Origin of the sequence: Guptibacillus algicola (genome assembly GCF_020171805.1) — a bacterium.
Taxonomy (GTDB): Bacteria; Bacillota; Bacilli; order Bacillales; family Guptibacillaceae; genus Guptibacillus; species Guptibacillus algicola.
In genome coordinates, this window is record NZ_JAIVAF010000003.1 from 115,344 (window position 1) to 173,014 (window position 57,671).

Here is a 57,671-nt window from a genome sequence, read left to right on the forward strand (position 1 = left end):
ATTCCACAACATGCTTACAAGCCGTTCGGAAATGGACAGCGTGCATGTATCGGACAGCAGTTCTCAATTCACGAAGCAACGCTCGTACTCGGCATGGTAGTACAGCACTTTGACCTGATCGATCATGAAGATTATGACCTTGAGGTGAAAGAAACGTTAACCTTAAAACCTGATGGATTCAAGATGAAAGTGAAGCAGCGAAAAGAGTCCATTTCATTTGCCGTTCAGTCTGAGCCTGTTGAAAAAGAAAAGAAAGCAGCCCATGTAGCTGTAGAACATGCACACGGAACGCCTCTTCTCGTACTCTACGGTTCAAACCTTGGAACAGCAGAAGGCATCGCGCGAGATCTAGCTGAAACAGGAAGCCAGCAAGGCTTCAGCACGGACGTTGCTCCACTGAACGAGTATGTAAATGAGCTTCCTCAAGACGGAGCTGTTTTGATCGTATCTGCTTCTTACAATGGCAATCCTCCTGACAATGCGGATAAGTTCGTACAATGGCTTGAAGAAATGGAAGAAGGAGAAGTCAGCGGTGTTCAGTACGCAGTCTTTGGCTGTGGTGATCGCAACTGGGCGAATACGTATCAGCGCATTCCGTCTCTCATTGATGAGAAGTTGAAGCAAAAAGGTGCAACGCGAATAGCAGAAACAGGCTATGGTGATGCAAGTGACGATTTTGAAGGTGACTTTGAGAAGTGGGAAGCGACGTTATGGGAGCCTTTGGCAGAAGCCATGAATATCGAGTTGAGTGAAACGAACTCAGAGAACAGCGCAATTTCCATGAGCTTCGTCAGCGGTGTGAGTGATACGCCTCTTGCGAGAACACATCATGCTTTTACTGCCATCATCAATCGAAACCATGAGCTGCAGCATACAGAAAGCGGAAGAAGCACGCGTCACATTGAACTGATGCTTCCTGACGGCGTTTCCTATAAGGAAGGCGATCACGTTGGAATCCTACCGCAAAATAGCGATGAGATGGTGAACAGGGTACTCGAACGTTTTTCTCTCAAAGGAGAAGACCACGTGTTGTTGAGTGGCGATTCCGGGAAAGCAGCGCATCTTCCAACAGAAAAACCAGTAAAGCTACAAGAGTTGCTTTCTTCTTACGTTGAACTTCAAGATCCTGCAATGCGATCTCAAATTCGTACGCTAGCGGCACACACTGTTTGCCCACCGCACGTGACAGAGCTTGAACAGTTGCTTGAAGACAGCACGTATAAGAGCGAGGTTCTTGAGAAGCGTGTTACAATGCTTGATCTTGTTGAACATTACATGGCATGTGAGATTCCGTTCGAGAGATTCATCGCGCTGCTTCCACCGTTGAAAGCTCGTTACTACTCGATTTCAAGTTCGCCACTCTATATGGAACGTGAAGCGAGCTTGACCGTTAGCGTTGTGCGCGACGCAGCATGGAATGGGAATGGCGAGTATAAAGGCGTCGCATCGAATTATCTTGCAACACGTGAGTTTGGTGACAAAGTGGCGTGCTTCATCAATACGCCTCAGTCAAATTTCCAGGTACCTGAAGACATGGAAACACCAATGGTATTGATCGGTCCAGGTACAGGAGTCGCACCATTCAGAGGGTTCATTCAGCATCGTCGTGAAATGAAAAAGCGAGGAGCAACGCTTGGAGAAGCCCATCTCTACTTCGGCTGTCGTAACCCAGAACACGACTTCTTGTATCAAGAGGAGCTCGAACAAGCAGAGAAAGAAGGACTTGTGACGCTTCACACTGCATTCTCTCGTTGCCCTGGGGAGCCGAAAACGTATGTCCAACATCGTCTAACTGAAAATGCTGTAGATATTCTACCGCTACTAAGAGACGGTGGACGGTTATACATTTGTGGTGACGGAAGTAAAATGGCACCAGAAGTCGAGCAAACGCTCATCGAAAGCTATAGTTCGTTTTATAATAAGACAGAGCAAGAAGCGACCCAGTGGTTAGAAACACTTGAGAAAGATGGTCGGTATGCGAAAGACGTATGGGCTGGCGCATGATACAACGAACGTAAAAGAAGGATGAGGTCCATAGGGGCTTCATCCTTTTTGTGTGTAGGGGTCAGGCACGTGCCTGACCCCTTTTGTAAAAAAATATAAAAAACAATTGACCATTTCAGAGTACCGGTGTACTATGTAACTAATACACCAATACAATAAGGGGAGTTGGAAAATGATGAATTGGAGTGGGCTGCTACGAAAGGAATTTCGAGTGACAAGAACTCTTTTGCTAGGCGTTATGGCGTTTGATCTACTGGTTATGGTGGGTTTCTTTCTAGCATCAGCAAGATGGGAATTTCCTTATTTGACCACAATTATTGGAGGCGTACTTGCAGTTATGCATGTGTTCTTTCTACCTCTCTACCTTCTAATCAGTTTGAACAGTGAAGGAAGGAAACTACATCTCTGGCTTCATAATCCACAATCTGGCGCGCGTCTTCTTGGGGCAAAACTACTGAACGGGTTACTAGCATTATTGCTTTCACTTGGTCTTATCGGTGTATTGGCACTTCTAGCGTATAGTCTGGAGACAAGTGAAATTGTGTTTCCGTTCGATAATTTAGGGCTCCTTGTACTTTATATTTTTTCCATCATTTTGGCAGGTGCCATCTCGATGGGAGTTTGGCTCACATTTTATTGGACGTTTTATCAAGTACTGAAAACCTATTTCAGAAGATGGGCGTTGCTTCTTGTTCTTATGCTCATCGGATTAGTGAGCTGGTTTGGTGGATGGTTTAGTGGAACCCGTCTTGGAGAGTTCGTAATGGACTGGGGATATGTCCAATTTCCTTCTCCGTTAAGTATGGAAGTAAATCAGGAAGTGTTTGAAGTATCCACTTCTACAGTTCCTTTTCCGATTGGGAGCGTGATTATTGATGCCATCATCCTAGTCGTAATTTTCTTCATAACATGTTGGTTACTCGACCGAAAAGTGGAGGTGTAAGGGATGGGAGAAGAATTCAATCCCTCAAAGCCAATATACTTGCAGCTAGTGGATCGCATTAGCTGGGAGATTATTAAAGGCGAAAGGAAAACGGGTGAAAAGCTTCCTTCTGTAAGGGAAATGGCGATTCAATCGGGTGTGAATCCCAATACGGTGTCTCGCACTTACAATGAACTGGAGAGGATGGAGATCGTGGAGACGAAACGAGGGCAAGGGACGTTTGTAACGGAGGAAAAGGAACGACTGACTCAACTTCGAGAAGAGCTGAAGCTCAACCACATCCAGAATTTCATTGAAGAAATGAAGCAAATGGGATTTTCATCAGAAGATATGATCGACGGGATCCGAACGTATGTCACGAATGAAAAGGAGAATAACGCATGATTACATTTGAGAACGTGTCCAAAAAGTATTTAACAAAACATGCCCTTTCAGATGTCAACGTGAAGATACCAGAGGGGAAAATCATCGGTCTCGTTGGATCGAATGGCAGCGGGAAATCGACGTTAATGAAGATGATCGCGGGACTTGTTGCCCCTTCTGAAGGAAGCGTAACGATAGATGAGGAGGCGGTCACAAGGCGAACGGCAAGCAAAGTGGCTTACCTTTCAGAGCTCGATACGTATTATTCCTTCTATTCTGTGAAGGAAACGGTCACTTTTTTTGCAAGTCAGTTCCCGGATTTTGATACGGAGAAGGCGTACGAGATCCTTGAATTTATGGATGTCGACAAAGAACAGAAGGTGAAGCATCTATCAAAAGGGAACCGCGGAAGGGTGAAGATTGCCCTCACTCTAGCAAGAGATGTTCCGATTATCCTAATGGATGAGCCGCTGTCAGGACTTGATCCGATGGTTAGAGATTCGATCGTGAAAGGGTTACTTTCTTTTATCGACCTTGAAAAGCAAACCGTCATCATCACAACGCATGAGGTGACGGAGATCGAGCCGTTACTCGAGATGGTCATCGCCATTCGAAATGGAAAGGTTTTGGCGCTTGAAGATGTTGAAACGATTCGTGAGCGAGATGGGATGAGGATCGTTGAGTGGTTGAAGAAGAAGTATCAGGAGGAGGCGTGACGATGGCGGGTGAACCAATCGTTCAAATACGTGACTTAACAAAAGTGATCGGAAAGAAAACGATCATTGATCAGCTATCGTTTGACGTTTATCCAGGAGAAGTGTTTGGGTTTCTCGGACCGAACGGCGCAGGCAAAACAACGACAATCCGTATGATGGTCGGGCTGATGAATATGACAGAAGGTGAAATTCTCATCGATGGGAGCAGCATCAAAACGGACTATGAGGATGCCATCATCAAAGTGGGCGCAATCGTTGAAAACCCCGAGATGTACAAATTTCTGACTGGGTATCAAAACCTCGTGCACTATGCTCGGATGATGAAAGGCATCTCGAAGGAACGGATCAATGAAGTCGTCAAGCTTGTTGGACTTGAAGGACGCATTAACGAGAAGGTAAAAGGGTATTCGCTCGGAATGAGGCAGCGCCTTGGTCTTGCGCAGGCGCTTCTTCATCGGCCGAAGCTCCTCATTCTTGATGAGCCAACGAATGGGCTTGATCCAGCTGGCATTCGTGAGATCAGACAATATCTCAGAACACTTGCTAGAGAGGAAAACGTAGCTGTCGTTGTTTCGAGTCATTTGTTATCCGAGATCGAGCTCATGTGTGATCGAATCGGCATTATTCAGGCTGGGAAAATGGTCGATGTGCAGCGGGTGAACGATTTTATTCAAAAAGATCAAACGGTGATGGTGTCATTTGAAGTGGATCCTGTGAGCCACGCCGTTCATGCGATCAATGCAACGTTTCCTGATATCGAGCTTGAACAGAGTGACCGCATCGTGATGGTGAAAACGGAACACGAGCGAATTCCAGACGTCACAGCTGCTTTAGTGGAAAAGGGAATTCGAATCTACGGGATTCAATCGTCTGTGAAGACATTAGAGGATGTGTTCCTTGAAGTGACTGGGGGTGAGCAAGTTGTCTAGTATGATCAGATTGATTCAAAACGAAAACATGAAGATTTATCGAAGAGTCGGAACATGGGTGATGCTTGGGCTTATTGTCATTGGCCTTCTGCTCGCAACCATTTTTACGAATCTTGCGGGAGATGAAGGAACGACTGATTGGCGATCGAACACGGAAACCGCTATTCAGCAATCGGAAGAAAGCCTACAAAACTCAGAAGGTATGCCAACCGCCTTTAAATCCGAGCTGGAGCGAAGTATTGCCATTAATGAATACCGTCTCGCAAATGATATTCCACCTTTAGAAAGTGACTCGATATGGAGTCTGATGGATAATTCCATCAGCTTGGTTAGTTTGATCTCGATCTTTACGATCATTATCGGTGCAGGAATCATCGCTAGCGAATATTCATGGGGGACGATAAAGCTCCTCTTGATCAGACCAGCTACGCGTACGAAGATACTAGCTTCGAAGTTTATCGCAACGCTGTTGTTTGCAGTACTGTCTCTCGTAATCTTATACATTTCCTCATTTATCATAGGAGGGATTGGCCTTGGCTTTGGTGCGGTGGATCAACCGTACTTAACGTATAAGGGTGGAGAAGTGTCCGAAATGAGCATGGCGGTTCATTTTATCATCGAGTATGCTCTTGCTAGTGTGAACTTACTGATGATGGTGACGTTCGCCTTCATGCTATCGAGCATCTTCCGGAGTGCATCGCTTGCGATCGGGTTAGCGATATTCTTAATGTTTACAGGCAGTCAGCTCACATTCTTTCTTAGTCAGTATGACTGGGCGAAGTACCTACTGTTCGCGAACACAGATTTAAGTGTCTATTTCGATGGTGCTCCCATTATCGAAAGCATGACATTAGGATTCTCTGTCGTGACACTGCTTATCTATTTCATCGTATTTTTACTATTATCGTGGTTGCTGTTTACGAAGCGGGATGTAGCAGCTTAGGGGTCAGGTACGTGCCTGACCCCTTAGAGTCTGATTTAACCATAAATCAGGCTCTTTATTTTTCTTACGATAAGTGAACTTTTGCATATTACACTCCCTTCAGAAAGGTATTGATAAACATGGGTCTCCGTTTACATGTATCCTACGCTGTTAAGAATCTTGTTATTTCGTTAAATGGAGCTTTAATTGAACAATATAAGTAAAAGAGCTTGGAACGGCGATGCGCCTCCAAGCTCTTTTTTGTGTGATTTGTCATGTGATTTACTCTGTGAATTCTATTGTGAATTACTATGTGATTTCAAGTTTTGCACCTCTGAAGTTAACCCGTTATCAATGTGAGAAGGGGTTTTCTAGTTGCTCTTGCGTTTTGTTGTTGAGTAAGCTCTCAACAATAGAACTAATCACCTGCGGCCGCCACAGCTTCGGTGGGATACTGTTACCGTATTAGATATAGATTATTCTAAAAATGGATAAAAAGCAAGAAAGATAACCTTCTTATTCTTCAACAGACATGACGTTAACACATTTTCTCTATTTTAAATGCGCCATGTTAACCCTATTCATATCATATATTAATAACTATATTTTGGAAGAAGGGGTTTTTGAGAAAAAGAGAATGCGTGTGTCATAAATGTAATTCGCTATTTTGTCTCGGGGATTACGAAGAGAAGAAGTGTGAGTGTAAGTGTTGTATATGTCCTCCTGGCCCGCCAGGACCGCAGGGACCACAAGGAGAGCAGGGTCCACAGGGACCGCAAGGAGAGCAAGGTCCACAGGGGCCACAAGGAGAGCAAGGCCCAGGGGTAATTCCTACCTTTGGTTCCCTGTATGGGGTTGATGGTGCTAGATCTGTTGTTCAAAATGTTCCTGTTGAATTTGATTTTAACGGACCAGTAACAAATACAAATCCGAATGCAGCAACAAATTCAATCACTATCCTGGACAGTGGAGTATACGAAGTTTCAACTAGTATAGTTGAGAGTCATTCCGGTATTACTGCTGCAGTAAATTACGATATCAGAAATAATAATGTGTTAATACCTGGTTCAAGATTTTCATTATCAAATTCACAGGGGGTATCCGTTACAATTGGTAAGACAATTCAAGTTAGGTTGCAAGCAGGAGATTCTTTAACCGTTGTACCATCTTTTGTCTCTGGGGGTACCCCACAATATTCTTCCGCAGCATTAACTGCTAACTTTATAGGTCCTTAATGTGAGCAAACAGGCTCACATTTTCTTTTGTTAAAAAAGGATACAAAATGGAGAGAGTGTAGTGTTTATTCCTGGCACTAACTTTTTTTGGGACATAACACATTTTCTGGTTTGTAGAACGCAATCTAGTATTCTCATTCATATCATACAAAAGACAACTATCAATGGAAGAAGGGGTTTTGTGAGAAAAAGAGAATGCGTGTGTCATAAATGTAATTCGCTATTTTGTCTCGGGGATTACGAAGAGAAGAAGTGTGAGTGTAAGTGTTGTATATGTCCTCCTGGTCCACCGGGACCACTCGGACCGCAGGGGCCCGAGGGAGAAACAGGTCCGCAGGGACCACAAGGAGAACAAGGTCCGCAGGGACCACAAGGAGAGCAAGGCCCTCAGGGTCCACAAGGAGAGCAAGGGCCAGGTGTAGTTCCTACGTTTGGTTCCTTGTATGGAAGTGATTCTTTTAGACCTGCTGTTGCGAATGTTCCTGTGCAATTTGATTTTTCAGGGCCCATTATAAATACTAATCCAAATCCCGGCACAGACTCACTCAACATACTAGTCGCTGGAACCTATGAAATTTCGGCAGGTCTAAATGCAGCTCATTTTAGTGGTGGTGCAGTAAATTACGATATTAGGGTAAATAATGTGATAATACCTGGTTCAAGATTTGGTTTGTCAGCTAATGCAAGTGTTGCTATAGGTAAGACAATTCAATTTAGTTTTTTACCAGGAAATGCTATAACTGTGGTCCCATCTTCTGTTTCTGGAACCAATACCGGATATTTTGGTCCGGCATTAACTGCTAACAGAATAGGACCATAATGTGAGCTAACAGGCTCACATTTTCTTTTGTTAAAAAAGGATACAAAATGGAGAAAATGTAACCAGGAAAAAAGGGTTTCGACAGGTTTTAAGAAATGATATAGAGAGTATTACAAAAAGGTAAACTCTAGGATACAAAATGAGAGGTCTTTTTACTTGAATGATATGAAAAGGCGACTCATTTAATTATATTTATACTATTATTGCACCTGTTCTCGCACCAAACTTCTCCCCAGCTTTGTCCTGTATCCATTACACAGTTTTCATCTTCCTTCAAGTTTACCCATTCACCTAATAAGTTAGCGTACTCTTATTGACCCATTTTTTCACCTCATAATTCTTATTTCTTTATAAGGGACTACCTTCGTAGATGATCTTATATGCAGAAAATAAGTAAAAAAATAAGCTAACCCTATTTTCTATAGGACTAGCTCTTAAATATCAAAATTAATAAAAGAAGGTAACCGTAAGTTATTCGCTCTAGTACGATTGCGATACTTCACAATGCATTTAATTTCAGGTCTAAAATAAATCATATCCTTCGTTTCTTCCTGCTTTAGCTCAGCAGTCATTGAATAGATTGCTTTCCTAGCTGCAGGTAGGACAAACTCAATCACGCCTACGCTTTTCATACCTTTATCTGTTTTCTCACCAAGAAGTAAACCATATTCTTTCTTACGCTGCTCCAAGATGTAGAAAGATTCTTTCGGATAGTTAACTGCTTTCTTCCAATCATAAGATCGTTTGTTAACATATTTTGAGTTTCCGCGCTTCATCACAACGCCTTCCAATCCTAGTTCCTTACATAGATTGAATAACTCTAACGTTTTACCTGCATGATGACGTACTTTAACAATTCTAGGTGAGTCTTGTGGTAGCACTTCATCTAACAATCTCTTTCTTTCCGATAGCGGTAAATGCATGACGGAATCACCTTTATGGTATAGAATATCGAAAGCGCAGAATTATGGAAATTGTAAGACTTCACGTTTTTGGACATAACAAGGCAGCACGAGGATTATATGAGAAAATAGGTTACATAGAAACGGACCTTGTAATGGAGAAAAAGATATAACACATATGGTTAATGATCAGGGAGCTTATCTGTAATAAGATAGGCTCCCATTTATTTGTAGAAAAGATTGAACCAGATTAATGAATTTGAAATAATTTGTATTAAGATATACTGCATTTGGAATTGTATTGAGTAAAAGTTTCATACAAGAGATTCAAAAACCATACATCATTTTCAGTTCAAAATCAGGGATGTTGATCTGTTAAATAGGAGCATTCTACAATGTCGCTGTAAAAAACGCCTCATTTTCAAGCTGTTACTATTTTAATAGAGTGGGGGCAGGCAAAGATTCGTGAGCGTAGAGGAAAGATATAATCAATGAGGTCAAATTTGAAAAGGAAAGATAGCGTGACAGAAACTGAATGGAATATAGAAGAAGTGAAACGTCTGAAAAAGATACAATTAATTCAAAACAATCTCGTGATGCTGTTGTTCTTCATTCTTTTTGGAGTTTATGGTATGAACGGAGGTACTCCTAGCGGGGTGATTGGGTTTGGGTGTGTTTTATTATGGATTTTCACGGCGCATGCGATCTACACCCTCCTTACAAGAAAAATGATTGGAACGAAGGCCATGAAATGTTCGCTGGCTTTTGACATCGATCAATTAGGAAAAAAGCGTTGGAAAGGACGAAAATTAGGTGAAGTTCTTTTCTTTATAATAGTATGCCTTGGTGGTACAGTGATTTGGTTTACTGTTGATATTAACTCTACAAGATTGGACTTTCCTCTAGATGCTATTCCCATTATGGGCGGTTGGCTAGGGACGAATATTGGACAAATCATTAGAATTAAGAAATTATCTTAAAAAATGTTTATGTCTTCATCATGTCCTGTTTTACATAACAGCGTGCAGTTTAAAGTTTATAAGTGTTATGAATAGGGGGGCAGGTACGTTCCTGACCCCACACGTCTACCTCTTACCAACAACATCCACTCCAATTAAATATGAAAAAATACCAACTAACAAAAATTGAAACAAGAAAACAAGTCTAATCGTATCATCACCTATGTATTCGAGAATGACTCCATTTAATAGAAATACGCCGACCCCTATGGTTAAAAAGTAGTTCGTGAATTTGTTTATCCTAGCATCTATCCGTTCATCTCGCTGTGGTAGGTTGGGGTGCTCAGGCTTTTTAGATAGTAATTTTGCAATTCCTAGACCAATAAATGCACCGATGACACCGCCCAAAAGGCTAGAAAGAACTCCAGAACCTTCGTTAAACAATGCATGGAGACCAGCAAGGACAATGACGGTTATTCTTTTTGTTCTCCTTATGCTGCTTTATTTCCTCTAGCCTAAATAACTCCTCAACAGAGGTATCAAAATATGTACTTATTCGTAACGCGAGTTCTAAACTAGGATGATACTTGTTTTCCTCGAGCGCAATCGTCGTTTCGCGAGTAATTTGTAACGCTTCAGCCAACTGTAGCTGTGAAACGTTGTGATTTCTTCTCACTTCTCGTATTCGGTTATTGACCGGCAATGGGTAGAGCACCTCCTGAAAGTTAGCTTTATAGTTTAATCATAATGTTACCAGTAAAAAATTGTAAGGGTGTATTTGGATAATTTGCTTTTGGACGATTGCTCTTGTCCAATAAAAATGAACAACATTCAATCGGTTCTGCAAATCACCTGACTACTACGCATACATTTAACTGAGTTCATTCGAAATGGGGAGGAATGGTCAGTTGAAAAAACTGTTGTTGGCGATGGTTATTTTGTTTTTCTTGGCAATCCTCGGATTCTTCGCGATAAGTCAAATGACGGTTAATGTGAATGAATCAGAAAGCTCGGAATCTATGGGGAATCATAAGGGCGAGATTAACGGGGTCAGGCACGTGCCTGACCCCCTGTAAACGTGAAAGGAGTGTTAACTATGAATGACTCTAAGCAAGACGTCATCCTAACTCCGTATCATCCTAAGTACGGAGAACAAACCGTTTCGATGTGGAGGCAAAGTAAGGAACGAGCTCTAGGTCAGAAAGAGATACATAGTTTTGAAAAGCATGTCCACTTCATAAATCATATCGTTCATAAGAAGTATGAGGTCGAGATAGCATTGCTACATGAAACGGTTGTTGGCATGATCGCCTATAACGAAGAAGAGATCGACCAGCTTTATATTCACGTGGATTATCAAGGGTTCGGTATTGGGAGTACACTACTACATCGAGCAAAAGAACAATCGAGTGGGAAACTTTCACTCTATACGTTTGAGGTTAATAAGAACGCACAGCGGTTTTATGAAAAGTATGGGTTTACCATCATTGGTAGAGGACATGAAAACGAAGAAAATCTTCCTGATATCCTATATGAATGGGTAGATAACTAACGAGCTTAATAGAAAAGAAGAGCCTGGAGCGGCATTCGCCACGTCCAGGCTCTTCTTTTATGCATTTGCACTCTTTTCTTCCTTCACATCGATCTGTATTCGCTGCTTCTTCGACTTCCTGAAGTACAGCAATTCATAGAAAACAGGTACGATGACAAGCGTCAATGCAGTTGCAACCGTAAGCCCACCAATGACAACGACTGCGAGTGATTGAGAGACGAGGCTGCCTTCTCCTGCGTGACCGAAGAGAAGCGGGATCATCGCACAGATCGTTGCGATCGCCGTCATGATGACCGGGCGAAGGCGCGTTCCACATGCTTCGATAATCGCGTCACGGATCGTCATCGTTTCTTCATTTTGTTTCACGCGGTCGATCAGTACGATCGCATTCGTCACGACGATTCCGATCAGCATCAGTGCTCCGATTAAGGCGGTTGCGTCAGCTGGTACTCCAGAAATAAGAAGTCCAAGTACGGCACCGATTGATGCGAGTGGCAGGGTGATGAGAATCGCGAGCGGTGCGCGAAGTGTTTTAAACGTCAGCACCATGACCAAGTACACGATAAGAATCGATGCAAGCATCGTCAGGCCAAGGTCCTGGAAGTCACTTGCTTGCTGTGCGGATGCTCCTCCGGTATCGATGCTCATTCCCTCAGGCAGATCGAGATCAGTAATAATCTCTTGGATATCTTTTGAAACGACAGAAAGCTCTTCAGGCGTTACTTCTGCGGTAACTCTCGCGTATAGGTCGCCATTTTTATGAAGAACGGTACTTGGCTTTTCGTCTTGCGTAATCGACGCAACGTCAGAAAGTGGTAAGACGCCTGTATTTGTCGCGATCGTTAAGTCTTCTAGGTCTGAGAGTGTACCCGGTGTTACCCCAGCGTTTAGGAAGACAGGTGTACTCTGCTCATCGAGTGTTACCGTTCCGATTGGCTGTGGATTAAGAAGGCTTCTAATCTGCATCGCTGCCTGTTGGGTATTCGCTTTTTCTGTATCGATCTCAACCGTATACACAGGTGTTGTTTTATCCTGGTTGCTCGATACTTTCTGAACGCCGTCAACGCCTTCGATCTTTTCCATGAGCGTCTCAGATGTGTTCAGTATGTCTTTCGTATCATTTCCAACCACATCATATGTGATGGAAGAGTTGGAAGAGCCGCCGAACATAGAGGTCGGGTAGGCTTCGATCTCGACGTTCTTTTCATCTTTCTTCGCTTCATTCACGTCATCGATGAAGGCTTCCGCATCAGCTCCCTCTTCCATGATGAAGGTGTACATGACCGTATCAGGGTCGCTCACCTCTCCGTACTGAGCGGCTTCCGTACTCGAGCCATACTGCGTGATGAAATGCTCATAGCCTTCGAATCCTGTTAGTTTTTCTTCGAACGACAGCATCCGTTCTTTGATTTCATCCTCTGGCGTATCGCTCGGGAAAACCATATCTACGACTACGATGGAGGCGTCGCTCGCGCCAGTTGCCGCTTTCGGCATGCCAACATATAGACCGATCGAACCGAAGAGGACGACGACTGCGACGAGAATCGGTACGAACTTATGGTTCAGTGACCATTTCAATACGCGCAAGTATCCTTCTGGTCTTCGGTGTGGTGGCAGAGTGGTGTTCTTCAACATCGCTCGGCTCAGTACAGGCACAACCGTTAAGGCTACAAGAAGCGATGCGAGTAATGAGTATGATACTGTAAGCGCGAATGGAAGAAGGAAAGCTTTTAGCGATCCATTCACGAGTCCCATCGGTAGAAATACCGCAACGGTGATCAGGGTGGAGGACGTGATCGCCCGTGATACTTCCTTTGTTGCGTCGATTACTGTTGCTTTCGACAACCGTTCGTTCTGACTTTTTCTAAAGATGTTTTCGACGACAACGATACTGTCATCGACGAGTCGCCCGACGGCTACAGCGATTCCACCGAGCGTCAGGATGTTAAGCGTTACTCCTGACAGCCAGAGAAGAAGTAGCGTAATCCCGAGTGAGAGCGGAATCGAGATCGCTGTTACGATCGTTGGCTTCAATTTTCGTAAAAAGAGCAGGATCACGAGCGTCGCAAACAGGGCACCGAGTCCAACTTCACGCACCATGCTGTTAACGGAGCTCTTCACCATATCCCCCGTTGTAAAAAGCGTCTGCGCTTCAACACCACCATACTTACTGTTGATTTCTTCAACCGTATCAACGACCTGGTTACCAGCCGTTACCGCACTTGCATCGGTTTCCTTAAACAGAATCACCGCGAGTGCTTCTTTTCCGTTAACGCGCGTCACCATGCTGTCGGATTTCACTTTCTCGACAGACGCAACATCCCCAAGCTTCACTTCAGGCGCATCAGGGATTTGAAGTGGAAGCGTCAGGTTCTCGATGCCTTCTAGCGAATCAAGATCATCCGTAACAGTGATCGTGCTTCGTTGACCATCGATCGTACTCGTTCCAGCGGCTGCTGACACGCTTTGTCCTTGAAGGACACCCATGACAGCATTCACTGGTATACCGAGTTCCTTCATTTTGTCATTATTGAGGTTAATCTGAACGCGAGATGTGTTTTCACCCATCACGCTTGCTTGAGAAATCACGTCGGTATTCTCAAACATCGGTCGAAGCTCATCTTTTACAAGCTCAGTGTTTTCTTTCGTCAACCCGTCATCAAACGTGACGGCTACTTGCCCAACTGGAATCATCGACGTGTTCAGCTGAGACACTTGTGGCTCTGAAACCCCTTCAGGTAGAGAGAGCGAAGCAATCGCATCTCCTACATTGGTCTTCGCCTCTTTCATCACCGTACTTGAATCAAAGTTGATGATGATCTGTGAGTATCCTTCTCCTGTGGTGGATAACACACTCGTCTTTCCTTCGATCGAAGCGACCGCTTGCTCAATAGGCTCCGTGACAGAATCCGTCATCGATCCAGCGTCATAGCCTTGCCCAAACGTGACGACCGTTACTTGAGGGTTATCCGCCTCAGGTAAAAACTCCATCGGTAACATGAAATAGCTCACTGTCCCAACAAGCATCGTAATCACAATGAACAACCCCATCGCCGCTTTGTTTCGAAACGCCCAATTCGTAATCGCTTGCATTTTCCTTCCCCCTGTTTTCTGAATTTCTCCCTTTTGTCATGGTGTTTTCTCATTCGATAAGTAGCAAATTTCTGCGCTTCACATAGGAAGCAGGTGATGCTTTCTATGTTGTTATGTACAGATACGATTGTACGTCAGAATGGTTTCAAGTATTCGAATGTAATAGAAAAGTATTTGTCGACAGCATTCGAGCATTACCGGGTGGTGACAGGCACCATGAGTATGACTCCTATCATTTAACGCATACTAACAGGAGCTATGAAGGGAGGGATTTGTTTGAATACATCCACCTATCGGGATTCATGGTTTGGTAATGTGAAAGGTGATATTTTATCTGGGCTGGTGGTTGCGCTAGCACTCATTCCTGAAGCGATTGCGTTTTCGATCATCGCAGGCGTCGATCCGATGGTTGGGTTATACGCATCGTTTACGATTGCAGTCACTATTTCATTTGTAGGTGGGAGACCAGGGATGATTTCTGCTGCGACAGGTGCGATGGCACTACTATTTATCGAGCTTGTTGCTGAACATGGTCTTCAATACTTATTAGCAGCATCGATCTTAACCGGTATCATTCAAGTCATTTTCGGACTGTTTAAGTTAGCCCGCTATACGAAGTTCATCCCGAGGTCCGTGATGGTCGGGTTCGTAAACGCGTTAGCCATTCTCATCTTCACGTCTCAGCTCGAACATTTCGTAGATGAGTCGTGGATCATGTATGTCCTTGTTGGTGTCACGTTAGCACTCATCTATTTGTTTCCATATGTGACGAACGCTGTCCCTTCAACACTCGTTGCGATCGTGTTTGTAACGATCGTCACGATCTCGATGAATTTCGATATTCGAGCGGTTGGGGATATGGGAGCTATTTCACAAACCCTTCCGATCTTTCTCATTCCAGACATCCCACTCTCGTTCGAAACGCTCGTCATCATTTTTCCGTATTCCATCGCACTTGCGATCGTTGGATTGTTGGAATCTCTCCTTACTGCTTCGATCGTGGATGATTCGACTGAAACCACTAGCGATAAAAATATAGAAAGCAGAGGGCAAGGGATCGCGAACGTCATTACTGGATTCTTCGGTGGAATGGCAGGCTGTGCGATGATTGGACAATCGATCATCAATATAAAATCTGGGGGAAGAGGAAGACTTTCTACGTTTGTCGCAGGTATTTTTCTCATGTTTCTAATCGTGGTCGTAGGTGATATCGTCGTTCAAATTCCGATGGCTGCACTAGCAGGGGTCATGATCATGGTCGCGATCAGTACGTTCGATTGGAATTCGATTCGGACGATTCATCTAGTACCCCGAACGGATGCTGCGGTCATGGTCATTACGGTCATCACGGTCGTACTGACACACAATCTAGCTATCGGCGTATTTGCAGGAATTATCTTAAGCTCCATTTTCTTCGTTTCGAAAATATCGCGTGTCCGTGTTGTGGAAGAAATAAAAGCCGGAAAGGTTCTTTATTCGTTACATGGAGAGCTTTTCTTTGCATCTGTTACAGAACTTCTCGATCAATTTGACTATGATGCTGATGTTGAGGAAGTTGAGATCAATTTAGGTCGTTCACATATATGGGATGACTCTGCTGTCGTAGCTGTGGAGAAGATCGTCTCGAAATTTAGATCAACTGGAAAAAAAGTGATCGTAACAGGGTTAAATGAGGACAGTACCGAATTAGTAGGGAAGTTAGCAAATAAGCTGGGATCACATTGATGGGGGGCAACCACTATGTATCAGAAGATCTTACTTGCAACGGATGGATCAGAGCACTCTAAGCGGGCTGCAGAAAATGCGGTGAATATCGCAAAATGTTCACAAGGATCAAAGCTCGAGGTCGTGTACGTTGTCGATGCAGACCGAGCGAAAAGCGATGTGCTTACACATTGGAATTCAGTCGACGTAAACGACTCGAGGAAAGATCAGGTCAGTGAAGTAGAACGCATTGCGAAAGAAGCAGGCGTTACGTACGAACTAAAAGTACTACGCGGAGAACCTGGTCCAGTGATCGTGAAGTACGCGAACGAGAATGAGTTCGACATCGTTATTATTGGGAGCCGAGGACTGAACGGTTTGCAGGAGTTTGTGCTCGGGAGTGTGAGTCATAAGGTGGCGAAGCTGGCGAATTGTCCGGTGTTGATTGTGAAGTGAATAACAGGAGGGGCCAGGCACGTGCCTGACCCCTGGGCTAGTACATATTCAACGAAGACGGCGAAAAACTCGTCGTCTTTTTCTATTGTAGAAATTTAATTTGAGATTTCCAATAAATTCTGGAATAATGGCAAACGTGTCAGAAAAAGACAAACGATTGGAAGTGGCATACACATGGGTACATTGTTTATCATTTTGATCATTGCAGGAATTTTTGCGATCTATGATGCGTTACGAAAGATCAATAACAACATCATGGAACAGACGGAGGAAATCAAAAGGGTTGGATTAGAAGCTAAGCACAGTAAGAAAGATTAGGTTCATAGAAAATGAACATTATTAGAATCATTAGGGTCGTGAGTATCTTTTTTGTGCTTTACATAACAGCAGCCTGGATCTTACATAAAGTCGTCACGTAGGTTCGAGATACACTACCGTTCTTTTTGGCTTGGCTGATCATTTTATTAATCTTAATCGTCAGCTATTTAGTAAGACGACAGAAACGACGATAACATTGGAGAAGGCAATTTTCTTAGAGGGAATTGTCTTTTTTACGTTTTTATAAAACTTTCAAACGGCTGCTTCGTCTAATGTATGGGAGGGTGAAAAGTGGAAGAGTACGTTGAAGAGATATGCATAGTAGAAGATAAAGAGATTGCGATCGATGAAATCATGAGAGTGTATGGGCAGGATGTGCTTCACCTCGTTTACTCCTATGTGAAAGATCCATCCATCGCAGAGGACTTAACGCAAGAGATTTTTGTGAAATGTTATAAGAACCTTCATACATACAAGAGAAATTCAAAACTGAAAACATGGGTGTGGAGAATCGCGATCAATCACTGTAAGGATTATTTGAAGAGCTGGTACAAACGAAAGGTGATTCCGGCAGAAGAACAGATCAACATAGTGAGCTCAAATGAGGACGTCGAGGAGTTTCTCATTCAACAGGAGGCAGACGGTGAACTTGTTGACGCCGTGATGGGACTACCTCTGAAATACCGTGAAGTGATTTATCTGTTCTATTTTGAAGAAATGCCGATGAAAGAGATCAGCGGCGTGACGGGTCAGAAGATCAATACCGTGAAAACGAGATTGAGGAAAGCAAAGGAACAGCTTCGAGCTAAGTTAGGAGGAGAGCTGTGATGGAGAACCGATTAAAGAATCTGAAAAAGTCGATGACGAATACGTCTTTTCGTGAATTGGAATTTACAGAAAATCATAGGCTAGACGTTCATAAGAGAATTCGTCAGGAGGAAGAAGATGAGGATGCGATTCTTGTAGCAATTCTGCAGTTACTTTCTGAAGAAAAGTCAGGCTATGATGTAGCGAAACAGCTCCGTGGAAGAGGGATCGAGAAGTTCGAAGACAATGAAGGATTGCTTTACACCATGCTGCATACGCTCGAACAAAAGCAGTATCTTAGCGTCAGATGGATTGAAGAATCCATCAAACTCTATCACATCACGAAGAAAGGTAAGCGGGTGGTAGAGAAGCTTGAGAAAAGCAAGGATGTTTCACGTCTAAGGAAGTTCAAAGAGGTAAGCGACTGATGAAATCAAGGGACTTTTTAAATGAAGTTGTCGGGCATATGAAATCACATGAAGCGAGAGAACTGGTGACGGTCGAACTCGAGCACCATGTGGAGAGTGAGAAGAAACGCTTGATTGGGAAAGGATACGGGGAAGAAGAAGCTGAACGTCTAGCTGTTGAACAGATGGGTAACCCAGAACAGATTGGTCAGCGTCTCAATAAAATCCATCGACCGAAAACGGACTGGTGGCTGATCGGACTGCTCGCAGCTACAATCGGGATTAGTTTTCTTCCCTTGTTGTTTTGGAATATGGACACGAGTTACTTTCCGAGGGCGAAATTCGCTTATACCTTCATCGGTGTCATTATCGTGGTGGCGGTCATGTTCTTTGACTATAGAAAAATCCTAAAATGGAAGTGGGCTTTCTATGGGGGTGGACTACTTGGATTACTACTTCCAATCATTACTCCAACAACATATGTGAATGGAAAACCTATCCTTACAATCGGCTCAATTGCCATTCAAGGTTCTGAAATAATCCTTTTGTTTTATTTAGCATTTTCATGTTTTCTCCTCTCAAAAAAGACCACCATATGGAAAATGCTTCTGTTGCTCGTTATTCCAGCTTTCCTTTTTCTTAGGGTCCAAGACGCCACGTCCCTTTTCATCTTTGGTGTAACGATCTTTGTTATGCTCTGGTTTAGCGATCTAAGCAAAAGGAAGGTAGCTGTACTCACAACAGGTGGACTCGTTTCGGTGGTCTCTGGTGTATTGCTCATGTGGAGTACTCTAGATTATTACCAAAAGGAGAGATTCATAGGGTACATGAATCCAAAGGAATTTCCAGATACAAGCGGCTACATGTACTTGCATCTAAAGGATGTGATCGCTGATGCAGGCTGGTTTGGTCAGAATAGCAAAGAGCTCTTCATTCCTTCTGGTCATACGGATTTTGTTTTCGTTAGCTTAACCTATCATTTCGGATGGCTTACTGGGATGGTTGTTTTTATCGTGCTGACGATGTTGATGGTTAGGATGATCTTCATGACGATGGCCATCAGGGATCAATTTGGACAGATGCTCGTTATAGGAGGACTTGCTTTATTCTCTGTACAGTTTCTTTATTCGGTCGGGATGATATTCGGTCTCGTTCCGATCGTATCACTATCGTTACCGTTTATTAGTTACGGATTATCGCAAACGCTAGTGAATTCCGTCGTGTTTGGGCTCGTGCTTAGTGTGTATCGGAGGAAGGACCTTGTGCTTAGCAAAGCAGTTTGAGGGAAGCTATTGATTTAGTTATTACTTAAAACTTATGGTGAGACAAGTAGATAGAAAGAATTTGCTAACATGGTGGAGGGATAGTAGTGAGGAAAAGATTAGGGTTAGTTCTAGGTATTGTAGGAGTCATTACGTTGTCAATTGGTATATCAGATGGAATAGTAAAAGGAGAAACTAGTATGGGGGATCAAACTAGAGTTGTAACAGTTGAAGAGCAAAATTCACATGAAAAAAGAGTTCCTATTGACATCGCCACTGTTATTACCGCAGAAGAACAAACTATGGTAGAAAGTTCTTCAATTGTAGAAGGATTCGTTCCGCAGGAAAATGGAATTGGGTTTTACTTTAAGAAAAAATAGTAACCATCGAAATGTAGAAAACACGCTCGATCTAAAATCCGAGCGTGTTTTTTGTGGACGTTGATAAGCAGTTTCTCTTTATTAACCAACATTTACAGTTTCGTTCGATTGAACTTGTTTTTCTTTAGACATCAACCAACCACCTACACCGATGGAGAGAAGAACTGTCCAGAAGATGATTTTCCACGTTGCGCTCTTAGGAAAGCTCTCTGATAAAATCGCAAGTTCAGGGTGCGCTAGTGTGTAAACCGCTAATTTTACCCCAACCCAAGCAACGATTAGGTATGCTGCTGTTTCAAGTCCAGGTCTCTTATCAAGAAGTCCAACAAAGTAACCAGCGGCAAATCTCATGATCACAAGACCGATGATTCCACCAGTAAGGATAATCGCGAAGTGACCTCCATCTAACCCACCGATTTCAGGAAGGGTTGTAGGGGATAGCGTCACAGCTAAAGCAACAGCTGCAAGGATCGCATCAATTGCGAACGCGATGTCCGCAAGCTCAACTTTGATAACCGTTACCCAGAAGCCAGATCCCTTTGACTTCTTTTCCATCTTCACGAGCTTTGGTTTTAAAACATGCTTCTTCAGAAGGTGATACGCAGCAACTCCGAATAAGTAGAGTGCTCCAATCGCCTGCACTTGCCAGATGTGAACAAGGTAGGAAATGATGAATAGTGAACCAAAACGGAAAACAAAAGCACCAGCGAGTCCGTAGAATAAGGCTTTTTTACGCTTGTTTTCAGGAAGGTGCTTCACCATCGTTGCGATCACAAGCGCGTTATCTGCTGCCAAAATCCCTTCCAAACCAATCAGGATAAGCAATACCCATCCGTACTCCATTACTAGCGCTAAATCCATTTTACATTCTCCCTTTTCATATTTTGACCAAATAAAAAACCTTCACCAACAAATGTGGTAAAGGTTTGGATGTACGTATCTATCCCTTTACCAAAATTGGCAAAGGTCTCGCAAACAACATTTCTGTTGCCAGTTAAGCCGGTGATGTATCATCACGTAATGTCGACATAACTGTAAGCTACTCCCCTTTGGAGTGTTATAAGCTCCTTGTGAGCACAGTTTTTACTCGATAACTGTAAGATAATCATATGCGGTTTTGATGGAATAGTCAATCAGTTTTTTTCGACATTTCATGAGCTCATTCGGGTGGTGACAGGTACCGCATATTTGAGTGTCACATGATACAAAGCGTATCCTATTATGCCGCCTAGTGTATTAAGAATGAGGTCATCGATGTTGCCGATTCCTACGCCAAATATAGTCTGAGAGATTTCAATCACGAGTGACGAAAGTAGTATGATAATGCTTATTCTTAAACCATTAAGATTACTGAACCACCATGGTAGTAATAGTCCCAGTGGAAACAGAAGAAAAAGGTTCCCTACAATGACTGTACTTATTCCATAGAAGTTAAGGATATGAGTGATCGAGTCAAAGGGGATTATTTGTATGTCACCAGGTTGTATGATGATGGATCTGTTTTCTGAAACCCTTTCGATGATGGTGTATGGGATGACCGCAAGTCTTGTAATAGAAAGAATACCCATAATGTAAATGAATGAAATGACTAACGCAGCAATTTCGGTTAGTAAACGATGGTTCTTTGAATCTTTCGTTCTTTGTCTTCTTAAGACAAGAACAACAGCAATAAAAAAGAGTGGACCGAAAACTGGTAAGACATATTGTAAATCCATTAATGCTTGCACAATATATGCGACCATCTAATTCATCCCTAATTTCTACTTTGATTTCCTATAGCTATACTGTATCTACCTCATTATAGCTTTCGGCCGAAGGATGACATAGTGGCTTATGGATTATTAATTCGACAGAATCCAAGTAAGTTCGAGCTCATTCGGGTGGTGACAGGCACCGATCAGGGACCCTTCACAACCACTTCATACGGTCGCATCATCTCATAATCTTCATGCTCTAAAATATGACAGTGCCAGACGAACAAACCAGCATATGGGGTGAACGTCATGATGATTCGGGTAATTTCTTTCGGATTCGCTCTCACCGTATCTTTCCAACCTTGCTCGTTAAGAGCTGGCTTCACCCGAGGACCTGTCGTTTCGATTCGTCCTTCTTTTTCATACACATCACGATCAAAAGGCTGGCGATCAAGTATTTGGAACTTCACGAGATGGAGGTGAATCGGGTGCGTTGCATTCGAAACGTTCACGAGACTCCAGATCTCCACATCACCTAATTCAGGCTTCTCTGTAATCGGATCGGACCAAAGGTTATTGTTTAATAGGTGGATCTCACGTCCATATTGATCCGGTCTCATCCCAAGGCTGAGGTTTCTCTCATTATTCGATTGCTGCTCACTCATCACATGGTAGGTTGATAAATAATTCGGAACACGACTATGGTCAGGAGAAGAGAGGTGGTCCTTTACACGAAACTGCATGACGACACCCGTTGTTTTCGGATTCGGTAACTTGCCTTGTGGAAAAGGGGAAGCAGCGTCATTCGTCATCACGAGTTCTTCACCAGCAGAAGAACTAAAATCGATCACCACATCCGCACGCTCAGCTGGCGCAAGCAACAAGTTCCGAACCGCGACAGGGTGTTTCAACAAACCCTGGTCTGTACCGATTTGAATAAACGGCAGACCGTACGAAAGTGACAACACATAAAACCTCGCGTTCGCCCCGTTCAAAATCCGAAACCGATATTTCCGAGGCTCGACTTCAAAGTATGGCCACACCATCCCATTTACAAGATTCGTTTTCCCAAAAAAGTCAGGTAGTACAGATGGATCAACACCTTCAACAGGAGGTTTCGGTTCAGATGGGTAGTACAATGATCCATCATCTTGAAAAGACCGATCCTGAATCACGAGCGGGATATCATACTCCCCCTTTGGTAACGGCAGTGACAGCTCTTCCTTATCATGAACGATATACATACCAGCAAGCCCCGCATAGATGTTCAAGCGAGTAATCCCCATCGCATGATCATGATACCAAAGGTTCGTCGCAGCCTGACCGTTCGGATACTCATAAACAGGATGTGTAAAATACTTCCCAACCCGCTGAAACCCAGGCGTAAACCACGCTTCAGGATACCCATCACTCGTTTCAGGCGTCACCCCACCATGAAGGTGCACGACGGTACGAACTTCAGGTGCGCCATGATCCGCCCCATGAACCGTCGTATCAATAGGAAGAAAATGCTTCTCTGGAAGCTCGCTTTTCCACAGCACATGTACCGGCTGATTTCGAAACACATGAAACGTCGGTCCAGGAAACACACCGTTATAGCCCCAAACCCGCGTCGGAGGCAAATCACGATGAAGCTTCTGCATGCTTTCTTTCATTGTCACTTCGTAAAAGGGAATCTGATTCTTAATCGTAGAGGGCTGAATCACTGGCATGATAGGGAGGCGATCCACAAACTGTTCGAGCATGTGTGCCACTCCTTCCAAAACACGGCTTTTTTACATCATATGTTTTGGAAGTGATATCTTTCGTTACGGATGGAGAGAAGGGTGATTTGCATAGAAGACAGTCTTCAAGCGAAGGGAGGGAAAACTACACGGGTTATGCTGCGCTAATCCCAATCCAAATGAAGTAAAGCGTGACCGAGACGTTGAAGATCGTGAGGAGAAGAGCGATGCTCGCAAGTCCTTTTTTCTCATCACCTGACCTAAAAACAACGAAAGCTAAAAGGATAGAAATTGCACAACCAATTAGGATAAAGATCATGACGTTGATAGCAGTTGATTCACCAGATGCGTTTGAGATCGGATCGATTAGGAACATCGCAAGCGTTGTTAACAAAGCTATAACTAAAAAGAGGTATGATTTCCAAGTCGTCGTCTTTGAGTGATACATGTTGTACATGGGTAGGCTCCTTTCGTAGTTGGCAGCTTTTAATAAGGTGGCAGAGGAAAGAATGCTTTTTAAACGATAGTATATGTAACTTACATGGTATGAATGCTCTTTACTATTATTGATCAATTATATGTTCGATCGTAACATAAAGGTTTATTTCCGCATAATTTAGCAAATTTACTTTTTATATTCGTTATTAAAATTCAAAGGCCTTGACCACAGGCTCTGCTTGAATAGTCTTCAAGGATATAGCAGATAGTACACATAGAGGCTATGCAATCCATCCATTGTGTGGACGGTTCACGATAGAAGGGTGTTTTACGATGAGTATGTCAGAACTATTACTTCGATTAGCGATTACCTTCGTTGTTCTATTTGCGCTCGCGAGAATAGCCGGCAGGAAAGAAATCAGTCAGATGACGTTCTTTAATTGGGTGTCATCCGTAGCAATTGGATCTCTAGCTGCGGATATCGTGGTCAATAAGGAATTAAGTTTATTACAGGGAGTAATCGTGCTTGTAGCTTGGCTTGCAATTCCAATACTGATTGGATTTATTGATATTAAATTCAAATGGGCGCGTCAAGTGACGACGGGGGAGCCAATTATAGTCGTACGAGAAGGCAAAATTCTGGAACATTCTCTTCGTAAAACCCGTTTGGACATTGATACGCTGCGAACGCTTCTAAGAGAAAAAAATGTCTTCCAATTATCAGAGGTTGATCTTGCTATATTTGAAACGAATGGAAAGCTGTCTGTTATGAAAACCGATCCTCATCAGTGCGTAACGAGAAACGATATGAATGTTTCCAGTAAACCAAAACAGTTCCCAATCGCAACGGAGGTCATCTCAGATGGGGTAATTAACTATAAGAACCTGGTGATGTTGAATTTGGATGAGGAATGGTTAACAGAACAAATGGAGGAAGCAGGAGTTCCTTGTCATGCAAATGTGTTTTATGCCGAGGTGCAGCAAGATGGGACAATTCATGTGGATATGAAGGGTGATTATAGTGTTCGTTAGGTGAAAGGGGTAAATTACAGGGTTTTATGCGTCTCTAGGTGTAAAATAGGTGGCCAATACATTCCGTATTATAATCTTTCACAAGATGGGTACATGCTTTTCAATATTAAAGCTTAAGACATCATCTTTGCTAAGACTATAAAGATATTGGTTTACCAATGCTTACTTTTTCCAAATTGTTATTACTAAAGTTTTTAAAACGGTTTTCAATTGGGCTTTTGTCATTGAATTCCTCCCTTCTATTATTTAAATTATAGAAGGTATATTTTGCAAATGTATTACTTCAGAATGTAAAATAGCACCTTATAGGGTGCTATCTCATACGTAGTATTGATTTAGATTCAAGTGACCCGTTTTTTATAATATAATCAGGATCAGTTTCAGATAGATCTTCAGAGCTTGAGATAGAATAGATTGAAAAAACATAATCCCCTTCATTATTAAACCGGACATTTTTTATTTTAGTGATTCTAGTGAAAGTTTCAGGGGTCTCATCACTTTTATGAAAATTAAAGAGTTTCACAATAGCACGTTTACCCCCACGTTCAGCCATTAACACAAGATTTTTATTTATCGGAGAATAAAGATTAACAAATACTACTAAATCAAAGTTGACTCTGTCCTTATTGGTTATTGAAATTGTGTCGAATAAGTTTACTAATGAATCGGTCTTCTTATTATATTCCTCACAAAATAACATAGTTACATTTAATTTATTCACAATTATCACCCTACTAGTATATTAAAAAGGTAGTTCATCTTCATCAAATCTTGGATTATTTTGTAGTGATCCCTCGATTTCCTTTGCTGTCCTCTTAGGAATATCGTCTGCAAATTTTTCTAAATCCTTTTTTAAAATTTCCAAAGAGGCTACAGTTTCTTTATTAGTATTAAATAAAGAAAGCATTGTTTTTATATTTTCTTCGTTAATTTCGTTTGTTCTTTCTAAATTGTAAAAACTAACAATAGTCGAGATGATACTTAGAGTTGTAGCTACTAGACCTAAAATTAAACTTACCCAACCATTCATAATAGTTAGAGTGATATCCTTTTGAAAAATAAAACTTAGTAAAAAAAGAACGAAAAGACTTATAACAATTAACGAAATAATAAATGTCAACCAAATTTTTTGAAACACAACGAGCCCTTTTAACATATTTTCCAGAGTAACACGTTTTTTTTCTCCCATTCCCCCAACATTACTCCTTATCTGACTTTAATTTAATGAAATTTAACAGCTTCTTTTTATCATAAGCTTAAATCAAAATATTTACAATAAGTGCTCACGAAAGAGAAACAGTAGAGGAGTGAAAAAGTTGTTATTCCTATGTCGGAAGGACAGAGGGACAGGTTATATTCCTTCCCAGATGGTTGCAAAGGAATTACTATGATTCTTTCCATGCCCTTTTTGTTTGTTAGATCATTGTTGGGACGGTGTACATTTCCCTGTGTCAATCAAAAGACGATACCAACTAGCAGAATTAGAAAATGAGGCGCGATAAAATTTTCTACAGTTTCTTTATATACAGAAGCCTATTTATACAAGTAATGGTATAATAACCCAAAATACCTTTATGATTTTAGGAATAAACAGGGGGTTACTGCTCCTTAACACTTAAGAAGTTTGATGATTACAATTTATTAAATTTGTAGGCAATTTATATAATGAAATGTCATTGTATCTTGAATTCACAGATAGTTAAGGGGTTCAAAATGAATAAAGAAGAATTTGAAGAAAAAAGTAGTTTAAATTTAATGAAGTCAAGTTATGGTCATCTTTTTATCATAGAAAACACTTTGAGAAAGATAATAAATCATAAATTATCTAACACTTATGGTGGAAATTGGATTTTTTTTATAAGAAAAAAATATAAAAATAATTTAACGAAAAAAGATATTCATCAAATGTACTTCCATGAAATGATAAGTTTTATTTTGTTAATTCCTGAATTAAAGGACGATTTAGGTAGTTTATGTGATAGTTTATATAAGATAATTCCTATTAGAAATAGTATAGCTCATTGTATTCTTATCGATGAGCAGGAGTATTGCTTTTTAAATTCAGTTTCTGTAAAAATCCAAATGACTTATAACCAAGTAGTATTATAATCTAAAAATGTCTAATGTATTAAGGTTAGTAGAAAAGCGTCGTTTATTGTTACTAGTTTGAATTATAATAATAACCAAAAATAAATAAGGGGGATTTTTAGTGGCAAATCTGGGTGAATTAAGAAATAAGTTTTCAACTATTGCATTGGAACAAATTAGAGCTAATGTTAGAAGAACGATTATGAGTTATAGGTCTTCATGGGACATATATACAGAATTATTACAAAATGCTTTAGACGCAATTATTGATAAATATGGTTATGAAAATATTAGTAATGGTAAGATAACGTTATCATTTAACACTGAAAATAGAGAGATCTATATTAAGGACAATGGTATTGGAATTAAACACTCAGATATATCTAGTATTTTAGTAATGGGTGAATCGATAAAGAGAAAAGAGGGAAGAGGAAAGTATGGTTTTATGGGTTATGGCTTTACTTTCGTATCATTCCAAACAAATTACTTGAAAATCGAAAGCATTCATAACGGTAAAAAAGCATCTAGAACATACAAAGATTTATACAAGGTTATTTTTGAAAATGGTGAACTTCCGCTTTCTGAAGAAGAAAAAAACAGTATAAAAGAAGAGGATACCAATGAAGAGAGTGGTACTAAAATTACCATTCGTTTCCCAAGTGATTTTCCAAACGAAACACTGGAGAAAAATATTAATTCAGCCTTTTACCATGCAACATCCGAGCCAATGTTGGAGTATATTCTAAGAACTAAATCTGCGATTGGTATAGTAGATAATATTTTTAATAAAGAGTTGGATTTATTTAGTATTCATGTAGAAGTTAATGGGAAAGAAGTTGTAATTGATTCAGGTCATTTAACAACTAGAGAGTTACTAAAAAAAATGTATCCTTCAGGAAATTTTTATAATATAGATGAATACAATACATTTGTTGAGATGACTGAACATTTAGACCAATCTGCTAGAAGAGTAGCAAGAAAAGCAATGCTTATTGATGGCACTTATAATAATATTAGCATAGGTACGGTAAACCCTCTTAATGTTAATATTTACATAGCTGAGACTAGTAAAGGTCATTTATCGACTTATAATGATAAGTTTTCAAATGACGATAAATTTGAAAATTTATCTGTCAATAATGGTATTTGGTTGTCAATTGATGGATTACCAACAGGTATATGTTTGGACCCCCTTAGTCATGGTAGTTATCTTCCTTTCACAGTTATAGTGGATGTTATTGATGAAAGTAAAGACATTAAGAATGAATTAGATAGTGGGAGAAAAGGTATCACTGAATATAGAGCAGGTCAAATTGTAAAAGTAGTAAAAAAGATATTAAAAGAAAAACGATTTGTTGATTATAGAGAGTACGTTCTTGGTGTAGATACACGCGTCAATACTGATGGTTATGACGCAAAGAGAAATTTAAGAAATAAACTTGAGAGTAAACAAAAATTTAATCTTGATCTAGTGCATCAATACTTTCCTGTAGATAATGAACAGGAAGTTATTACATTATTTACTGAATTAATAAGTAGAGGACTATTGCCAGGCTATTTTCCAAAAGTAATTTCAGGTTTCGATGTATATGATGGTTTATATGATTATAAAACTAACTTTCCGGATGAAATACTGTTACCCAACGATCCGCTAGGTATCTCTGATAGTGTAAAAGTTAGGCATCCAGATATTGACCGCGAAGTTGTTATCGAATATAAAACATTTTTACGAGGTATATTCAGGGATTTAAAAGAGGTTAAGAAACGATTGCAGGATATAGATATTTTAGTTTGTTGGAGTGTTGAATACGAAAAGTTGAATGAATTTGTTGAGTTAGAAGGTATTGTGTTAAAGGGAGTTGATCAGTCAGAGAATTTTTATTACGGAGTAACCCATGAGGTTGCTGGATTAGGTAGAAATACGAATTTTCTACCTGTGATTGAGCTGAAAACTGTTTTAAGCAAGATATTTGGAATATATTTGTAATTTAAATGTTATATAGCAGTGAGACTAATAAAAGTCCACTGCTTCTTTTTATTCATACCATCAAATCAACTATAGATTGAAGACAAGGAAATCTTAGTGCTTAAAAAAGGTAGAAGATCAAAAAATAGTAAGTTAGCTAATTTGTAAGATTTGGATTCCTGTAATAATAGCACAAAAATAATATTATACTTCGAGATTGATATAGCTAGGAATTTTTTAATGTCTCTTTAAAGGGGAAGTTTATTTTGAAATTAGAATTCGAAAGAATATTATTGAATTATAATAAACAATTAGTATTGCCGTTTAAACCTACTGAGAATAAAATAGCAAAGTTTATAATAAATGAAATACCTATCGTAATAAGTAATAAACTTTCATTACATAAAAGGAATTATAAGGTTCAAAGTTCAGTTGGGCAAGGTAATTGGACTGAAACACCTTGGATAGGAATATTTGATCGCTCAATTACTTCTACTGCTACTAAAGGATTTTACATAGTCTATCTTTTCAGAAAAGACATGAAAGGATTTTATTTGTCTTTAAACCAAGGGACAACATATATTCAAACAAAATATAAGGGTAATAAACCCAGGGGGAAAATGAAAGAAACAGCTAGCAAAATAAGAGAAATTATCTACTACTCTGATAAAAAGTTTCCTCTAACTGATATTGAGCTAGGATCTTCTACAAATAATGCGAAAAATTATATGGCGGCGCACATATGTGGAAAGTATTACTCATTCTCGAGCCTACCAGAGAGCCAAAATATGGTTGAGGACCTTAGAGAACTGATTAAAATTTATCAACAACTAAAAATTGTTATGGGGTGGAAAGACACTGCACACTTTATTGATTATTTGCTCAATATCCATGAAATAGAAGATACTCAATTTCAATCAGATGTGCAACTAGCATCACCTGCTAAGACTCCAAGAGTTCCACAAATAATTCCAAATAAAGAGAGAAGACTTGAAGGATATTATTGGAGGAGGGACTCTTCAATTTCAAGGGAGGCAATTCATAACTCTTCTTACCAATGTGAAAACAACCCGAGTCATACAACATTTACATCTGATATTACAGGTGAAAATTTTGTTGAAGCACATCATTTAATTCCGCTTCAAATACAAGAAGTGTTTAAATGGAGTTTAGATGTACCTGGAAACATAGTAGCTCTTTGTCCAAACTGTCATAGGAGAATTCATCATGCAAATAAAAGTGAACGTGACGTTATTATAAATAAATTATTCAAAGTGAAAGAAAAGGAATTATCTCTTTATGGTCACAACATTACTATAGAAAAATTAATTAAAATGTATGATGAAAATCGATGCTAATTTCTTCAAATATATAGGGGAATACATTCTGATACTAAAGAAGTTGAAACAGTAGTTTGCAAGTGTTAAATTAGGTTCAATGTTGAATTTAAGGAGAGTTCAAAATGGAAGTAGGACAAAAAAAAAATACGATGTCAATGGATGAAAGAAGTCAGCAAAGTAAATATAATATTAAGGCAGGTAGATTGATAAGAGAAGCAAGAGAGAAAAAAAACTTATCGGTCAGAGGACTTGGAGAAAAAATAAATATATCGGGGAATTATGTTTCAGAAATTGAACGAGGAATTAAACCTGCGACCAATATTGTTATTAGGGAATTGTCTAAAGAATTGAAAATAGACGAAATAGAAATTTTTGAAGCTTATAATAAGGTACCACAAATTTGTATAGATGAATTAGAAGAATCGGAAGAAGCTCGAAATCTTATTATTACTTTAAGGGAATCTAATTTAAACCAACAATTGAAAAAAGAATTGTACAAAAAATTTATAGAGTTACATGATTTATTTGAAAAATATTGATTAATACGTGAAGTTAAGAAAAATTTTGTATAAATATTTGATTGAAATCCGTGTGCATCACATTGCAATAAATAATCGATTTTCACTTTCTAAGTTGTGAAAAGGTAGTGTTAATAGAACCTATTTTTATTAGGTTATTATAACCATAAGGACATGATTTTACTAAGTATTAATCTTGTCCTTATGGTCTCTAAGTAATAAACCAATGTTAAAATATACTTTGTTACAATTCATTAAAAATATTTAAATCTTTTATATCTGTTGTTGATGACAATGAAAATCTTACTGTTGATCTTATCTCCTCAATTGTACACCCCATAGCCTCAAGAACATGACTAGGTTTACTAGAACTACAAGCTGATCCAGTAGAAGTGGCAATGTGATCAGCTAGTGATTTTACTAACACTTCATTATTCACTCCTTTAAACTGTACACTTACAATTCCAGGGATCTTATTTTCTTGGTCATTATTGAACGAGATATGATCAGTGAATTTCTCTTTGAGGAGTCCACTTAATGTTAATTCAAGTTCTTCTAAGTTACTAATATTCTGAGTTATGTTTTCAAATGCTAGTTCAGCAGCCTTCCCAAACCCTACAATGTTATGAACCGCTAACGTTCCACTACGATAATCTCTCTCTTGACCACCGCCGTGCATTAGTGGAGTAAGCTTAACTGGAATCCCAAGAGAATCTTTACGAAGAATCGCCATTCCAGTTCCTTTTGGACCATGAAGCTTATGAGCAGAACCTGAAAGGAAGTTAATCCCTGGGTAATCCGCAAGATTGAACTTCACCTTTCCAATCACCTGTGTAGCATCGGTATGAAAGAAGATGTCACGTTCCTCGCAAAGCGCTGCAATTTCCTGAATAGGATTAAGAGAACCAACCTCGTTATTACCCCAAATAATTGAGACAAGGATAGGAGGATCTTCTTGTATAACTTGTTTGAAATCATCAATATTAATCCTACCGAACTGATCCACATCTAGATAAGTAACCTTATAATCACGCTGTTCTAGGTACTTACAGGCTTCCAGTACAGCTGGGTGTTCAACTTTTGTAGTGACAATATGGTCACCTTTATCACGGTAATAATCTGCTACACCCTTGATAATCATGTTGTTACTTTCTGTTGCGCCACTCGTGAAGACGACTTCATCTGGCTCGCAGCCGACTAAGCTCGCGACGTTTTGGCGAGCTTCTTTGACTGCTTCACTGGCGTTTGTTGCTAGAGAGTAATATTTACTTGAAGGGTTACCGAATTCTTCAAGTAAATAGGGGAGCATGGCTTCTTTCACTTCAGGTAGAACTTGAGTTGTTGCACTGTTGTCCAGATATAACATGTGTTTTCCTCCTAATCCATGCTCATTAAGTTAATAATAAACTTTTCATAGTTTCCAGCGTGTTTGTATTCACTTTCCAACAGGCCAACGCCTCGCTCTAAGTGCAGGTTAAATAGAGAAGGGAAGTATTCTTCATCGGTTACTTCACGTTCAGCATGCTGTGTGATTAACGCTTTGAAGATGTAGTCATATTCACCTGTTAATGTGTTGCGATTAAATTCCAGCCCGTTTGTGTTTGCGAGATCTTCAGATGGCATGGACTTCACTTTTAATGAAAGAGAGATAGCCAACCTTGCTAGAATGTTAGGTGTTAAGTTAGTCGTAGACTGCAGGTTCTTTAGTTTTTCTTCTGTCTGTTTTGAAGTTCGCAGTCTGAAGTTCATGATTTCAGCTCCGATTCTTTAAATTTAAAGTACTCTTTGTGTAAATCAACACGTTGTTCACCAGTGTTGAATTCCAGTGTGTACTCGTGAGAGATATGTTCAGTTAATAAGTTGTAGTGATTTGTATCTATTTCAGTGTCTGTAGAAAGAATGAGTACCTGCTCTCCACTTGATGGAATAAGGTCCGTCAAGACGGTTTTCTTATGAGACTTGTCCAACCTGCCAAGTAACGTATCAAAGATGAATGGTACTCGTCGGCCAGAGCACTTGAACATTGCCCAGATAATGGAGAGGAGAAGAATCTCTTTTTCACCTGCAGATAGGCTTTCTTTATAGAGAATTTCTTTATTCCAATCATAAAGAACCACTTCATACGTTTCATGGTTAATACGAAGTGACGAAATATAATTTTGTTTTCTCATCAATCGATTTAACATTTGAGTAGCTTCAATTTGAACTTGTTGTAGTTTCTTTTGTTGTTGAAGACTTCTAAACTCTTTACTTAGTTCCATCACTTTCGAAGAAATCGTGAAGGCATTCTGTGTCTTTTCATTTTGCTTAAGAACTTTCTTCTTCTCATTAATTTGATCTGCTAGGTTAGTAAGCGATCTTTGGTCTTCAGAGTGGTTTTGTTCTAGTTGAGCTATTTCATGTTCGGTATCTACAATCTTTCGGTTAAGGCTTTCCATTTCTTTAATAATCTTATGGAAGTCATCTTTTGATTCATCATTTGCAGTGATTTTATCTCTTAACTTTTTCGATTCAGCTAGCAGCTCTTGATTATCTTTTAGAAGATCAAGGTAGAAGTGATGGTTTTCTTTGCTTAGTTGTTGGTGTGTAGATTCCACTTGACTACGCTGAGAAAAGGAGGCGCGATGAATAATCTTGTCGTTCTCAGGCTTAAATTCATTAAGGATGCCTTCTTTTAGCTTGCTAGAATCCACTTTAGAATCGTCAGAAGAAACGGAAGCCATAATGGTGCTCATCGTTTCGTCATTGAGTCGGTTTGAAAGCTTCTGGTACATTTGGTTTGAGTCTTCATCTTCCATTTGATCCAAAGAATCTTTGATTAAAGAACGATTCAAATAGAAAGGTAAGAGAGTGGTGATGAACCCTTTTACAGCTTCTATATTCTCTTTTCTTTCAGTTTCAATGACATTCACTTCATTCTGTAATTTATCTCGTTCCTCTTTTGCAAGCCCACCATTAACCTCAAAATCTTTCTTTAGATCCTGTAGCTGGTCTTCTAAGGTAGAAAGGTAATGTTGCTTATCCTCAATTTCTTCAATTCTTGCTTCATGTGTAGCCTGCAACTGTTCTTCTTTATTTTGAAGCACTAGTAGCTGCTTTTCAGCTTGAGACAGGCTGTTTTGATCGAGGTCATTCTCCACATATTGCTTTAAGTCAGATTCAAGAACTTCAAACAAGTCTAGGTTAAACAATACTTTTGAAGCACTCTTAAGATAACTTGAAAGCAAATTCTCATTGATGATTCTTGAGATTTCTTCACCATCGAAAAGACAAAGGTCAAATAATTGTGGCGGCATTGTTTCTCTAAGTCTTGTTTGGTAGATTTCTTTCTCATAGTCGGTTAAATGATGGTTGTCTCGAATAATTTCAAGTTCTTCTTTAACGGAACCACCAGAGATCTTCCATCCTCTATAAAGCTTATACGTATGACGTTTGAAGTTTTCTACTTCGCTATATTCTAGAATAACGCGGAAACGGTGGCCTTCTTCAGCTCTTTTTCGATTGTTTAAGTAGCCCCAAATCCGATCATAATATGCTTTGTTTTCCGTTTTATATCCATATGCAAAGGAGCCAAATAAACCAAGTTTAATAGAGTTAAGTAGAGTAGTCTTACCAGCTCCGTTTTCACCGCCTATTAAAATGACGTTCTGCTTAGGTGATCCTATTTCAAAATCAAAGGAATAGGTGCCTTGATAAGCACCTATGTTTTCAATCGTTAAATTCTTAAATAACATGTCAGTAACCCTTTCGCCTTAAAGGTGTAGGTAATCCTGTGTTAATGCTTTATCTAATTCATTCATTAACCCACGTCTTACTTTATAGCCTGAATATTTTTTCTCGGTTAGGATGAGTTTCTTCAGTAGTTTGAAATCGATATTCTTCTCTTGAGCGAGTAGTTCAAGGTCAGAGATCTGTTCATTATCGAAAAGAGGACGATCATCGAATTCCCAGTCAAGTTCATAACCCATAACGTTCTTAAAGATTTCAGGGAGGTTATCTTCAAATTCACCAGCTTCAAGCCAGAATCTACGAATGACTCTAAGCTCATCTTCACGAATCAATTCAAAGTTTGGGTCATCGGGGTGTTTAAGGTCTCTTTGAGTAATGAGAAGCTTCTCTAGAATCTCTTGTCTCGTTTCTAGCGTGAATGGTCCAAGGCCAAGCTGCTCGAGCTTATCTTCTTCATTTCTTACTAATAGCTTAAGATCTCCTGAAGCACCAAGGTCAATGTTGTTTTCTTTGATATATTGCTTTAAATTGCTTTTTTCTACAATTGTGTACTCTTCTAGATTGATTAGTTCTTTTCTTCTGCTACCTTTTTTAGGAATGATGACATATTCCTTGTCTTCAATCGCTTCGATTCTAACTTCATTAAAGTACATCTGACCGTTCATTCTATATTTCATTCGTCTGTCGCGATCGTCTCGAATTCCTGCAAGCCAATTACGGAACTCAAGAAGGGGGCGCATCCAGTCTTCGCCGCTTTCAATGAAACCGTTCAGTGCTTTGTCTTCATTTACAACCGTACATACCCAGCAGCCAAATCGACTGTTACCGCATGAGCCAGCACTTTCTTTCACACTTTTATCTACAACAAGAGGGCATTCACCACTACTAGAATCCTGATAAAGTTTATTCAATGCATGGTTATCATCACCCCATGGGGATGGAACTGAAAGTAGATAATCCCAAACATCATTCGTTTCAAAGCTTCTGATTGGTGCGTAAACGTATGCGTTTGAAAGGGTAGAGTGTTTCATCAGTGTTTTTCCTTCAACACTATGAGACTTCATCACGTTTGCTCTTGTGGCACTCTCGTTATCTCGCACACCTAGAACCATAATTACTTCACCGAATTTAGATACCTTATCCAGGATGAATTGGTTAGCAGGATCGATCTTCAGTCGATCGGTACACCAGCGAAATTTCTGGTTAGGGGAAGGATAGCCTTTCCCAATTATTTTTGCCCAGAATGACTGATCAGGAGCAGGTTTCACCTTGTGCGTTTCAATTGGTAATCCCATTTCCAATGCTTTTGTCTGGATTCTTCTTAACGTTGTATTAATCGATTGAATAATGAGTGGCGTCTCAACTAAAGTATCTGAAGAGATGACATAAACTTTCTTATGTAATTCTTCAGGAGGCAGTTCAGACAGTGCGTCAAAAACAAGCTGAATAACCACAGTAGAATCTTTACCGCCACTATATCCAACAACCCATGGTCTCGGATCAGATTTATAGACTTCTTTAATATGCTCTTTTGATTCAGAGGCTTTAGGGAAGTCATTTTTTAATAGATTACTAATGCTATTTAACATTTGATTCACCCGACTTAAATTTATTTTCAATCTTCATTTCGTTTTCAGTGAGGGGGAGGCCAAGCTTTTCTTTAATTAGGTTAGCTGTTAATTGAATGGTGTGGTTGTTCTTTTGAATTCTTCCATTCGAATTAAATGCCCGTCCTTCCCAATCAGTCGCATTTGCTCGATTCCAATCTATAGTCGAAAGTTTCTTAATGGTTTCTTGCCATGTTGTTGGCTGGTATTCGAATGCATAGCGTCCTACAATACCAACCGCTTCTAGAAACAATCCGTGACCTACAATATAGTTCATTCTAAGCTCACGGGGGTTCATTTCTTTATCTAAAACCATCTGCCATTCGGTAATGGTTTCACACAAGAGGTTCCAAAATTCTTTAACAAACTTCTCTTCATCATCAGATATCACATCACCTTTTGATTTTCCCACTAGCTTTAAGTTGGTATTGAATATATGATTCAGTGCCATGATTTTAGGTGAGTTCTTGGATAAGGATACCTTTTCTCTATCGGTATAACGAGAGAGAAGAGGATTTTCTGCAACTATCTCCTTCGTAAGCATAGCTAATCGATCACGATGATCATACAGAATTCCTATAGATGAGGTTGTATTGACAGCATGTCTATTTAAATCGGAGAAGATTTGTTGTGAGTTCTTCAAGCCTTCATCATAAAAGAATACAACCGAAATGGTTTCATTGCCAAGCTCAGGTGCAATTTTTAATGCTTCTTCAATCGCAGCTCGGCGATGCTGACCATCATTAATAAGAAAGCGAGCTTCTAATGATATCCTTAATTGACCTAAATCGTTCGAAGTTGTGTCTTGGCCAAATGGAATAAACTCCAATTCGCCATCAATTGAAGCTGTAATCGAAGAGAATACATAGTCATTTTGGTTTTCAACGATATAATTCGTCATTTCAGGAATTCTTGTTTTATTTAAGATTCGTTGTGCTCTATGCTCTGGTGGAATCTCGTCTTCATCAAATAAGAAGATCTTAGGAATTATTCTAAGGGGGCACATTGCCACAAAATATTCCTTTCCAGCTTGTTTACCGCGAATTGCAGGGAAGTTATAACTAAATCCCATATCCATATATACAACCTCCGATTTACGTACGTAATTGTTAATTATTATTATAAACCTCATACAGCCTAATGGCAACAAAAAAGCGAACATTAATTCGCTTCTTTCAATTTTCTGCCAGTTTAGTAGAGGGATGCTTATATGGTAGAATAATGGTAAGAATACGTTTATAAGAGGTTGATAATCATGGAAAAAGGAAGCTTTTTAAGTTTTATAGAACATTTAAGTCCATTAGCAGCTCTAAATGCGAAGAAAATGGAAGAGTTATTGTTTGAAGACTCTGCAAGTGCAATTGTTAAATCACGATTATTTCTAGAGAAAGTACTAGATGAAGTTTTTAAAATGGAGAACATTGAGGCGCCTTACGTTTCTTCACTTTACGAGAAGATTTCTTATTTATCAAAAGAGGGAATAATAAAGAGAGATACACAAAAGTTGTTTGATACGATTAGGATTAATGGGAACAAAGCTGCACATACTGGCGACTTTGCAGATTTATCTCAAGCGATTGGATTACATAAGGTAATGTACGATGTAGCCCTATGGTTTTATGAGCTTTACTCACAAGAAAGAGTCGATATCCCTCCTTACGAACAACCCAAACCTAATAAGAGTGAAATAAGTTCACAAGAACAAATCGATGAACTTATTCAAAAACAATTAATTAAGATGCTGGAAGAAAGAGGAGAGCGTACGACTACAGATCCGAAAGAAGTGAATCCAGAGGGAGAAGAAATTCTCGTTAAAGATTTGCCTGCTAATAAGAGTTATCTGTTAAGAGAATTAAGAAGGTTAAGCGATTCAGCTCAGGAAGCAATTGAGAATGCAAACGCTTTTAGTCATTTCAAGAAATACATGCACGTGGACCGAAAGATTCAGAAGGACCTCGAGTACATTCTTGAAAAGAATAAGCAGGATGATTCAGGAAAGCTAATACTTCTTTGCGGAAGTGTAGGGGATGGTAAATCCCATTTGTTAGCTTATTTAAAGAAACATAAACCAGAGCTTATCTCTGATTATGAGATTCATAATGATGCAACGGAAAGCTTCTCACCAGATAAGGATGCTATGGAGACACTAGCTGAAGTATTGAAGGATTTCTCCGATCAGCGAGTTGAAAGTAGTAACAAGCGCGTTATTTTGGCAATCAATATGGGAGTCTTGCATAATTTCATTACAGCTGATCATGGCGATCAGACGTACAATGAGCTAAGCAAGTTTGTTGATAACAGTGAGTTGTTTTCTCAAAATGTGACCACCCATTATAGTGAAGAAGCATTTGATCTCCTAAGTTTTGGCGATTATCATCCGTTTGAGATTACGAATGAAGGTCCTCAGTCTCAGTTTTTCTTATCGATTTTAAATAATATCTTTAAAGATAGTAACGATAATCCATTCCACCTGGCTTTTAAAGAGGATCAGAACAATGGATTTCATACCATGCTTCACGAGAATTTTGAGTTTATGAGGCATCCCTTTGTACAAAAACAGGTTGTTGATTTAATCATACAGACATTGATTCGGGATAAAATGGTGATTTCTGCACGTGCATTTTTGAATTTCATAGCAGATATCTTAATTCCAGATACACTTTCGTCTTATTATTCTCTTACTGAATTTCAACGGTTAGAGTTGAATACAACAAATTTATTATTTAATCGAATGGAACGTTCTCCTATCTTAAAGGCAATGGGAGATAAGGATCCAATTCACCAACGCTCCTACCATATTGATCAGCTTATTATTAACTTAAATACGTATACAGACTATGAGAAAGTATTTGACCGCTATATTCACTCTGATGAAGCAAAGAAATGGTTAGAACCTTTCAAGCAAGATGACAGTGTGACAGGCCATTCATTTAGCCAGCTTGTAGAGGTGGTTATCCGCTTAGCTTATCTAACAAACGAGGACTTTTCTAAACAAGTCATAGAAGAGAACTATATAAACTACGTAAAATATTTGTACGCATTTAATGCTGGCGAGAAAAGCAAGATTAGAGACTTCTACGAAGAGATGAAGCAGTCCATTTTCAAATGGAATGGCACTCCTAAGAAAGAGTACATCTATATTAACAATCCAGCTGAAAAGTTTCGGATTGCCCAGTTATTGAACTTCAAACCTACGTATAAGCATTTGAATTTTAATCATCAGAATGTACTAGAATCGTTCAAGGCCACTATTCATTTGCGCTATCACGATGGTAATGGGGACAATCAAGTTGATTTGGAGATCGACTATCCGCTATATAACTTACTAACAAAAGTACAGCGAGGTTATTGTCCTAATAAAAAGGATAAAGAAGATGCGATTAAATTCGTTGAATTTATGGACAGAATCATGGGCTACGGGAAGAAGAAGGACGAGCTTTTGGTTCAATTCCCAGCCGATGAACGGTCATATAAATTAAAGCGTGACGATTTCGGTGATTTTGTTTTTGAAAAGGAGTCTTAAGATGGAAGAGATTTTGAATGTAGAATATTTAGACAATCTGTTAAGAGAGAAGAATAAACACACTGTGGGAAATGCAGTGGATGTATTACCTTTTTTAACGAATAAAAGATCGAAGGTGAAAGAGAACTTACAAGGAGTAGTAGGAGAGTATATTAGGGGGATTTGTGAGGTCGATTTTAAAAAAGAAAAGAAAAAAGAGCAGTCATTAGAAGAAATACTTAATGATGAACACTATATCGTACAACAGATTATAAATAAAGTTGAATTTGAAGATGAAAATTCAGGTGATGATTTTAAACGTTTTTTGCACACATTTTTATTTAAAGACAATGACGAAATAAATCCAATCCATCCTTATCTTTTAAACTATATACCAACTGAAAAAAAATATAAAAATGAAATTGAGAAATTTGGTCAATTCCTTAAGGATGTTTTTGCAAGAGATAATCAGGTGTTGAAAAATCTATTTAACCAAAAAGATCATGATGACATTCTAACAGAACTAATTTTAAATAATATCGAACCCTTACAAGAAAATAAAGTTGAACAGAGCTCACCCCAATACGAATTAATGTTACCGAATCTTAGAAATCTTTATCAAGAAGATATGATTTTCTTGAGTAATCATAAGGAATATTTTCTTCAATCGTTTGAATTATTAACCCATTTTTATATGACAACTTATATATGTCAAATGATAATGAAGTTTGAAGGTTATGAGAAGGCAAACTATGAAGCACCATCTCCCTTGTATTTTGCTTTGGAATGGGAGTCGATGAGTAAAAGACGGAAGCCTGCAGATGAGCTAGTAGGCTTTAAATTCATTAAAGGGAAAGCAGATAACCTATTCGTTCATATAAACTCTCTTTCCTATTTGAGTCATAATCAGTTAAATGAACCTTATTCTAGTGGTGAATTTCCTGTTATAAACTATAAAGAATTATATGAAAAGGTAAAGCAAGAGGGTAAAGAACATACTCTTCTGAAAGACTTGAATAATTGGATCAAGAATTATTGCGAATGGAAAAACATAAATCTGGAAAAAATGCCTGAAACAGTTTCAGAGGCATACTCAACTATGAATTATTGTTTACGGCGTGGGATGAGTACTACTGTTTATAAAAGGTATGGAGAGAATTTTATGGATTTAATAAAAAAACGCTTTATAAAACCTCGTGGAAGTTTAGGTCATATATTAAACATTAATCATGAAATGCTCTTATTACTTACTGCAATATCTGTTAAAGATAATCGTATCCCATTAAATCAGCTTTTCGAAGAGTTCGCAAAAAGAGGGGTTATGTTTGATCGATATTCAAAGAAAGAAATTATTGCATTATTTGATTCCCTAAATATTTTAGACAAAAAAAGTGATAGTGGTGATGCTCAGTATGTCAAACCAATTTTATAATTATATAGCTGACCAAATCCTTCATCATTTTAGCTCAAGCTCCTTATCCGCTGGAGATCGCTTCTACTTGCAGCTTGATCAAGATGAAGAGATTAAGAACCTAATAAATTCCCTTCAGCAAAAGCAAAATGTGCAAAAGTTTGTGTATAAGCATGAGTTCGGAGAACCTTATGAAACGTTCTGTATTGAGATAGACAATATTCGAGTGGTAGTTGCTCATACTCATGGAAATATTAAGCCTGATTTCCTCGTAACTCTTCGAAACCAGGTAGGGGAGCAACAAGGAGTTTGGAAGAACACAGCTCTACTTAGCATAGTGTCTGAACAACTAGATTCCATCCAGGGTGGAAGCAGTGACTTGCTTAAGGAAGGAATGCCTTTACATCCAGTTTCATTATATAAAACGCTGAAATCTGATATCGAGCATAGTAGTTTGGAAAAAGTCGATCAGATTATCTTGTTAGATAACATGGAGAGTTTGATTGAAGAACAATCATTCCAACAAATCTCCTTCTTTGATTTTCAAGAGATCTTCACAATCTTAGGCAAGGGATATATGGAAGATAAGGATTATAAAGAGTTTGCCCTTTTTAAAGATCCAGACCTAGCAACGTTTACAGGAAAACAACTAGAATATAGATTAGAGGAAAACCGTGAACTGTTTGAATTTGTTAGGAAAGTTCATGATTTTGGACTAGGTAAAGATGAACTTGAAAAAAAATTCACACCTGAATTCTCAAGTAAACTATTCAAAGAAGGTTGGGAAGACAAGCCCTATCCCACAATTAAAAAAGAACATACGAAACACATTCAAATCAACCGTAAGGCCAAAGTTGAATATAAGAAAATAATTGCAGAGAAAAATTTGAAGTTGTGGGATCGTCCCCAAAGTACTTCAGCTGCTGGAAAGAGAAAAAGAAACATCATCGTATTTAATGAACAACAACTTGAAGAAATAAACCTTCAAATTTCATTCTCTTTATCAGGTAAAATTACTAGCTTAAGTAATGATTTCACTAAGTTGCACAAACTTCACTCAAACACAACTGACCTCAATGTTGCGAGATCGAATGTGAATGTCAAGATAACTCCAGAATTAAATAAGCCTACATTTACTAAATTTACTTATGCACACGATGATAAGGCGACTCTTGGTGCAGAGTTCTTAATTTTAGTATTGCCACTTAATTCAAATTTACTGGATTTATTTAGGACAAATTATTTAGTTAATATTTCAGAAGGAGTTTTGGAAATACAGTATGAAGGTTCTTCTGTCACAATAGGTCAGGGAATTAGTAGAGAACAAGAGGTTATTGAAAACGAACAATCTATTGAAATCAAGAAAGATGAGCAATTAATCTTGCTGCCTCAACCAGATGCGTTTAACGATGAGAGTAAACTTGCTCTAAAACTGCACTTTTCCGAGAATATGTTGGAACTCCCTTTATCGTTGAAAAACGAACTTCCAGAATCCACGCCAATAACAGGAGCTAGAATTTGGAAGCTGAAACGAGAAAATCAGATAGACTTTGAATTAAAGGCAAACCGCCTTGTTTTTGGAAATAGAGATTTCTATGTTCATTCAGAATACAAAGAGTATATTAAATGGGAACAATATTGGCAGGATGAAGGGTTTAGGGCAGCAAAAGTAGAGGGAGATATCCTACAACCTATTGATATTGATCTTGGTGATGAGTTACGTGAAGCTTATAGTCGTTATCTCAACTACTTTAATATAAAAGATAACATTCCAACACTTAGCTACATGAGTCCTGATTTAGAGGAACGAGCAAGAGATTATGTTGAGGCTTATTTGAGTGAAGTGAAATCTTTTAAAACTGGTGTTGAAGCAGGTAAAAAAGGAAGAGACTTATTCAGTCTCGGAACTATTTCGTCTAAACATGAACTATACTTCACACCTTACCATCCATTGATGGTGGCTTTTCAGCTTCAGTTAAAGGACTCTCTCTCAAGTGAGGAAATAGATAATAGCATTCTATCAAGGTTGAAACCTCTGGGATTAGTGCCATATATCTATAGGAATCATGATGATCTCTATAAGCCAGATCAACAAAATGCTGCTCTTGAGTGGTTAGTTTATAAGCCTGTTAGTCAAGTATCTGTATCTGATGGAAATCATTATGTGGCAAAAGTAGTTGAGGATAAATTAACTCAGTTTGAAGAGCACTTTTCTTACTTGTTTATGGGAAGTTCAAGTGCACCGTTGTTGGTTAATCTTATTAACGTTAATAACGATAATGAAATACTGAGAGGGATTATTCAGCGCCTCATTAAGCAGATAAATTCAAAAGAATTGGATCAAGTTAAGCCTATTGAGGTAACTGTTTACAAGAGAGATGCTACAAGCGCGTTTGATGTGTTCTCTAGAACAGAATCTATTGAAGAGCTTGAAACAGCACTTGATCTAAAGTTTACATCAAAAGATTTTAAACATTATGAGCCAAAAGATTTGTTACAGCTGATTCGAGAAAAGATTAAGTATTTTAAGCGAAAATTCGGTGTAGATGAATACAATTATGCACACATTTCATACTATAAGATGCAAGCTCAAGAAACTTACGCACTCCAGCCAATGAAAGATATGGTTTCTGGAATAAATCTTAATGGCCTTTATTCTTCTGTCCCATCGATGAAGGGAAATGAGAACTACCGAAATGGCTTTGGAGTGAAAGGATATTCGATTGATGAGGATAACGTATTAACGCAAACGGCTTATATGTTAAATGAATTAAGTGCCAATTTAAAGAACGGTGGTAACGATTCCTATCATAAAGGGGAAGCTATTCTTTCTAGAACTTCTACCATTGATGAAGACACTCTTTCACAAATCTTTGGGTCTTCGCACTGGGTAACGTTCGTCGATCCTAGTGTAGATTTAGATTTCTTTAATGAACACGATGATGATCTTGTTGTCATTCATTATAGTGATCAATATTCATCTTCGAGTCGCTATGACGCTATTACTGTAACTGACAAATCAGATCAGTATTTTGCGGTTGTTAAGGAGTTTCTAAATGAGAAGCAAGTTGAAGGCTCTGATGAGAACGTAATAAATACGATCAAAGCATTTAATACCTTTAACGGAGAATGGCTGTTAAGAATTATTGGGAGTAAGGGGCACTACTCAAGAGAAAAATTGAGTATTATTTCTGCGATTAAGTTCTCACTATCATACTTTGACCATCAAGATATCCTCTGGGTACCTATTTCTTTGGAAGAAATTCTTAGGGTTGCAGGGGCAGCTGGATTGAGCAAATCTGGTGGTGTCTTCACAGCTAAGAATCTAGGTGTGCAGGGTAGTCATAGTGATGATTTATTGTTAATTGGTTTGAATACTGCAGATCCAAATAATCTTAAGCTTCATTTTTATCCAGTAGAAGTGAAAATCGGAGCAAATAAGAATGATGTTGTAACGAAAGCGAAGGAACAGGTAAGGAAAACGAAATCACTTCTAAATGAAGCATTAATCGAATCAGAAGGATCTCAGTTTAACAAAAAATTCTATCGGAATTTCTTTGTACAGCTTTTCTTATCAAATGTTAAGAAACTTGGTGCAAATGACATCTGGAATGAAAAGGGTTATGAATTATCTGATGACATTATTGAGAAACTATTAAAAGACCAGTATAGGATCTCTAACGAAATTGATGAGGTCATCGGAGAGGGAGCAATTCTATCCTTCCAGCGTGATGCTTACTATCGAAGCTCAGCTATTGATGAAGGCATTACGTATGTTGGTCTGACAGAATTTGATGGTTATCAAGGGTTAGTACAGTCGATTAGTCAGATGCATGATTGGGTACAAAATAAAGAAAATGATTTTGTACGAGAAAATCTATTATCTTACCAATACAATCCTTCTCAAGTAGAGACTAGTAAGAATGAAGAAAAGGTATTAGAAAAGGTTTATGCTGGAATGAACACAGAATCAGTAGAGGCTTATGGCAATCCCAGTGATTCAATACCTTCAGAAAGTAAGCATGAGGATTCTCAGCCTATAGTATCTTCCTCCGATCAAAAAGAAGCGGTTGAAGATGACAAACGATACACAGAAGTTGAGAATCATTCGATTGAGGAAGAAGTAGTTGTCGCTCCAGTTGAAAGTGATATTGAAGAAGAGGTTGTAGATGAACCTGATGAAGTAACAGAAGTTAACGTACCTGAAGTTACGTCACCCTCGTTTGATATTGAGAAATCAAGAATCTTACTAGGTAAAGCGGAGAATTCTAATAGAGAAATCTACTGGGAATATGGAAATAAAGGGTTAGCCAACCGCCATCTATTGATATCTGGTAAGTCTGGTCAGGGTAAAACCTACTTTATGCAGTGTTTATTACTGGAAAAATCTAAGTTAGGGCTATCCAGTGTAGTCATTGATTACACTGAAGGGTTTTTACCAAATCAGCTAGAGCCAGAATTTGTCGATTATTTAGGTGATAAGCTGAAGCAAAAAATCGTTTATAACGAGAAGTTCCCAATTAATCCTTTTAAGAAAAACGAAAGAGATATTGGTGGAATTAAAATTCCTGAATCAAACACAGATATTGCAGAACGAATTAAAAGTGTGTTTTCATCGGTTTATAGTAGTTTAGGAATCCAACAGTTGAATTCTCTTTATGAGGCAACATTAAATGGATTAGAGCAGTTTGGTGAAGACATGAGCTTACTTCATTTGAGAGATATGTTGGAAGAGGCAGGTACCAATTATGCTAAAACAACATTGTCCCAAATCCGTCCATTAATTGATCGGAATCCATTTACCCATGAGAATTCGATAGACTGGAAAGATGTATTAAACGATAACGGTGAAGTGTATGTGATTCAATTAACTGGATATCCAAGAGACGTTCAGCTTATGATTACTGAATTTATTCTTTGGGACTTGTGGAACTATACTATCCGATTTGGCAGTAAGAACAATCCACTTCCAGTTATTATGGATGAAGCGCAAAACCTTGATCATACTGAGAAATCTCCTTCTGCTAGAATTCTAACAGAGGGCAGGAAGTTTGGTTGGTCTGCATGGTATGCGACGCAGTTCCTGAAATCTCAACTTGATACAGATGAATTAGCTAGACTTCAGAATTCTGGGGAGAAAGTATATTTTTCACCTCCTGAACAAGAAATCTCGAGTATTGCTACTAGTCTTTCAAACGATCAGCATGAAAAGAAACAGTGGGAGAAGAAATTATCTGAGCTGAAGAAAGGACAATGTGTTGTACATGGTCCAATACAAACAAATGGCGGAGAATTATCTAAGCCAGTCGTTACAGTAGTTGATATTCTTCCATTACAGGATCGAATGTAAATATAAAAGTGTCTCATTAGTTTCTACACTAATGAGACACTTTTTTTAATTTAGTATGGTTATTTGATAATCTTCCATAGAAGTTAGGTCATCAATTTCGGCTTTAATGATTCTCAATCCAGATTCAATGAAAACTAATAAGTATTCTTGAATTTCGTCGTCATTTAACGGTTTAGAAAGTTCCTGGATAATTAGATGCTTGTATAAGAGGAATTGCTTCCCTTTTATGACGTTTTCGGGGATGGTCCATTTTGGTTTGTTGTCTTTAAAGTCATTGGAAACATGTCCATTAGCTTTGGATATTCCTTTTGCAATAGCTAAGTTGATTCCAAGTGGACGGTCAATATCAATTTGATCACAAAGTTGATCAAGAATTTCTTTGCCAGTCCCAGATAAGCTCAGTTTTTTGTTACCCAATTATATTCACACCTTTATTAAGTCAAAGTACCCTTTTCGAATGACCGTGTACTTTTTATCTTCGTCATAATCTAGCATATATTGTTTGTGAGAATGTTCTTTCATGAAGTCAACATAGTCTTTTGTGATCTCTGTGTCTGTAGATAAGATAATGACTTGTTCACTTAATTCTTTGTAATAATGGTTAATCAAATGGTTTCGATGGAAACTATCCAATCGACCAAGTGGTGTATCAATTACCATCGGAAGAGACAAATCAGATGCTTTTGTTAATGCCCAGATAAGTGCAGAAGAAATCATTTGCATTTCTCCTGCGGAGCGATCCTGAATACTGATCTCCTGCATTTGATCACTATATAACTTAACAGTATAAGAGCGAATATCGAATTCAATCTTTCCAAATTCGTCTTTTTTCCGGAAGAGTTTTGTTAGCATATTGCTGAATTCTTCTTTAATATAATTAGCCTTAAGTTCTGTCATTTTCTCGATATAACCACTGACTACATTATATAACTTCTTAACTGTCTCAAGCTGGTTGACTACATCCTCATAATCACTACCTTGATCCTTAAGCTTTGTAAGCTGACTTGTTAATGCAGTTCTTGATTCAGTAGCTACCTTTAATTTTCTTCTGGTAGACTTAAATAGAACTTCTTTTTCACCAAGGGACCTGGTTAAATCGTCGATTTGTTTGTTCTCATTTGAGATATCTACTGACTCAGGAGCGTTCCTAAGCTCAGATTCCAAGCTTTCCAACTGATTTGTTAACCTATCAATTTCTGTAAGCTTAGAGGAATATTTCTCTGAGCTGTTCGATTGAATGTTAGTAAGGTAGTTAAATGTATTAGTAGAAAGGTCGTGAAGTTCTTTTGCTTCTTGTTCGACTTCCTTAATGTCATTGTCCTTCATCCAAATGCCTTCACCAATTTCTTTGATTTGGTTTAATTGTTGTTCATTTAGAGGAGGGTCAATTGGTTCACTCAATAACTTGTTAATAAAGTCATGGTAAGGCGTAAGGGAAGCGCTTGCGATTACTCGCTTGTTTTTTAACGCTTGTTCATTTCTTAACTGCTTTTTTAACGTGTTAATTTTCGAGTTAAGGATGGTATTGACGCCTTCATTCAAGAAAAGGTTACGAAACTCAGTTTTCATATTTTGTAACTTAGCATCTATCGATGATTGGCGTTTGATTAACTCTTCTCTTGATCTAGAATTGTTTTTCAGTTTATTGTTACGTTGATTCTTCACTGTTTCAATCTGACTCTTTAGTCCATCCAGTTCTTTACTTCTTGTTTCTTTCTTTTCCCGTAAAGTCTTGATTTCTTCTTCAACTTTCTCAAGTTCGTTATTAATGTTTGAAAGCTTTGATTTACTTACTGACCTAGACAAGTCCTGTTCAAGACTGCGTATTATCTTATCTAAATCATCTAATAACTGGTTGTATGCTTGCATACCAGTGATTTTATGGATAGCTTCAGTCATTTCGCTGCTGTTTTGTCTTAAAATGATATCTTTGATTTCTTCACCGTCAAAAATGAAGAATGGAGCTGAATGATAAGGAATTATCTTATCGATAAATCGGTTATACACTTCAATGTTATCGATTTGTACCTTTTTACCTTGTCTAATACCTGGTCTTTTAACGAGAATTGAACGCTCTTCGTGAGTCAGTCTCTTGAGATAGTCAAAGCCCCAACGTACTTTTAATTCCCATTCTTCTTTTTGGTCGGTTTCCAACACCAATGTAACAGAGCAAGAACGACCGCCTTCTTCAAAGAATGTGTTATTAATGACGTTTGAGAACAATCGCTTGTGTTCACTCTCCGATATGCCTCTCTTACCAAACAAGACATACAAAATGGCCTTTAAAATAGTGGTTTTCCCAGCTCCGTTCAAACCACCTAATAAGATAATGTTTTTGCCTTTTTCACGTTCTTCAGGCGGAATGTAAAGATCTACATCCTGAAGTCCATAATAAGTTTTATAGTTATCAAAAACGAGCTTCTTTAAAAGCATTAGCTATCCCTTCTTAAATGAAAGTCTATTAAATCACTATATTCTTTTCGACGAGCTCGATCAGAAACATTTTCATAAGACATTTTTTCAGCTTGTCTAATAATTTGATAAACACCTTTTGTGTTTAAATTATTTTCTTTGCATAGTTCATTCAGTATTTCTAATTCTTTCTCTTTAATTTTCATCCTTTAGACCCCTTAATATAAAAGTATATCTATAAAACATTTTACTATAAAATAGGAGCTAGATCCAAGGTAGATACAGGATTTGTAAGAAGTACCATTAATAGACCTATCAGATAAAAGGATAATAAAAAGATGTTCTAGCAGATGCAAGAGCATCTTTTTATAGGATTAGAAGGGGAAGAATTAGCAATCACAATCCATAAAAACAGTATAAATTTTGAAAAAAACTCTAAACATTCATGTGATAATTGCCGATGGGAATATATGTATCATTTCTAGGTGGAAAGTAGCGCCCTTTGCTTGAGAATGAATTTTTATTCGTGCGCAAGAAACTTTTTCTAGAAATCTTATGTTAAATACTTATTACTTTTTATGTGGGGTGTAATCATGTCATGTCAAAAGAAATTAAACTAAAAATCATGGTCAATACCTCATTATTAAGACCTGGGACACTTCTTCACAGAATCAAGGTTCAGAATATTGAAATCGGGAAGTTGGATGTAGTTGGAACCTTTTACAATCTGACCCTTGAAAAACAAAACAAGAACCAAAAAATACATTTCAACATATTAATTTCAAGTAATTTAATTAAGCAAAGTGAAAACTTTGAAAGAGAGAATCTTACATGTGTTTTCCACAACAGAGGTTTTGACATTTCTATTAAGCGAACTATTGATATAGATTCAATTTCGAAGGTTAGTGGTTCTCAGGTTATAAAATATTACCTTTCTATGGATGACGTAAAATTCACAGTAAAAAATTATATGTCAATGAAGTATTACAAATCTATTATCGTTTATGAGGCACAAGCTAGTGTGAGAAAAGACAAAATGAGTAAAACAAATTCATTAACAAGTCAAATACATAAAAAAAAGCGAACTAACAAAAAAGGTCTCTCAATTGCTGAATTACGACAAAGAGATTTTTATTATGCTGACGAATATACATATCCCTACTCGCCAAACTCTGATAGTAAGAGATCTAAGCATGAAACACTTGGAGGTACCGGATCCAATATGTATCGAAGGCGAAAGTGAAACGTAGATAAGCATCGAAGGCCTTATTAGTATATGTTGTGTCATCTCTGCATCGAATATCAAAGAGAAGAGTCAGGGAGAATAGAGAGTCCAAGGGATAGGGTTCTTTCCCACTAAAAGCTGAAAGCGATGAGGTAAATATTTAATTCAATCTTTGCTGGTATAACTCACCTGTCCCTATGTTCCTACCGGTCGATGACAAGAAATTGATTGACCGCATTCTTGAAGGAGCAGAGGAGAGCGGAAAGCGACGCTGGTATAAGGGAGGATCCACGGCGTTTACGCTTACTTCGGCGCTGTATCATCGTAATGGTGAAGATTCTGTCGCGCTGTCGGTGTTCATCCAAGATGAGAAGCGTTATGAGTTGTTGTGGATTCGAAATGTCTTTCATGATTTTTTGAAGGCGTTGGTGGAAGATCGAGCGTTTAGGGAGAAAGCAATAGATAAGTTAGGAAATATGAACTAGATGGTCTGGCATTATGCCGGACCATCTTTTTTTTGCCATGGAAGTAGCTTTCATCTTACAAAACATACTGGTACTTGTAAAACAGGTAATGGAGGTGAAAGGTATAAAGAACTATTTTATCCTTTGAATCCATGAGACCTGCATTTTCGTTGGTGAGGTACATAGCTTTAATAGAGCTATGGTGGAAGGAGGAAGTGGTCGTTGAAAAAAACGCTCGTTGTTTTGCTTATTGTTGTACTAGTTGGAGTGGGAGGGTTTGCGGTTGATCAGTTTTTAGATGATGAATCAGTACCTGCGGTGTCTGAGGTCGAGGAAAATGAGCGAGTGGAAGAGGAAGCGGAGGAAACCTTAGAACCAGCTGTTGAAGTAAAGCCAAGTGACTTAACAGGCAAGTGGACCCGAAACATCCTCCATTACACGGGACATCTCAACATAATAGACGTAACGGAAGAGCGTTTTCGATTCACGCTGAATGTCATCGCAGGTGCGAATGTTGGGGGTATGGAAGGGGAGGCGGTGATTTCAGGGGACAGTGCAACATTCAAGACATCCGAAATCGATTGTGAGCTTACGTTTCATTTTTCAGAGGACCTCATCACGATCGAACAAAGTGATGAATGCATGAGCTGGGGTGGAGTCGGAACGTTCTTCAACGGAGAGTATGAGCGAGGGGATATGAAGGTCGAGACAGATCTAATCGAGCAAGGCGTTCTATCTGAAGAAGAAGATCACCTTTTTAGAGAAGTGGTAGGGGACGACTATGAGCTTTACTTAAGTAATTTCAATGTCTATTCGGAAGTTGAAGATACCGATGGCCTCGAAACAACAGTGAAAAAAGGGTTTGTGAGAGGAATCGCCGCTTCAAATGGCGGAATCATCATGATCAACGAGGAGTATGTCTATGCTGCTGTGACGGACGATGATGTGATTCGTTATCACTCAAATGATCCGGTGTATAAAGGGAAGTTGCCGGTAACGATTTCGGAGTGGGTAGATGAGATGGTGATAGATGAGGTTGTGATGGAGAGTGAAAGCTAGAGAAGTTTTACTTATGACCAATCCAAAAAGAAGAGCCTGGAGGCATGGTGCCATTCCAGGCTCTTCGGTATCATCCGACGTTAGTGCTGCAGCTCTACACAACTAACAAGATACGTCTTTGCCAGCCTTCCATGTTTCAATCGTTTTCTTCACAAAATCCTCAAGGCCACTTTCTTCTAACTTCACAGATTTTTTGATGCGCACACAGCCCTTACCATAGTCCAACCCGTTAAGGAGCTGTTTGGCATTCTCGATTTTCTCTACATTACCTACATACAGACTAACGTAAGATTTCTGTGCGTTTAAATGAAAGAGATTGAACGACTCATCTCCGTAACAAAGCATTTTGTATTGAATGCCTTCTTTAAGTTCAGGTCCGTTTTGTAAAATGAACTGTCTGATCTTCATCAGCTTCTCTTTTCTCCAATCATCTGCTAGCGCTTCGAAATATTGTTCTGGTGTGTCCACCTCGTATTGCATTGGTAATCCCCCTTTTCAGTAGGCTTTTTCCGGTAATTTATGAATACTTGTCATACTGTATTTTACCTAAAAGAACCACAGAAGTCTTCTTAGAAGGTAAGAAAGTTTAGAGAAGCTGATGAAGTGATGAAACGAAATCCTTTTTCAATCGTATAAAAAGTAAATCAACGATCAAAAGGTGGGGTAGCGTGGATACTGCTTTCTGGATTGCTGTTTTCTTTGTGCTCTTTCTAGCGATTAGTAGTTTCCGGAGGAAGAAGAAGTAGTTGTTGTATTTTATTTTCATATTTAATGGAACAAACAAATCACTAAAGGACGATCCAGGAACGCTCAGAAAATTGAGCGTTTTTTATTATGACTTGATGGAAGGTTTAGATCGAAGCACACCGAAGTTTTATTAAGTGAAATGGGATTTTCAGTATGAAGGTATGAATCAAAGGAGGAATTTGTATGAAACTCACTCGTCTTGGTCATGCGATGTACTTGTTCACAAGTAAAGGTGGAAGGCGGTATTTGGTCGATCCTTTTTTTGATATGAATCCAGGTTGTCCGGATGCCTATCAAACTGAGGGATTTATTAAAAGTATCGATACGGTGTTTTTGACGCATGGGCATTTCGATCATGCAAGCGGGCTTGAGAAAGTGCTTGTACATAATCCGGAGTGTACCGTAGTGGCGCAATATGAACTTGCGATGGTTTTGATGCAAGAAGGTGTTCAGAATGCTTACCCACTCAATTTCGGTGGAACGCTTCAGCTAGATGATGTGGCAGCAACGATGGTACAGGCGAAGCATACTTCGAGCTACAAGGAAACAGAAGGAACGCCGATATATGCTGGGGAGTCGGCAGGTTATGTATTTACTTTTACAGATGACCATACCGTCTATCATTCAGGAGATACCGCGCTCATGATGGATATGAAGCTGATCCAGGATGTGTATGAACCGAACATCGCGATTCTGTCATCTTCCGGTCAATTTACCATGGGACCTAAGGAAGCAGCGTACGCGGTGAAAAATCTATTGAATGTGGAGACGGTGATTCCTAGTCATACCTTTCCGACAAAAGAATCAGCTGCACAGCCTGAAACGCTAGAAAAATTGTTAGATGCGTTTCCTGTTGTTCAAAGCATGATGGGGAGAGATGATGAGCTGGCACATGAGTTGGCGGGAACGAATACGAAGGTTCTGGTGATGGGGTACGGGGAAGAAGTGGTGTTGTAATCCTTAGATGTCACGACTGTAGCTGTTAAGAGTGCATCTTACCAAAATGGAGGGAGAGTATGGCCCTAAAAGATCTTCTTACCAAAGACCAACTACACTGTTTATACCACGAAGAGAAATTATCAATTAGAAAAATTGCTAAAAAATATAATGTTACGGATATGACTGTTCATAATTTGATGAAAAATTATCAAATTCCTCGACGAAGCCAAAAGGAAATGAAGGTGAGTTTATCGCCGAATGATTTAAGGTTAAAGATTAGTAAAGAAGATTTAAAGGAACTTCACTACAATCAAGGGCTGACACAACGAGAAATTGCAAAAAAATATAGTGTCCATTATGCCAGTATATGCAAATTATTCAAACGCTATGAATTGAAAGCTATATCTAGTGGTGAGAGAAGGTTTAGAGCGCTAAACGAACTTACAAGAGAGGATTTAAATTTTTATTATATCGAAATGAAAATGAGCACAATAGAAATTGCAAAAACCACTGGAATTAGTCACAATTCTATTATTAGGGCATTGAAACATTATAAAATACGAATTAGAAGCAAGAAAGAATACTCTCGACTCTACCATGATAAAAAATTGCCATTCAAATTGGAATTCTTTAAAAAACCTTCAAAGGATTTATTTTATATATTAGGCTTATGGGCAGCTGATGGAAATGTAAGCAAGAATTGTTGCTCTATTGCTTTAAAAGATAAAGAAGTGATCGAATGGATTGTTAATATTATTGATTATCAACTGCCGATTAGAGAAAGAGATCTAAGTAAGGAAAACCCTAATTATTCAATCTCTTACTCCATTGGTATCACACATCCAGATGTTGTATCAATCTTTGCACAATACGGAGTAGTCAAAAATAAATCATTAACGATAAAATTTCCTACACATATCCCCTCTAAGTATATGAGCGATTTTATTCGAGGAGTATTTGATGGGGATGGAAGTGTGAGTATTGGGAAAGAAAGAGGACAAAAAGTTAGTATCGGCGGTGCCTCCAAGCCTTTTATCCAAGAGTTATCCCGAACTGTTGGCAGCTACATGAAAGAAGAATATAAAATAGGGGTTAGCCAAAAAAGTAGACAAAGCCCATATTATACATTTCAAATCAGTGACTTAAATAAAATTAAACAGTTTGTCTTATGGTTGTACGGAGATAATTTAAATAACTTTGGTATGGAAAGAAAGAAGAAAAAAATGATACAGTTATACAATACAAATTACGTAGATCGATTTGGAGATATTGACTTAACATTGTTTGAGACCCTGACGCCTAAATCTACATTCCTTCTTGGAGTTATTGCTGCGAAAGGAAGAATTGACCATAAAAGGTCGAAACTTACATTACGCTGTAGTGATGAGGAAAAGCTTAAGCATGTCTCAAATTTGCTTTCATATAACAATAAAATCTATCAGGGAAACGATAATAGTAAGTTCATATCTACAATGAATGCAAAATTAATCTCATTAATAAGCCCTTTTTTAAATCCTGGAAACCCCATACAGCCAAACTTACCGGAAAGATTCATGCCTTATTTTATAGAAGGGTACAATTACCTCCCTCGTAGGTTTGGTTTCTATGTAGACAAAGATGAATTGGAAAGGCTTCGCCCTCATTATAGTAATAAGCAGCTAGCCGCCCATTTTTGTGTAAGCTTGTCGGTAATAAAGAGCAGATTGAAGACATACGGAATCACCAAAGATTCAAGTATTTAGTATTGTAAACAATAACTACATCAATTTATTATCGTCTAAATGTAATTAAGAACGATTGATGAGATCTCGAAAACCTATCAAGTAATCAAAGCGATTCTGAGATTTGAGAGAAAGTAATAGTTCGGTTCTGGTGTCAGGTGTGGGCTTGGCACCTTTAATATGCTTTTTTTGAGTTCTACATTTAAATTTTGTGCAAACGGTTGCTTAACTGCTGTGCTTTGGTATATACTGTGAAAGTATAATTTTCCAGTGAAGCTAAAGGATAGATTCATTGCACGCAGTCAGTCGATCAATGTGGAATTAAGCTACTTTTTTAATCTTTAATGCAAGCGATTGCACAAATCTATAATAAACACATTTCGTTTCGCAGCTGTTCGTGCACGTACAGGAGGTAATCATGCTAGAAGAAACAGTAGAACAAACCAATGAGCAACGCTATCAAAAGGAATTACCATTCCTCCCGATCACTACGATCTGGTTGATCAGTTTCGGGTTTTTAGGTGTACAGATGGCCTTTTCATTACAAAGTGCCAACATGGGGCGGATCTTCCAAACGATCGGTGCCGATCCACATAACTTAGGAATCTTCTTCATCCTTCCACCTCTGGCAGGGTTAATCGTTCAACCCTTAGTAGGGTACTTCTCCGATCGGACATGGATGCCGAGGCTCGGACGACGAATTCCGTATCTTTTAGTTGGAGCGGTAGTTGCGGTCATCGTGATGTGTTTATTGCCAAACTCCGGTAGTTTTGGATTTAGTGCCGTTACGGCGATGACGTTCGGTGCGATTGCGATTCTGTTTATGGACCTCTCGTCCAACATGGCGATGCAGCCGTTTAAGATGATGGTAGGGGACATGGTCAACAAGGAACAAAAAGGATTTGCGTATTCGATTCAAAGTTTCCTATCGAACAGTGGGGCAGTACTTGCGAGTATTTTTCCGTTTGGATTAACGCTGCTTGGTGTATCGAATAGTGCACCAAAAGGAGTCGTGCCACAGTCTGTTGTCATTTCATTTTACGCTGGTGCAGTGATCCTCATCGTATGTAGTTTGATCACGGTCATCAAAGTCCGTGAGTATGATCCGGATGAGTATGCGATGTATCATGGCATTACGAAGGAATCGACGAAGGAAAAAGTAAACCTTTTCAAATTACTTGGAAGCGCTCCAAAAGTGTTCTGGACAATCACGCTCGTTCAGTTGTTCTGTTGGATGGGATTCCAGTATCTATGGACATACGGAACAGGCGCAATTGCGCTTAACGTGTGGAATACAAGTGATCCGTCTAGCCCCGCGTATCAAGAAGCAGGGAACTGGTTCGGAATTATGACAGCGGTTCAATCGATCGGCGCAGTTGTTTGGTCGCTCGTCCTTTCAAAGATTCCGAACAACCAGAGAAAGCCATACTACGCGATCAGCTTATTGCTCGGTGGAATCGGATTTGGGTCCGTCTTCTTCATTGGAGATCAATGGACGTTGGTGCTCTCATTCACGCTGATCGGAATCGCATGGGCAGCGATGATGACGTTCCCGTTCACAATCTTGACGAACGCGTTGAAGGGAAGCAACATGGGTACATACCTTGGCCTGTTTAACGGAAGTATCTGCTTGCCGCAAATTATCGCGTCACTATTAAGCTTCGTTCTATTCCCGTTGATCGGATCATCAATGCCGTTCATGATTCTGATTTCAGGTATCCTGCTTGTGCTAGGTGCACTGTCGGTACCTGTTATTAAAGAGACGTATGCGAAATAAAATTTTGAAACAGAGAAAGAGGATGCCGCGATGGCATCCTCTTTTTAAGTTACTTCGTATTCGTAAACCCGCCATCAATGCGAATCACTTCGCCGTTGATATATTGTGCTTTTGATGTGAGAAGGAAGGCGACGAGCTCAGCTACTTCTTCTGGTGTACCTAAGCGTTTCTGTGGAATGCCGGCCTCTGCATTTTCTTTCATTTTCGGATTGTTGTCGTAGAATTCTTTTACCATCTTTGTTTCTGTTGGACCTGGAGCGATGGCGTTTACGCGCAGGCCGTCTTTCGCGTACTCAGCGACCATGCTTTTCGTTAACCCGATAATGCCGTGCTTTGTCGCAGAGTACGTGACAACAGAATCCTGTCCAATTACACCGGCGCTTGAAGCGGTATTGACGATGGAGCCGCCGCCATTTTTCAACATTACTTCTGCGACATAGCGAACTCCGTAGAGAGCACCCATGAGGTTGATGCCGACGATCTTCTCAATTTCACTGATTTCTGTATCGAGGTAATATTCACCGCTCCCAGAAATCCCAGCATTGTTAAAGAAGTAATCAATCGATCCAAACGCCTCAACGGTTTTGTCCACATAGTTCTTGACCTCTTCCACTTTTGAAACGTCCGCTTTGATGAAGACTGCATCCGCCCCCTCTTTTTTCACGAGGTCGACCGTTTCGTTTCCACCTTCTTCATCGATGTCGACAACAGCGATGTTCACTGCTTCTTCTGCTAAACGAAGGGCAGTGGCTTTTCCTAATCCACTACCTCCACCTGTAATAATGGCTGCTTTACTCATGTATGAAACCTCCCGATTTGTTGTTAGTGAGTGATGGGTATTGAAATAAGTTTCCCTTACTGGAACCATTCAAACAAATGAATGTAGACTTTGTTACTATGGACTGAACCTATCCTTTTTATACGAGATTGGATCGGACAGAGGGACAAGTTTTCGTACCCGTATTTTTATGTAGAAGCAATATAAAGGAGGATGCTTTAAATGCATCCTCTTATTGAATGTTACATAAGAATTGTCCCTTTTTATGGTACGATTAAGGAGATAAAATGAACGAGAGGTAACCTATGAAGCCAACTGTAAAAATAACGCTCATTGTCATCTCAAGTATTCTTTCACTCTTTCTGTTGCTCGTCTTAG

At 39.0% G+C, this 57,671-nt stretch carries 51 protein-coding genes and 1 pseudogene (2 of these 52 cut by a window edge); 32 read left to right on the forward strand and 20 right to left on the reverse strand.

Going from position 1 to position 57,671, the window contains the following annotated elements; translation table 11 throughout:
• The 8 genes from LCM09_RS08015 to LCM09_RS08050 form a co-directional block, all read left to right on the forward strand.
• On the forward strand, positions 1-2,004 hold the 3' portion of the coding sequence (locus LCM09_RS08015) for a bifunctional cytochrome P450/NADPH--P450 reductase (protein ID WP_224880438.1). Its footprint begins 1,161 nt before the window's first position; only the last 2,004 of its 3,165 coding nucleotides appear in the window; the start codon falls outside the window, past its left edge; it ends in the stop codon at positions 2,002-2,004.
• Between the two features lie 172 nt (positions 2,005-2,176).
• Positions 2,177-2,947, forward strand: a complete 771-nt coding sequence (locus tag LCM09_RS08020; RefSeq protein WP_224880440.1) for a hypothetical protein — start codon at positions 2,177-2,179, stop codon at positions 2,945-2,947.
• A gap of 3 nt (positions 2,948-2,950) precedes the next feature.
• Positions 2,951-3,331, forward strand: a complete 381-nt coding sequence (locus LCM09_RS08025; protein WP_224880442.1) for a GntR family transcriptional regulator — start codon at positions 2,951-2,953, stop codon at positions 3,329-3,331.
• On the forward strand, positions 3,328-4,026 hold the full coding sequence (locus tag LCM09_RS08030) for an ABC transporter ATP-binding protein (protein ID WP_224880444.1): 699 nt from the start codon (positions 3,328-3,330) through the stop codon (positions 4,024-4,026). The genes LCM09_RS08025 and LCM09_RS08030 overlap by 4 nt, the downstream gene beginning before the upstream one ends.
• Positions 4,027-4,028: 2 nt before the next feature.
• On the forward strand, positions 4,029-4,955 hold the full coding sequence (locus LCM09_RS08035; protein ID WP_224882873.1) for an ABC transporter ATP-binding protein: 927 nt from the start codon (positions 4,029-4,031) through the stop codon (positions 4,953-4,955).
• Between the two features lies 1 nt (position 4,956).
• Positions 4,957-5,898 carry an ABC transporter permease gene (locus tag LCM09_RS08040; RefSeq protein ID WP_224882874.1) on the forward strand — a complete coding sequence of 314 codons (942 nt, stop codon included), beginning with the start codon at positions 4,957-4,959 and terminating at the stop codon, positions 5,896-5,898.
• 602 nt (positions 5,899-6,500) lie between these two features.
• Entirely contained in the window at positions 6,501-7,112 is a 612-nt protein-coding gene (locus LCM09_RS08045) for a hypothetical protein (RefSeq protein ID WP_224880446.1), read from the forward strand.
• Between the two features lie 439 nt (positions 7,113-7,551).
• Complete coding sequence (locus LCM09_RS08050; RefSeq protein ID WP_224880447.1) at positions 7,552-7,932, forward strand: hypothetical protein; 381 nt, start codon at positions 7,552-7,554, stop codon at positions 7,930-7,932.
• Between the two features lie 434 nt (positions 7,933-8,366).
• Here the strand turns inward: LCM09_RS08050 and LCM09_RS08055 are convergent.
• Positions 8,367-8,885 (reverse strand): annotated as a pseudogene (locus tag LCM09_RS08055) (ATP-dependent DNA ligase); the annotation flags it as partial.
• Between the two features lie 452 nt (positions 8,886-9,337).
• Between LCM09_RS08055 and LCM09_RS08060 the strand changes: the two are divergent.
• Positions 9,338-9,814, forward strand: a complete 477-nt coding sequence (locus LCM09_RS08060) for a hypothetical protein (protein ID WP_224880448.1) — start codon at positions 9,338-9,340, stop codon at positions 9,812-9,814.
• 105 nt (positions 9,815-9,919) lie between these two features.
• Here LCM09_RS08060 and LCM09_RS08065 read toward each other — a convergent pair whose 3' ends face one another.
• Together LCM09_RS08065 and LCM09_RS08070 are read right to left on the reverse strand one after the other, a co-directional pair.
• Positions 9,920-10,237: a hypothetical protein gene (locus LCM09_RS08065; protein WP_224880450.1), complete on the reverse strand. Its 318-nt coding sequence runs from the start codon at positions 10,235-10,237 to the stop codon at positions 9,920-9,922.
• A complete protein-coding gene (locus LCM09_RS08070) occupies positions 10,230-10,496 on the reverse strand; it encodes a helix-turn-helix transcriptional regulator (RefSeq protein WP_224880452.1) in 267 nt (88 codons plus the stop codon). Before LCM09_RS08070 ends, LCM09_RS08065 begins: the two co-directional genes overlap by 8 nt.
• A gap of 393 nt (positions 10,497-10,889) precedes the next feature.
• On the opposite strand from LCM09_RS08070, the gene LCM09_RS08075 reads away from it, so the two are divergent.
• Entirely contained in the window at positions 10,890-11,345 is a 456-nt protein-coding gene (locus tag LCM09_RS08075) for a GNAT family N-acetyltransferase (protein WP_224880454.1), read from the forward strand.
• A gap of 57 nt (positions 11,346-11,402) precedes the next feature.
• Here LCM09_RS08075 and LCM09_RS08080 read toward each other — a convergent pair whose 3' ends face one another.
• A complete protein-coding gene (locus LCM09_RS08080) occupies positions 11,403-14,438 on the reverse strand; it encodes an efflux RND transporter permease subunit (protein ID WP_224880456.1) in 3,036 nt (1,011 codons plus the stop codon).
• A gap of 276 nt (positions 14,439-14,714) precedes the next feature.
• Here LCM09_RS08080 and LCM09_RS08085 point away from each other — a divergent pair, with 276 nt between their 5' ends.
• From LCM09_RS08085 to LCM09_RS08115, 7 genes are all read left to right on the forward strand, one after another.
• Positions 14,715-16,163 (forward strand): SulP family inorganic anion transporter, encoded by a 1,449-nt coding sequence (locus tag LCM09_RS08085; RefSeq protein WP_404800801.1) that lies wholly within the window; start codon positions 14,715-14,717, stop codon positions 16,161-16,163.
• Positions 16,164-16,178: 15 nt separating this feature from the next.
• Positions 16,179-16,598: a universal stress protein gene (locus LCM09_RS08090; RefSeq protein WP_224880459.1), complete on the forward strand. Its 420-nt coding sequence runs from the start codon at positions 16,179-16,181 to the stop codon at positions 16,596-16,598.
• A gap of 174 nt (positions 16,599-16,772) precedes the next feature.
• On the forward strand, positions 16,773-16,916 hold the full coding sequence (locus tag LCM09_RS08095) for a hypothetical protein (protein ID WP_224880461.1): 144 nt from the start codon (positions 16,773-16,775) through the stop codon (positions 16,914-16,916).
• A gap of 291 nt (positions 16,917-17,207) precedes the next feature.
• Positions 17,208-17,744 (forward strand): sigma-70 family RNA polymerase sigma factor, encoded by a 537-nt coding sequence (locus tag LCM09_RS08100; RefSeq protein WP_224880463.1) that lies wholly within the window; start codon positions 17,208-17,210, stop codon positions 17,742-17,744.
• On the forward strand, positions 17,744-18,151 hold the full coding sequence (locus LCM09_RS08105) for a PadR family transcriptional regulator (protein WP_224880465.1): 408 nt from the start codon (positions 17,744-17,746) through the stop codon (positions 18,149-18,151). The genes LCM09_RS08100 and LCM09_RS08105 overlap by 1 nt, the downstream gene beginning before the upstream one ends.
• Entirely contained in the window at positions 18,151-19,413 is a 1,263-nt protein-coding gene (locus LCM09_RS08110) for an FtsW/RodA/SpoVE family cell cycle protein (protein WP_224880467.1), read from the forward strand. Before LCM09_RS08105 ends, LCM09_RS08110 begins: the two co-directional genes overlap by 1 nt.
• An 86-nt stretch (positions 19,414-19,499) precedes the next feature.
• Entirely contained in the window at positions 19,500-19,772 is a 273-nt protein-coding gene (locus tag LCM09_RS08115) for a hypothetical protein (RefSeq protein WP_224880469.1), read from the forward strand.
• Positions 19,773-19,853: 81 nt separating this feature from the next.
• Here LCM09_RS08115 and LCM09_RS08120 read toward each other — a convergent pair whose 3' ends face one another.
• From LCM09_RS08120 to LCM09_RS08135, 4 genes are all read right to left on the reverse strand, one after another.
• Complete coding sequence (locus LCM09_RS08120; protein WP_224880471.1) at positions 19,854-20,633, reverse strand: TerC family protein; 780 nt, start codon at positions 20,631-20,633, stop codon at positions 19,854-19,856.
• Positions 20,634-20,923: 290 nt separating this feature from the next.
• Positions 20,924-21,487 carry a VanZ family protein gene (locus tag LCM09_RS08125; RefSeq protein WP_224880473.1) on the reverse strand — a complete coding sequence of 188 codons (564 nt, stop codon included), beginning with the start codon at positions 21,485-21,487 and terminating at the stop codon, positions 20,924-20,926.
• 182 nt (positions 21,488-21,669) lie between these two features.
• Entirely contained in the window at positions 21,670-23,211 is a 1,542-nt protein-coding gene (locus LCM09_RS08130; RefSeq protein WP_224880475.1) for a multicopper oxidase family protein, read from the reverse strand.
• A gap of 133 nt (positions 23,212-23,344) precedes the next feature.
• Positions 23,345-23,647, reverse strand: coding sequence for a hypothetical protein (locus LCM09_RS08135; protein ID WP_224880477.1), 303 nt, complete (start codon positions 23,645-23,647; stop codon positions 23,345-23,347).
• Between the two features lie 314 nt (positions 23,648-23,961).
• On the opposite strand from LCM09_RS08135, the gene LCM09_RS08140 reads away from it, so the two are divergent.
• Positions 23,962-24,660: a DUF421 domain-containing protein gene (locus LCM09_RS08140; protein ID WP_224880479.1), complete on the forward strand. Its 699-nt coding sequence runs from the start codon at positions 23,962-23,964 to the stop codon at positions 24,658-24,660.
• A 313-nt stretch (positions 24,661-24,973) separates the two neighbouring features.
• Here LCM09_RS08140 and LCM09_RS08145 read toward each other — a convergent pair whose 3' ends face one another.
• Entirely contained in the window at positions 24,974-25,381 is a 408-nt protein-coding gene (locus tag LCM09_RS08145) for a hypothetical protein (RefSeq protein ID WP_224880481.1), read from the reverse strand.
• Positions 25,382-25,402: 21 nt separating this feature from the next.
• Entirely contained in the window at positions 25,403-25,849 is a 447-nt protein-coding gene (locus tag LCM09_RS08150) for a hypothetical protein (protein ID WP_224880483.1), read from the reverse strand.
• A 524-nt stretch (positions 25,850-26,373) separates the two neighbouring features.
• Here LCM09_RS08150 and LCM09_RS08155 point away from each other — a divergent pair.
• The 4 genes from LCM09_RS08155 to LCM09_RS08170 all read left to right on the forward strand — a co-directional run bounded on the left by LCM09_RS08155 (position 26,374) and on the right by LCM09_RS08170 (position 30,593).
• Positions 26,374-26,769 carry a hypothetical protein gene (locus LCM09_RS08155; RefSeq protein ID WP_224880485.1) on the forward strand — a complete coding sequence of 132 codons (396 nt, stop codon included), beginning with the start codon at positions 26,374-26,376 and terminating at the stop codon, positions 26,767-26,769.
• A 100-nt stretch (positions 26,770-26,869) separates the two neighbouring features.
• Positions 26,870-28,735, forward strand: a complete 1,866-nt coding sequence (locus tag LCM09_RS08160; RefSeq protein ID WP_224880487.1) for an ATP-binding protein — start codon at positions 26,870-26,872, stop codon at positions 28,733-28,735.
• A gap of 245 nt (positions 28,736-28,980) precedes the next feature.
• On the forward strand, positions 28,981-30,072 hold the full coding sequence (locus tag LCM09_RS08165; RefSeq protein ID WP_224880490.1) for a DUF3578 domain-containing protein: 1,092 nt from the start codon (positions 28,981-28,983) through the stop codon (positions 30,070-30,072).
• Between the two features lie 104 nt (positions 30,073-30,176).
• Entirely contained in the window at positions 30,177-30,593 is a 417-nt protein-coding gene (locus LCM09_RS08170) for a helix-turn-helix domain-containing protein (protein ID WP_224880491.1), read from the forward strand.
• Between the two features lie 223 nt (positions 30,594-30,816).
• On the opposite strand, the gene LCM09_RS08175 is transcribed toward LCM09_RS08170, so the two are convergent.
• The 5 genes from LCM09_RS08175 to dndB are packed head-to-tail and all read right to left on the reverse strand — an operon-like array spanning position 30,817 to position 36,986.
• The gene (locus LCM09_RS08175) at positions 30,817-31,938 is read right to left on the reverse strand and encodes a cysteine desulfurase family protein (RefSeq protein ID WP_224880493.1); all 1,122 of its coding nucleotides are present in this window, start codon (positions 31,936-31,938) and stop codon (positions 30,817-30,819) included.
• 11 nt (positions 31,939-31,949) lie between these two features.
• Entirely contained in the window at positions 31,950-32,321 is a 372-nt protein-coding gene (gene dndE / locus LCM09_RS08180) for a DNA sulfur modification protein DndE (protein WP_224880495.1), read from the reverse strand.
• Complete coding sequence (dndD, locus tag LCM09_RS08185) at positions 32,318-34,306, reverse strand: DNA sulfur modification protein DndD (protein ID WP_224880497.1); 1,989 nt, start codon at positions 34,304-34,306, stop codon at positions 32,318-32,320. The genes dndE and dndD (LCM09_RS08185) overlap by 4 nt, the downstream gene beginning before the upstream one ends.
• 18 nt (positions 34,307-34,324) lie before the next feature.
• Positions 34,325-35,890, reverse strand: coding sequence for a DNA phosphorothioation system sulfurtransferase DndC (gene dndC, locus LCM09_RS08190; protein WP_224880498.1), 1,566 nt, complete (start codon positions 35,888-35,890; stop codon positions 34,325-34,327).
• Positions 35,880-36,986, reverse strand: coding sequence for a DNA sulfur modification protein DndB (gene dndB, locus LCM09_RS08195; RefSeq protein WP_224880500.1), 1,107 nt, complete (start codon positions 36,984-36,986; stop codon positions 35,880-35,882). Before dndB ends, dndC begins: the two co-directional genes overlap by 11 nt.
• A 177-nt stretch (positions 36,987-37,163) precedes the next feature.
• On the opposite strand from dndB, the gene dptF reads away from it, so the two are divergent.
• The 3 genes from dptF to dptH are packed head-to-tail and all read left to right on the forward strand — an operon-like array spanning position 37,164 to position 46,171.
• Positions 37,164-39,431, forward strand: a complete 2,268-nt coding sequence (dptF, locus tag LCM09_RS08200) for a DNA phosphorothioation-dependent restriction protein DptF (protein WP_224880502.1) — start codon at positions 37,164-37,166, stop codon at positions 39,429-39,431.
• A 1-nt stretch (position 39,432) separates the two neighbouring features.
• The gene (gene dptG / locus LCM09_RS08205; RefSeq protein ID WP_224880504.1) at positions 39,433-40,842 is read left to right on the forward strand and encodes a DNA phosphorothioation-dependent restriction protein DptG; all 1,410 of its coding nucleotides are present in this window, start codon (positions 39,433-39,435) and stop codon (positions 40,840-40,842) included.
• Positions 40,823-46,171, forward strand: a complete 5,349-nt coding sequence (dptH, locus tag LCM09_RS08210) for a DNA phosphorothioation-dependent restriction protein DptH (protein ID WP_224880506.1) — start codon at positions 40,823-40,825, stop codon at positions 46,169-46,171. Before dptG ends, dptH begins: the two co-directional genes overlap by 20 nt.
• Positions 46,172-46,216: 45 nt before the next feature.
• Here dptH and LCM09_RS08215 read toward each other — a convergent pair whose 3' ends face one another.
• From LCM09_RS08215 to LCM09_RS08225, 3 genes are read right to left on the reverse strand one after another with little or no spacing between them, the layout of a single operon-like run.
• Positions 46,217-46,588 carry a hypothetical protein gene (locus tag LCM09_RS08215; RefSeq protein ID WP_224880508.1) on the reverse strand — a complete coding sequence of 124 codons (372 nt, stop codon included), beginning with the start codon at positions 46,586-46,588 and terminating at the stop codon, positions 46,217-46,219.
• A 6-nt stretch (positions 46,589-46,594) separates the two neighbouring features.
• Positions 46,595-48,604, reverse strand: a complete 2,010-nt coding sequence (gene dndD, locus LCM09_RS08220) for a DNA sulfur modification protein DndD (protein WP_224880510.1) — start codon at positions 48,602-48,604, stop codon at positions 46,595-46,597.
• Entirely contained in the window at positions 48,604-48,789 is a 186-nt protein-coding gene (locus LCM09_RS08225) for a hypothetical protein (RefSeq protein ID WP_224880512.1), read from the reverse strand. Before LCM09_RS08225 ends, dndD (LCM09_RS08220) begins: the two co-directional genes overlap by 1 nt.
• Before the next feature lie 392 nt (positions 48,790-49,181).
• On the opposite strand from LCM09_RS08225, the gene LCM09_RS08230 reads away from it, so the two are divergent.
• The 3 genes from LCM09_RS08230 to LCM09_RS08240 all read left to right on the forward strand — a co-directional run bounded on the left by LCM09_RS08230 (position 49,182) and on the right by LCM09_RS08240 (position 51,331).
• Positions 49,182-49,826: a hypothetical protein gene (locus LCM09_RS08230; protein ID WP_224880514.1), complete on the forward strand. Its 645-nt coding sequence runs from the start codon at positions 49,182-49,184 to the stop codon at positions 49,824-49,826.
• A gap of 179 nt (positions 49,827-50,005) precedes the next feature.
• Positions 50,006-50,293 (forward strand): hypothetical protein, encoded by a 288-nt coding sequence (locus LCM09_RS08235; RefSeq protein WP_224880516.1) that lies wholly within the window; start codon positions 50,006-50,008, stop codon positions 50,291-50,293.
• A gap of 201 nt (positions 50,294-50,494) precedes the next feature.
• Entirely contained in the window at positions 50,495-51,331 is an 837-nt protein-coding gene (locus tag LCM09_RS08240; protein WP_224880518.1) for a hypothetical protein, read from the forward strand.
• A gap of 102 nt (positions 51,332-51,433) precedes the next feature.
• On the opposite strand, the gene LCM09_RS08245 is transcribed toward LCM09_RS08240, so the two are convergent.
• Complete coding sequence (locus LCM09_RS08245) at positions 51,434-51,811, reverse strand: iron chaperone (RefSeq protein WP_224880520.1); 378 nt, start codon at positions 51,809-51,811, stop codon at positions 51,434-51,436.
• Positions 51,812-52,261: 450 nt separating this feature from the next.
• Here LCM09_RS08245 and LCM09_RS08250 point away from each other — a divergent pair, with 450 nt between their 5' ends.
• From LCM09_RS08250 to LCM09_RS08260, 3 genes are all read left to right on the forward strand, one after another.
• Positions 52,262-53,035 (forward strand): metal-dependent hydrolase, encoded by a 774-nt coding sequence (locus tag LCM09_RS08250; protein WP_224880522.1) that lies wholly within the window; start codon positions 52,262-52,264, stop codon positions 53,033-53,035.
• A gap of 59 nt (positions 53,036-53,094) precedes the next feature.
• On the forward strand, positions 53,095-54,759 hold the full coding sequence (locus LCM09_RS08255) for an LAGLIDADG family homing endonuclease (protein WP_224880524.1): 1,665 nt from the start codon (positions 53,095-53,097) through the stop codon (positions 54,757-54,759).
• 397 nt (positions 54,760-55,156) lie between these two features.
• On the forward strand, positions 55,157-56,515 hold the full coding sequence (locus LCM09_RS08260; protein WP_224880525.1) for an SLC45 family MFS transporter: 1,359 nt from the start codon (positions 55,157-55,159) through the stop codon (positions 56,513-56,515).
• A gap of 49 nt (positions 56,516-56,564) precedes the next feature.
• Here LCM09_RS08260 and LCM09_RS08265 read toward each other — a convergent pair whose 3' ends face one another.
• Complete coding sequence (locus tag LCM09_RS08265) at positions 56,565-57,314, reverse strand: SDR family NAD(P)-dependent oxidoreductase (protein ID WP_224880527.1); 750 nt, start codon at positions 57,312-57,314, stop codon at positions 56,565-56,567.
• Positions 57,315-57,598: 284 nt separating this feature from the next.
• On the opposite strand from LCM09_RS08265, the gene LCM09_RS08270 reads away from it, so the two are divergent.
• On the forward strand, positions 57,599-57,671 hold the 5' end (the start) of the coding sequence (locus LCM09_RS08270) for a collagenase (RefSeq protein WP_224880529.1). The gene runs 827 nt beyond the window's last position; the window shows 73 of its 900 coding nt (coding positions 1-73); the start codon lies at positions 57,599-57,601; its stop codon lies beyond the right edge, outside the window.

Coding starts and splice junctions, on each gene's coding strand:
- LCM09_RS08110 (WP_224880467.1), top strand. CDS start 18,151: ATGAAATCAAGGGACTTTTTAAATGAAGTTGTCGGGCATATGAAATCA.
- LCM09_RS08155 (WP_224880485.1), top strand. CDS start 26,374: ATGAATAAAGAAGAATTTGAAGAAAAAAGTAGTTTAAATTTAATGAAG.
- LCM09_RS08150 (WP_224880483.1), bottom strand. CDS start 25,849: ATGGGAGAAAAAAAACGTGTTACTCTGGAAAATATGTTAAAAGGGCTC.
- dptF (WP_224880502.1), top strand. CDS start 37,164: ATGGAAAAAGGAAGCTTTTTAAGTTTTATAGAACATTTAAGTCCATTA.
- LCM09_RS08120 (WP_224880471.1), bottom strand. CDS start 20,633: ATGGATTTAGCGCTAGTAATGGAGTACGGATGGGTATTGCTTATCCTG.
- LCM09_RS08020 (WP_224880440.1), top strand. CDS start 2,177: ATGATGAATTGGAGTGGGCTGCTACGAAAGGAATTTCGAGTGACAAGA.
- LCM09_RS08125 (WP_224880473.1), bottom strand. CDS start 21,487: ATGGATTTACAATATGTCTTACCAGTTTTCGGTCCACTCTTTTTTATT.
- dptG (WP_224880504.1), top strand. CDS start 39,433: ATGGAAGAGATTTTGAATGTAGAATATTTAGACAATCTGTTAAGAGAG.
- dndD (WP_224880497.1), bottom strand. CDS start 34,306: ATGTTATTTAAGAATTTAACGATTGAAAACATAGGTGCTTATCAAGGC.
- LCM09_RS08090 (WP_224880459.1), top strand. CDS start 16,179: ATGTATCAGAAGATCTTACTTGCAACGGATGGATCAGAGCACTCTAAG.
- LCM09_RS08140 (WP_224880479.1), top strand. CDS start 23,962: ATGAGTATGTCAGAACTATTACTTCGATTAGCGATTACCTTCGTTGTT.
- LCM09_RS08245 (WP_224880520.1), bottom strand. CDS start 51,811: ATGCAATACGAGGTGGACACACCAGAACAATATTTCGAAGCGCTAGCA.
- LCM09_RS08080 (WP_224880456.1), bottom strand. CDS start 14,438: ATGCAAGCGATTACGAATTGGGCGTTTCGAAACAAAGCGGCGATGGGG.
- LCM09_RS08170 (WP_224880491.1), top strand. CDS start 30,177: ATGGAAGTAGGACAAAAAAAAAATACGATGTCAATGGATGAAAGAAGT.
- LCM09_RS08265 (WP_224880527.1), bottom strand. CDS start 57,314: ATGAGTAAAGCAGCCATTATTACAGGTGGAGGTAGTGGATTAGGAAAA.
- LCM09_RS08175 (WP_224880493.1), bottom strand. CDS start 31,938: ATGTTATATCTGGACAACAGTGCAACAACTCAAGTTCTACCTGAAGTG.
- LCM09_RS08040 (WP_224882874.1), top strand. CDS start 4,957: ATGATCAGATTGATTCAAAACGAAAACATGAAGATTTATCGAAGAGTC.
- LCM09_RS08135 (WP_224880477.1), bottom strand. CDS start 23,647: ATGTACAACATGTATCACTCAAAGACGACGACTTGGAAATCATACCTC.
- LCM09_RS08230 (WP_224880514.1), top strand. CDS start 49,182: ATGTCAAAAGAAATTAAACTAAAAATCATGGTCAATACCTCATTATTA.
- dndD (WP_224880510.1), bottom strand. CDS start 48,604: ATGCTTTTAAAGAAGCTCGTTTTTGATAACTATAAAACTTATTATGGA.
- LCM09_RS08130 (WP_224880475.1), bottom strand. CDS start 23,211: ATGCTCGAACAGTTTGTGGATCGCCTCCCTATCATGCCAGTGATTCAG.
- LCM09_RS08235 (WP_224880516.1), top strand. CDS start 50,006: ATGTTCCTACCGGTCGATGACAAGAAATTGATTGACCGCATTCTTGAA.
- LCM09_RS08030 (WP_224880444.1), top strand. CDS start 3,328: ATGATTACATTTGAGAACGTGTCCAAAAAGTATTTAACAAAACATGCC.
- LCM09_RS08105 (WP_224880465.1), top strand. CDS start 17,744: ATGGAGAACCGATTAAAGAATCTGAAAAAGTCGATGACGAATACGTCT.
- LCM09_RS08095 (WP_224880461.1), top strand. CDS start 16,773: ATGGGTACATTGTTTATCATTTTGATCATTGCAGGAATTTTTGCGATC.
- LCM09_RS08035 (WP_224882873.1), top strand. CDS start 4,029: ATGGCGGGTGAACCAATCGTTCAAATACGTGACTTAACAAAAGTGATC.
- LCM09_RS08075 (WP_224880454.1), top strand. CDS start 10,890: ATGAATGACTCTAAGCAAGACGTCATCCTAACTCCGTATCATCCTAAG.
- LCM09_RS08255 (WP_224880524.1), top strand. CDS start 53,095: ATGGCCCTAAAAGATCTTCTTACCAAAGACCAACTACACTGTTTATAC.
- LCM09_RS08025 (WP_224880442.1), top strand. CDS start 2,951: ATGGGAGAAGAATTCAATCCCTCAAAGCCAATATACTTGCAGCTAGTG.
- dndE (WP_224880495.1), bottom strand. CDS start 32,321: ATGAACTTCAGACTGCGAACTTCAAAACAGACAGAAGAAAAACTAAAG.
- dptH (WP_224880506.1), top strand. CDS start 40,823: ATGTCAAACCAATTTTATAATTATATAGCTGACCAAATCCTTCATCAT.
- dndB (WP_224880500.1), bottom strand. CDS start 36,986: ATGGATATGGGATTTAGTTATAACTTCCCTGCAATTCGCGGTAAACAA.
- LCM09_RS08250 (WP_224880522.1), top strand. CDS start 52,262: ATGAAACTCACTCGTCTTGGTCATGCGATGTACTTGTTCACAAGTAAA.
- LCM09_RS08225 (WP_224880512.1), bottom strand. CDS start 48,789: ATGAAAATTAAAGAGAAAGAATTAGAAATACTGAATGAACTATGCAAA.
- LCM09_RS08260 (WP_224880525.1), top strand. CDS start 55,157: ATGCTAGAAGAAACAGTAGAACAAACCAATGAGCAACGCTATCAAAAG.
- dndC (WP_224880498.1), bottom strand. CDS start 35,890: ATGTTAAATAGCATTAGTAATCTATTAAAAAATGACTTCCCTAAAGCC.